The organism is Borreliella japonica, from assembly GCF_030438115.2.
Classification (GTDB): domain Bacteria; phylum Spirochaetota; class Spirochaetia; order Borreliales; family Borreliaceae; genus Borreliella; species Borreliella japonica.
The window spans coordinates 230,687-288,357 of sequence record NZ_CP124062.1; the positions used below are offsets into that span (position 1 = coordinate 230,687).

The 57,671-nt window shown below is 28.3% G+C and carries 48 protein-coding genes, 1 tRNA gene and 1 pseudogene (2 of these 50 running past the window's edge); 19 read left to right on the forward strand and 31 right to left on the reverse strand.

From position 1 onward, the window contains the following. The 3 genes in view from QIA21_RS01710 to QIA21_RS01720 are tightly spaced (each overlapping or abutting the next) and all read right to left on the reverse strand, a layout consistent with a single transcriptional unit that may run on beyond the window. Positions 1 to 1,046, reverse strand: partial view of a flagellar motor switch protein FliG gene (locus tag QIA21_RS01710; RefSeq protein ID WP_301392903.1) — the 5' portion only. It extends 172 nt beyond the left edge of the window; 1,046 of the gene's 1,218 nt are visible here — the first part of the coding sequence; its start codon is at positions 1,044 to 1,046; its stop codon lies off the left edge, out of view. After that, on the reverse strand, positions 1,033 to 1,740 hold the full coding sequence (locus QIA21_RS01715; protein ID WP_091972741.1) for a 6-phosphogluconolactonase: 708 nt from the start codon (positions 1,738 to 1,740) through the stop codon (positions 1,033 to 1,035). The genes QIA21_RS01710 and QIA21_RS01715 overlap by 14 nt, the downstream gene beginning before the upstream one ends. Beyond that, positions 1,741 to 2,115 carry an SIMPL domain-containing protein gene (locus QIA21_RS01720; RefSeq protein ID WP_301392904.1) on the reverse strand — a complete coding sequence of 125 codons (375 nt, stop codon included), beginning with the start codon at positions 2,113 to 2,115 and terminating at the stop codon, positions 1,741 to 1,743. A gap of 420 nt (positions 2,116 to 2,535) precedes the next feature. Between QIA21_RS01720 and dusA the strand changes: the two genes are divergently transcribed. Continuing rightward, complete coding sequence (dusA, locus tag QIA21_RS01725; RefSeq protein WP_301392905.1) at positions 2,536 to 3,543, forward strand: tRNA dihydrouridine(20/20a) synthase DusA; 1,008 nt, start codon at positions 2,536 to 2,538, stop codon at positions 3,541 to 3,543. On the opposite strand, the gene serS is transcribed toward dusA, so the two are convergent. Then, a complete protein-coding gene (gene serS / locus QIA21_RS01730; RefSeq protein ID WP_301392906.1) occupies positions 3,533 to 4,810 on the reverse strand; it encodes a serine--tRNA ligase in 1,278 nt (425 codons plus the stop codon). The genes dusA and serS overlap by 11 nt on opposite strands. A gap of 129 nt (positions 4,811 to 4,939) precedes the next feature. On the opposite strand from serS, the gene QIA21_RS01735 reads away from it, so the two are divergent. Next, entirely contained in the window at positions 4,940 to 5,641 is a 702-nt protein-coding gene (locus QIA21_RS01735; RefSeq protein ID WP_301392907.1) for a hypothetical protein, read from the forward strand. Positions 5,642 to 5,656: 15 nt separating this feature from the next. Beyond that, positions 5,657 to 8,572 (forward strand): insulinase family protein, encoded by a 2,916-nt coding sequence (locus QIA21_RS01740; RefSeq protein ID WP_301392908.1) that lies wholly within the window; start codon positions 5,657 to 5,659, stop codon positions 8,570 to 8,572. 36 nt (positions 8,573 to 8,608) lie between these two features. Here QIA21_RS01740 and QIA21_RS01745 read toward each other — a convergent pair whose 3' ends face one another. The 8 genes and pseudogenes from QIA21_RS01745 to QIA21_RS01780 form a co-directional block, all read right to left on the reverse strand. Next, positions 8,609 to 8,854, reverse strand: a complete 246-nt coding sequence (locus QIA21_RS01745) for a type B 50S ribosomal protein L31 (RefSeq protein WP_091972731.1) — start codon at positions 8,852 to 8,854, stop codon at positions 8,609 to 8,611. A 60-nt stretch (positions 8,855 to 8,914) separates the two neighbouring features. Beyond that, positions 8,915 to 10,225, reverse strand: a pseudogene (gene rho / locus QIA21_RS01750) (transcription termination factor Rho); the annotation flags it as partial. Positions 10,226 to 10,541: 316 nt separating this feature from the next. Continuing rightward, complete coding sequence (locus QIA21_RS01755; protein WP_301392910.1) at positions 10,542 to 10,949, reverse strand: bactofilin family protein; 408 nt, start codon at positions 10,947 to 10,949, stop codon at positions 10,542 to 10,544. Then, entirely contained in the window at positions 10,950 to 11,276 is a 327-nt protein-coding gene (locus QIA21_RS01760; RefSeq protein WP_091972726.1) for an HU family DNA-binding protein, read from the reverse strand. It lies immediately after the preceding gene. Between the two features lie 3 nt (positions 11,277 to 11,279). Then, entirely contained in the window at positions 11,280 to 11,546 is a 267-nt protein-coding gene (rpsT, locus tag QIA21_RS01765) for a 30S ribosomal protein S20 (RefSeq protein WP_091972723.1), read from the reverse strand. Positions 11,547 to 11,616: 70 nt separating this feature from the next. Beyond that, positions 11,617 to 12,444 carry a hypothetical protein gene (locus QIA21_RS01770; RefSeq protein ID WP_301392911.1) on the reverse strand — a complete coding sequence of 276 codons (828 nt, stop codon included), beginning with the start codon at positions 12,442 to 12,444 and terminating at the stop codon, positions 11,617 to 11,619. Positions 12,445 to 12,458: 14 nt separating this feature from the next. After that, on the reverse strand, positions 12,459 to 13,565 hold the full coding sequence (gene ychF / locus QIA21_RS01775; protein ID WP_301392912.1) for a redox-regulated ATPase YchF: 1,107 nt from the start codon (positions 13,563 to 13,565) through the stop codon (positions 12,459 to 12,461). Between the two features lie 35 nt (positions 13,566 to 13,600). Beyond that, the gene (locus QIA21_RS01780; protein ID WP_301392913.1) at positions 13,601 to 15,607 is read right to left on the reverse strand and encodes a hypothetical protein; all 2,007 of its coding nucleotides are present in this window, start codon (positions 15,605 to 15,607) and stop codon (positions 13,601 to 13,603) included. Positions 15,608 to 15,753: 146 nt separating this feature from the next. On the opposite strand from QIA21_RS01780, the gene lnt reads away from it, so the two are divergent. Beyond that, the gene (lnt, locus tag QIA21_RS01785; RefSeq protein ID WP_301392914.1) at positions 15,754 to 17,319 is read left to right on the forward strand and encodes an apolipoprotein N-acyltransferase; all 1,566 of its coding nucleotides are present in this window, start codon (positions 15,754 to 15,756) and stop codon (positions 17,317 to 17,319) included. On the opposite strand, the gene QIA21_RS01790 is transcribed toward lnt, so the two are convergent. Next, positions 17,259 to 18,029, reverse strand: a complete 771-nt coding sequence (locus QIA21_RS01790) for a hypothetical protein (protein ID WP_301392915.1) — start codon at positions 18,027 to 18,029, stop codon at positions 17,259 to 17,261. The two genes, lnt and QIA21_RS01790, sit on opposite strands and share 61 nt — an antisense overlap. Positions 18,030 to 18,093: 64 nt before the next feature. Then, the gene (locus tag QIA21_RS01795) at positions 18,094 to 18,696 is read right to left on the reverse strand and encodes a deoxynucleoside kinase (RefSeq protein ID WP_200780487.1); all 603 of its coding nucleotides are present in this window, start codon (positions 18,694 to 18,696) and stop codon (positions 18,094 to 18,096) included. A 398-nt stretch (positions 18,697 to 19,094) separates the two neighbouring features. Here QIA21_RS01795 and QIA21_RS01800 point away from each other — a divergent pair, with 398 nt between their 5' ends. The 3 genes from QIA21_RS01800 to QIA21_RS01810 all read left to right on the forward strand — a co-directional run bounded on the left by QIA21_RS01800 (position 19,095) and on the right by QIA21_RS01810 (position 23,255). Next, positions 19,095 to 19,859: an MIP/aquaporin family protein gene (locus QIA21_RS01800; protein ID WP_091972709.1), complete on the forward strand. Its 765-nt coding sequence runs from the start codon at positions 19,095 to 19,097 to the stop codon at positions 19,857 to 19,859. Positions 19,860 to 19,896: 37 nt separating this feature from the next. After that, positions 19,897 to 21,384: a glycerol kinase GlpK gene (gene glpK / locus QIA21_RS01805; protein ID WP_301392916.1), complete on the forward strand. Its 1,488-nt coding sequence runs from the start codon at positions 19,897 to 19,899 to the stop codon at positions 21,382 to 21,384. A 281-nt stretch (positions 21,385 to 21,665) separates the two neighbouring features. Beyond that, on the forward strand, positions 21,666 to 23,255 hold the full coding sequence (locus QIA21_RS01810) for a glycerol-3-phosphate dehydrogenase/oxidase (protein WP_301392917.1): 1,590 nt from the start codon (positions 21,666 to 21,668) through the stop codon (positions 23,253 to 23,255). An 83-nt stretch (positions 23,256 to 23,338) separates the two neighbouring features. Here the strand turns inward: QIA21_RS01810 and QIA21_RS01815 are convergent, their stop codons facing one another. Genes QIA21_RS01815 through QIA21_RS01825 form a run of 3 tightly spaced genes read right to left on the reverse strand, consistent with a single transcriptional unit; the run spans position 23,339 to position 25,400 of the window. Then, positions 23,339 to 23,833, reverse strand: a complete 495-nt coding sequence (locus QIA21_RS01815; RefSeq protein ID WP_301392918.1) for a YaaR family protein — start codon at positions 23,831 to 23,833, stop codon at positions 23,339 to 23,341. After that, a complete protein-coding gene (locus QIA21_RS01820; protein WP_301392919.1) occupies positions 23,820 to 24,374 on the reverse strand; it encodes a bactofilin family protein in 555 nt (184 codons plus the stop codon). The genes QIA21_RS01815 and QIA21_RS01820 overlap by 14 nt, the downstream gene beginning before the upstream one ends. Beyond that, positions 24,375 to 25,400 (reverse strand): M23 family metallopeptidase, encoded by a 1,026-nt coding sequence (locus QIA21_RS01825; RefSeq protein WP_301392920.1) that lies wholly within the window; start codon positions 25,398 to 25,400, stop codon positions 24,375 to 24,377. A 208-nt stretch (positions 25,401 to 25,608) separates the two neighbouring features. Here QIA21_RS01825 and rdgB point away from each other — a divergent pair, with 208 nt between their 5' ends. From rdgB to QIA21_RS01860, 7 genes are all read left to right on the forward strand, one after another. Then, positions 25,609 to 26,214 carry an RdgB/HAM1 family non-canonical purine NTP pyrophosphatase gene (gene rdgB, locus QIA21_RS01830; RefSeq protein ID WP_301392921.1) on the forward strand — a complete coding sequence of 202 codons (606 nt, stop codon included), beginning with the start codon at positions 25,609 to 25,611 and terminating at the stop codon, positions 26,212 to 26,214. 120 nt (positions 26,215 to 26,334) lie between these two features. After that, complete coding sequence (gene pepF / locus QIA21_RS01835; protein ID WP_301392922.1) at positions 26,335 to 28,107, forward strand: oligoendopeptidase F; 1,773 nt, start codon at positions 26,335 to 26,337, stop codon at positions 28,105 to 28,107. Between the two features lie 13 nt (positions 28,108 to 28,120). Next, positions 28,121 to 28,825 (forward strand): phosphatidylcholine synthase, encoded by a 705-nt coding sequence (gene pcsA / locus QIA21_RS01840; RefSeq protein ID WP_301392923.1) that lies wholly within the window; start codon positions 28,121 to 28,123, stop codon positions 28,823 to 28,825. Continuing rightward, positions 28,822 to 29,433, forward strand: coding sequence for a DedA family protein (locus QIA21_RS01845; RefSeq protein WP_091972686.1), 612 nt, complete (start codon positions 28,822 to 28,824; stop codon positions 29,431 to 29,433). Before pcsA ends, QIA21_RS01845 begins: the two co-directional genes overlap by 4 nt. Positions 29,434 to 29,451: 18 nt before the next feature. Continuing rightward, positions 29,452 to 29,535 (forward strand) — tRNA-Leu (locus tag QIA21_RS01850). A 95-nt stretch (positions 29,536 to 29,630) separates the two neighbouring features. Continuing rightward, positions 29,631 to 32,153 (forward strand): leucine--tRNA ligase, encoded by a 2,523-nt coding sequence (gene leuS / locus QIA21_RS01855; protein ID WP_301392924.1) that lies wholly within the window; start codon positions 29,631 to 29,633, stop codon positions 32,151 to 32,153. A 14-nt stretch (positions 32,154 to 32,167) separates the two neighbouring features. Next, positions 32,168 to 34,477 carry an efflux RND transporter permease subunit gene (locus QIA21_RS01860; protein ID WP_301392925.1) on the forward strand — a complete coding sequence of 770 codons (2,310 nt, stop codon included), beginning with the start codon at positions 32,168 to 32,170 and terminating at the stop codon, positions 34,475 to 34,477. Here the strand turns inward: QIA21_RS01860 and lon are convergent. Next, positions 34,461 to 36,881 carry an endopeptidase La gene (gene lon / locus QIA21_RS01865; RefSeq protein ID WP_301392926.1) on the reverse strand — a complete coding sequence of 807 codons (2,421 nt, stop codon included), beginning with the start codon at positions 36,879 to 36,881 and terminating at the stop codon, positions 34,461 to 34,463. The genes QIA21_RS01860 and lon overlap by 17 nt on opposite strands. A 276-nt stretch (positions 36,882 to 37,157) precedes the next feature. Here lon and recJ point away from each other — a divergent pair, with 276 nt between their 5' ends. From recJ to rpsU, 3 genes are read left to right on the forward strand one after another with little or no spacing between them, the layout of a single operon-like run. Next, a complete protein-coding gene (gene recJ, locus QIA21_RS01870; protein WP_301392927.1) occupies positions 37,158 to 39,284 on the forward strand; it encodes a single-stranded-DNA-specific exonuclease RecJ in 2,127 nt (708 codons plus the stop codon). Continuing rightward, complete coding sequence (locus tag QIA21_RS01875) at positions 39,277 to 40,221, forward strand: M23 family metallopeptidase (protein WP_301392928.1); 945 nt, start codon at positions 39,277 to 39,279, stop codon at positions 40,219 to 40,221. The genes recJ and QIA21_RS01875 overlap by 8 nt, the downstream gene beginning before the upstream one ends. Positions 40,222 to 40,235: 14 nt before the next feature. Next, complete coding sequence (gene rpsU, locus QIA21_RS01880) at positions 40,236 to 40,445, forward strand: 30S ribosomal protein S21 (protein ID WP_091972673.1); 210 nt, start codon at positions 40,236 to 40,238, stop codon at positions 40,443 to 40,445. Between the two features lie 35 nt (positions 40,446 to 40,480). On the opposite strand, the gene QIA21_RS01885 is transcribed toward rpsU, so the two are convergent. Genes QIA21_RS01885 through QIA21_RS01900 form a run of 4 tightly spaced genes read right to left on the reverse strand, consistent with a single transcriptional unit; the run spans position 40,481 to position 46,842 of the window. Further along, a complete protein-coding gene (locus QIA21_RS01885) occupies positions 40,481 to 42,838 on the reverse strand; it encodes a DNA translocase FtsK (protein ID WP_301392929.1) in 2,358 nt (785 codons plus the stop codon). Then, entirely contained in the window at positions 42,835 to 43,635 is an 801-nt protein-coding gene (locus QIA21_RS01890) for an undecaprenyl-diphosphate phosphatase (protein WP_301392930.1), read from the reverse strand. Before QIA21_RS01890 ends, QIA21_RS01885 begins: the two co-directional genes overlap by 4 nt. A 14-nt stretch (positions 43,636 to 43,649) precedes the next feature. Continuing rightward, positions 43,650 to 45,824 carry a flagellar assembly lytic transglycosylase gene (locus tag QIA21_RS01895; RefSeq protein WP_301392931.1) on the reverse strand — a complete coding sequence of 725 codons (2,175 nt, stop codon included), beginning with the start codon at positions 45,822 to 45,824 and terminating at the stop codon, positions 43,650 to 43,652. Further along, on the reverse strand, positions 45,802 to 46,842 hold the full coding sequence (locus tag QIA21_RS01900) for a hypothetical protein (protein ID WP_301392932.1): 1,041 nt from the start codon (positions 46,840 to 46,842) through the stop codon (positions 45,802 to 45,804). The genes QIA21_RS01895 and QIA21_RS01900 overlap by 23 nt, the downstream gene beginning before the upstream one ends. A gap of 214 nt (positions 46,843 to 47,056) precedes the next feature. Here QIA21_RS01900 and QIA21_RS01905 point away from each other — a divergent pair, with 214 nt between their 5' ends. After that, complete coding sequence (locus QIA21_RS01905) at positions 47,057 to 48,439, forward strand: tetratricopeptide repeat protein (protein ID WP_091972663.1); 1,383 nt, start codon at positions 47,057 to 47,059, stop codon at positions 48,437 to 48,439. 6 nt (positions 48,440 to 48,445) lie between these two features. Here the strand turns inward: QIA21_RS01905 and QIA21_RS01910 are convergent, their stop codons facing one another. Continuing rightward, complete coding sequence (locus QIA21_RS01910) at positions 48,446 to 49,699, reverse strand: M23 family metallopeptidase (RefSeq protein ID WP_301392933.1); 1,254 nt, start codon at positions 49,697 to 49,699, stop codon at positions 48,446 to 48,448. 61 nt (positions 49,700 to 49,760) lie between these two features. On the opposite strand from QIA21_RS01910, the gene lepB reads away from it, so the two are divergent. After that, a complete protein-coding gene (gene lepB, locus QIA21_RS01915; protein WP_301392934.1) occupies positions 49,761 to 50,267 on the forward strand; it encodes a signal peptidase I in 507 nt (168 codons plus the stop codon). 26 nt (positions 50,268 to 50,293) lie between these two features. On the opposite strand, the gene QIA21_RS01920 is transcribed toward lepB, so the two are convergent. The 8 genes in view from QIA21_RS01920 to flhA are tightly spaced (at most 26 nt apart) and all read right to left on the reverse strand, a layout consistent with a single transcriptional unit that may run on beyond the window. Beyond that, positions 50,294 to 51,763, reverse strand: a complete 1,470-nt coding sequence (locus QIA21_RS01920; RefSeq protein WP_301392935.1) for an Hsp70 family protein — start codon at positions 51,761 to 51,763, stop codon at positions 50,294 to 50,296. Further along, positions 51,741 to 52,262: a DUF6115 domain-containing protein gene (locus tag QIA21_RS01925; RefSeq protein ID WP_301392936.1), complete on the reverse strand. Its 522-nt coding sequence runs from the start codon at positions 52,260 to 52,262 to the stop codon at positions 51,741 to 51,743. The genes QIA21_RS01920 and QIA21_RS01925 overlap by 23 nt, the downstream gene beginning before the upstream one ends. A 19-nt stretch (positions 52,263 to 52,281) precedes the next feature. Beyond that, on the reverse strand, positions 52,282 to 52,584 hold the full coding sequence (locus QIA21_RS01930) for a hypothetical protein (protein WP_301392937.1): 303 nt from the start codon (positions 52,582 to 52,584) through the stop codon (positions 52,282 to 52,284). A 26-nt stretch (positions 52,585 to 52,610) separates the two neighbouring features. Continuing rightward, positions 52,611 to 54,515, reverse strand: a complete 1,905-nt coding sequence (locus tag QIA21_RS01935) for a FapA family protein (protein WP_301392938.1) — start codon at positions 54,513 to 54,515, stop codon at positions 52,611 to 52,613. Between the two features lie 2 nt (positions 54,516 to 54,517). Then, positions 54,518 to 55,000, reverse strand: coding sequence for a hypothetical protein (locus QIA21_RS01940; RefSeq protein WP_301392939.1), 483 nt, complete (start codon positions 54,998 to 55,000; stop codon positions 54,518 to 54,520). Positions 55,001 to 55,006: 6 nt separating this feature from the next. Then, positions 55,007 to 55,894 (reverse strand): MinD/ParA family protein, encoded by an 888-nt coding sequence (locus tag QIA21_RS01945; RefSeq protein ID WP_091972647.1) that lies wholly within the window; start codon positions 55,892 to 55,894, stop codon positions 55,007 to 55,009. A gap of 11 nt (positions 55,895 to 55,905) precedes the next feature. Continuing rightward, positions 55,906 to 57,072, reverse strand: coding sequence for a flagellar biosynthesis protein FlhF (gene flhF, locus QIA21_RS01950; protein WP_091972645.1), 1,167 nt, complete (start codon positions 57,070 to 57,072; stop codon positions 55,906 to 55,908). Between the two features lie 4 nt (positions 57,073 to 57,076). Beyond that, positions 57,077 to 57,671 carry the 3' portion of a flagellar biosynthesis protein FlhA gene (gene flhA / locus QIA21_RS01955; protein WP_301392940.1) on the reverse strand. 1,499 nt of this gene lie beyond the right edge of the window, so 595 of the gene's 2,094 nt are visible here — the last part of the coding sequence; its start codon lies off the right edge, out of view; its stop codon occupies positions 57,077 to 57,079.

Genomic DNA, 57,671 nt, shown 5'->3' on the forward strand with positions numbered 1-57,671 from the left:
AGCATTTTATCTCTAACCTCATCGCTTTTATCTTTAATAATAATTGCAATCTCTTTGTCTGTAAACTCTCTTAAAATATTATAAAGGTCATTATCCATGATTCTCAATATTACATTGATATCAAATATTTTTTCTCGAATTTCACTGTCTACAACAGGATTTAAATCCTGAATATTAATCTTATTAAGAAGATTTTTCTCTTCATTGGAATCCATATAGCTTAAAATATCAACAAGTATCTTAGATCCATCAAGTTTATCTGTCTTAAGTCTTCCTTGCATCTTAAATCTATCCTTAAGCTTATTTGAAATTGCCTCTATTGTCTCCATGCTCAATTGCCTTGGTCTAGCAAGATCTTTTACAAATTCTCTTCTATCTTCTTCCCCTAGCATTGAAAAAACATACTTTTTCTGATCTTTATTTAAATAATTATATAATATGACAAGCGTCTTAATATTCTCATCTTTAATTAATGCCCAAAGTTGTTCATGCTCAATTTGAGAGAAATAGTCAAAAGGAATAAAAATATCATTGCCAGTAACTTTTTTATAAATTGATTTTGCTTTAGACTTTCCTAATGTTTTATTTAATAATTCGTAAGCAAAGTTGTCATCAACCTTAACATACCTTTTTTCATTCCTCAGCAACTCTTCAAATTCTTTAACAATGTGTTCTTTTTCTTCTGGAGCAATATAACTAATCTTTGAAATTTCTCTAGTAATTAAGATTATATCCGAATCATCAAGCTCAGACATAATCTTTGCAGATTTTTCAAGTCCAATAGCTAAAAAATATTTTGCAATCTTTGTAACCTTGCTCTCTTTGCGAATAAACCCTGGCTTTAAATCATTAATATTATTAGATTTAGGCTCAATAGGTGATTTGGTCTTATTACCCTTAATAAGACTTATCCAAGATCTAAGCATAGAGCCTTGAATCTCTGAATCGGAAAAGTTTTTATTTAAACTCAAAGTATCAATTTGTTCAACAGTTTTTTTACTTAAATTTTTAGTATTTTTATACTTAGAAAGCCTAGGATCCTGCATAACTTTCATCTCTTTTGATGTTTGTAAGAACTAATAAATTGGGATGCTCTTTGAGAAGTTTAGCTGGACATTCATTAATAGAACTATTAAAACCTAAAAAATTCTCTAAAGCACGCTTTTTATCAACTCCCATAAATAGCAAAACAACCGCTTTTGAATTAAACAAAGATTTTGGCGTCAAGCTTATTCTTTTACTAGGAAATTTAGGAGAATTGTATTCATACTGATAACCTTCTACATCTGAAAACAACAGCTTTCTTGAAGGGAAAAGAGATGCGATATGTCCATCCTCACCAACAGAAACTAAAATAAAATCAAAAATATTAAACCTAGAATTAAATTCAATATTATACTCATGAATAGCTGTGGTTTCATCTATTTCGTTATAAACAAAAGTATGAAATTTGGAAACACTTATTAAATTTTTATCAACCATTTTGGAAAAAAAATTTTTGTTTAAAAAATTATAATTGCTATTCTCATCATTCAACGGAACACAACGTTCATCGACTAAAAAAAAATGTGATCTTTTTAAAGAAAAATTTTCTTTAAAAAAAACACTTAAAAAAGTGACTATACTTCGACCACCACAAATTCCAATACTTGTATACTTATCTTTATCTATATTCATATTAAAAAAATCAAAAAATCTATTTTTTAAATAATTCTCTTCATCAGAATATAAAAACTCCATTCAATTTCCTTTAATACATATTAATCTAAATAATAAGAAATAATTGCAACAAGCCTTAATCTTTTTTGAAGATAAAAGCTTTTGATTACCAAAGCTTTTATCAACTAAAAAAAATTCAAAATATTCTTGATCTGCATTCTTAATTTTACCTGATTTGAAACCAAAATGTTTTGCAAATTCCAAAACTGTTAATTCTACATTTCTGATTGAATCAGCCAGCATTTCAGACTTTATATGATTAATTTTATAAAAATAATATCTTGAGCCTCCATCATTTACAATCAACAAACCTTGATTATAAAGCTCAATAATATTTTTTTCTACTGCTTTTATTTTCCTAACATCAATTGTATTGACAATTAAATAAACATACATACTCTACCTATATAATGAAAGTTTTTTATAACTCTCCTAATTAAAATTCATAAATCCCATTTTTATATGAATAGTCTTCATTAAACCCGCATTTAATAAAAAAGTTTTTAAACTTAGATAATTTCAATCTTAGATAAATTTAAACTATTCGCTTTAATGTTGTCATCAACCGTACTACCATTCAAATCATATTGTAAATTCCAACTCGAAAATGTTAAAAGGATTTCTTTTTTAGCTTATGCCCTCTGAAATATAATTACCATTCTTGATGTTAACGTTTTTTCCATAATAAATTATAATTGACAATGCTAGAAAAAGTAGTAAAAAAATAAATCTTTTCTTCCTAACATATAACAATTCCTCCTAAAAACAAAAACAAACAATTGTTAAATTAGCTCGTTTATTCTAACATATTAAGTAATGTTAATAAATCGAAAAATATCAATAGCTCCAATGGTAAACATCACAGACGAGCATTTCAGATATTTTATAAGACTTTTATCAAAAAAAGTTACATTATATACTCCAATGGTTTCTGCAAAGTCAATAATCATGGGTGATGTAAAAAAACTTGTAAAACAAACGCCCTTAGATTCTCCAATTGCAATTCAAATAGCAACAAACTCTAAAAATGATGCTCTTAGGGCCATTCAGATTCTTGAAAAACACTTCAATTTTGATGAATACAACCTTAATGTCGGATGTCCATCTCTAAAAATCCAAAATGCAAGTTGTGGAGCCTGTCTAATGAGCAATGCCAATCAAGTAGGTGAAATTTTAAAAATAATGAAAGAAAACACAAATAAACCTATTTCAATTAAACATAGATTGGGCATAAGGCTTTCACCTAGTGATTATAAAAATGAAAATTACTCTGAGTTAAAAAGCTTTGTCAAAATAATCTCAGATTTTGGTATCAAGAATTTTATTGTACATGCAAGGGTTGCAATATTAAAAGGATTTTCCCCTAAAAATAATAGAAATATACCAAAATTAAGACATGAATTTGTATATAATCTCAAAAAAGAGAATAAAAATTTGTTTATTGAGACAAACGGAGGAATCAGCAACTCAGAACAAATTAAAAAACACTTATCCATTGTTGATTCTGTCATGATTGGAAGAAGTGCGTTTGAAAATCCATACTTTATTGCAAACGCCTCAAGAGAATTTTTAAAAGAAACTGATAAAATTCTTACAAGAAAAGAAATATTGATGCAAATGGTAGAATATATTAAAGAATACGAAAATTATTTGTCAATAAATGTATTATTCAAAAATCTTATGGGAATAACATTTTCCAAAAAAGGATCTAAAAAATTTAGACAAAATTTAACAGCACCGTTCCCAAAAACCTTAAAAAAACATGAAATATTGCTAAAAGCTATAGAAACATTACCAGAAAAAACACTAGATTCTAATTCTTAAAAGGAATGTGGTCAAAACCTGTATACTTAACCAAACTTTTGGGAATTTTAACTCCCCCGCTTTCATCCTGAAAGTTTTCAAGTATGGAAATAATAGCTCTTGTTGTAGCTATTGCTGTTCCATTTACCATGTGTGCGAATTTATTTTGTCCATCTTTATCTTTATATCTAATCTTAAGCCTTCTTGATTGATAATCTGTACAATTTGACGTTGAGGTAACCTCTCCATACCTACCTTTACCATCTCTTCCGGGCATCCATGCTTCAATATCATATTTTTTATAAGCTGGCGAACCAAGATCAAAAGAACAAATATTTAAAACCCTATAAGGAATCTCAAGCTCAGTAAAAATTTGCTCTTGAATGTTCAAAAATTCGTCATGAATAACATGCGATTCTTCCGCTTTACAAAAACAAAACATCTCTACCTTGCTAAACTGATGAACTCTATAAAGACCTTTTGAAAGTTGTCCGTATGTTCCAGCTTCTTTTCGAAAACAATGTGAAAATCCTGCCATTTTTATTGGCAAAGTGAGATCTATTATTTTATTATAATAATAACCACCAAGCGTAATCTCAGAAGTGCCTACAAGATATTTATCTGTACCTTCGATCTTATAAATATTGCTTTCATTGCCACGAGGATTAAAACCAATTCCATCAACTATATACTCTCTTGCAACATCAGGAGTAATAAAAACATCAAAACCTTTTTCTCTTAATTTATTCAAAGAGAAATTAATCAGAGCAATTTCTAAAAACACTGCTTCATTTTTAAGATAATAAAATTTACTCCCACTAACTTCACGTGCTCTGTCAAAATCTAGAAGATCTAAATCTCTGCCAAGCTCTAAATGATCTTTTGGCTTAAAATCAAACTTTGGAACAACTCCAACTTTTTTTATCTCAAAATTATCTTCCTCACTATTACCAATAGGCACGTCAGATGATAAAATATTAGGCACTCGCTTATTTTCAAGGTCAAAATCAAAAGACAATCTCTCAAGCTCTTCTTCTAGATTAGTAATCTGTTTTTTTAAAATCTTTCCAGTTTCTATTAAAGAGATCTTTAAAACCTTATCAGGATTTTCTCGCATTTTAGAAGAATTGACATTTCTTTTTGCATTAAGCTCACCAATTTTAGTAATTATTTTTTTTCTCTTATCATCAAGATAAATTAACTTATCAACATCTAAAACAAGGCCTCTTGCTTTAATACTTCTCTTAACAAGATCAAGATTATCTCTAATAAATTTCAGATCAAGCATCTTATCTCCTAAGATATGTCTTAAGTAAAATTTTCAAACAAAATTACAAATAATACTAATTCATATCAAGGTTATTATATAATATCTTATAGCAGGATTAAAATAAATATTGCAGGGAGAAATCATCGTATGCTAAATTCAAAAACAACAAAAGCAACTTTTGTGTTAATATTTACATTAATGATTTTTAACGGATGTACAAAAAAATTAACCAAAATCAATTTCAAAGATATTGACTCAAATAGTAACAAAATGAATTCTTTAATAATAACTTCAATGAGTTCAAAAGAAGAATCAAAATTTTATGAATACAATATTAGAATACCTAAATTAATAATTGAAGGAAAGGAACAAGGAAATCTTGAAGAATTAAATACTGAGCTTAATGAATATGTAAACCAAATTGTAGCAAGACTTGACATTGTTAGTAAAGAGCTTAAACCTGAGGATAAAAAATTCAGCTTGAAAATAGACTATGAAATTCACCATGGATACAATACCTACACAATAATACTTATTGCAACTCAAGAAATCAATAGCAGTCCTATTACAAATTACAGAAGCTATTACATTCAAGATAAAGGAAACTATGTTCATAATATTGACGACATAATTAAAACAGATGAAGCATTCCCATTTTTTACAAAAAAAATTAAAGAAAAAATTTTACCTAACGAATTACTATTTGATTTACAGCAAGCAGCAATTTACTTTGAAAACAAAAAAATTATTATTAAATTTCCTGAATACACATTTAAACTAGACGACACAGAGGAACTTCAAAACATATTTGAATTTAATGCAAGCGAAATAGCACAATTTGTAAAATAAGGATTAAAGCCATAAATGAAAAAGAAAAAAATCTTTAAACTAATTTCAAAAACTTATTTAGAAGAATATGATGCGGAAGGATCTTATTTTAAACACGACAGTGGCCTTGAAATATTTCACTTAAAAAGTGATTCTTTTAAAGAAAATGCATTTTGCATAGCTTTCAAGACAATACCTTCAAACAATACCGGAGTTGCACATGTTTTAGAACATACAATTTTTTGTGGTTCTAACAAATATAAAATAAAAGATCCATTTCTTTACCTACTAAAGGGAAGTCTAAACACATTTTTAAATGCAATGACATTTCCGGACAAAACCATCTATCCAGCAGCATCAACAATTGAAAAAGACTATTTTAATTTATTTAATATCTATGCCGATTCTATATTTCACCCGTTACTTAAAAAAGAATCATTTATGCAAGAAGGATACAATATAAACCCAAAAGATTTTAAAGTATCTGGAATTGTCTTCAATGAAATGAAAGGCAGCTACTCAAATAAAAATTCCCTAATCAACGAAATAGCAAGTAGTTCTCTTTTTGAAGAGGGATCATATAAATACGATTCGGGTGGAATCCCAACAAATATTATTGATCTCACCTATGAAAGTTTTTTAGATTTTTATAAAAAATATTATACACTTGAAAACTGCAAAATATTTTTATGCGGCAACATTCAGACTGAAAAAAATCTAAATTTCATTGAAAAATACATAATAAGGCCTTATAAAAAAGAAAAAAGCAATGTTAATATTAATATAGAAAACGTTAAAAGATGGGAAAAAGGGAAAAAATTAACATACAAAATTCCTAAAGAAAACGATAATGCTCTTGGGGTATACACAATAAATTGGCTTTGCACGGAAATTAACAATATTGAAGATAGCATTGGTCTTGAAATTCTCTCAGAAATACTCTTAGATGATTCTTGCTCATTCACAATCAATATCTTAAAAAGCGGGATTGGCGAAGATATAGCCCATGTTAGCGGAATAAATACAGATTTAAAAGAATCCGTTTTTTCGTTTGGACTTCAAAATGTTGTTGAAAAAAAGGAAAAAGAATTTAAAAATTTAATTTTCAACGAACTTAAAAATTTAGTAAAAAACAAAATTCCAAAAGAGTTAATAAAAGGAATTCTTTTTGGTTACGAATTCACTCTAAAAGAAGAAAAAGGACAAAATCTTCCCATCGCTTTAATGATAAAAAGTTTTAAAGGATGGTTAAATGGCATGCATCCAATCAAAACATTACAAACAAGCTACTATATAAATGAAATTACAAATAAACTGGAAAAAGGAATTTATTACTTCGAAAATTTAATCGAAAAATATCTAATATTTAACAATCATTATACATTAATAAGCTTTATTCCATCGCATGATACAGAAAAAGAAATGGAAGAAGAAATTGAAAAAAAATTAATGGAAAAGGAAATTAAAATTAAACAAAATCCAGAAAAATTTATACAATTTAAAAAAGACTTTAACCAGTTTAAAAAATACCAAAATAAAAAAGACTCCAAAGCAGATATAGCAAAACTTCCTTTACTAAAAATAGAAGATTTGCCAAAACAAATAGAAAAAAGTCTAGATCTTAATGAAGTAAAAGAACTAAATCTGCATTCTTTTAAATTTAAGAATAACAATATTTTTAATGTAAACTTATTTTTTAAACTAAATTTTTTAGAAAAAGAAGATTATATATATCTATCTTTATTTAAAAGAGCTCTTCAAGATTTATCTACAAAAAACTATTCTTACATAGATATTAACAATAAAATTCAAAATACTTTGGGACAAATAAATATATCTGAGAGTTACGATGAGGATATTAATGGAAACATTTTAAATTCATTTAATATTAGCTTTAAATCTTTTAACCATAAAGTTAAAGAATCATTTGAACTGATCAAAGAAATTTTAACTAACATCAATTTCTATGATTGTGAGAGATTAAAAGAAATAACACTAAGCTTGAAAAACGATTTTAAATCCTTATTAATCCCCAAAGGTCATCTTTTAGCAATATTAAGGTCCAAATCGAAGTTAAAATTAAATGAATATTTAAAAGAATTACAAAATGGAATAACGGGTAGAGAATTTTGGCAAAAAGTAAAAACCGATACAGAGTCTTTAAAAGAAATCGCAAATAAATTAGACAATCTAAAAAATAAAATAATTTTAAAAAACAATCTATCTGCACTAATAATAGGAAACACTGACGATATTCTTAAAAATTTGGAAAATGAATTGTTTAATCTAAAAGAAAGCCTGGAAGAGAATAATTATTACGATGGATTGCTAAATATTGAAACAAACAACAAAGCATTAAAAGAAATAATAATTATCCAATCAAAAGTAGCTTTCAATGCCATATGTTTCCCTAGTTACAAAATCAACGATGAAAATTATCCAAAAGCAAATTTTTTAGAGCATATATTAAGAAGTGGAATTTTTTGGGAAAAAATAAGAGTAATAGGTGGTGCATACGGAGCAAGCGCATCGATCGCTAACGGAATTTTTTCTTTTGCATCCTACAGAGACCCCAATTTCATCAAAACTTACCAAGCTTTTGAAAACTCTTTGGAAGAATTGGCTAATAATAAAATGACAAATGAAGAGATTTATACCTATTTGATAGGTTTAATAGGAACCAACATCTATGTAAAAACTAAAGCTACAGAAGCCTTGCAAAGTTATAGAAGAAAAATGTTAAATATTAGCGATAGTTTAAGACAAGACATTCGAAATGCCTACTTTACAATTACGCCTCAAGATATTAAAGACATATCCGAAAAGATTCTAAAACAAATTAGACAACACAATAGCATTGTATCTTTGGTAAATAATCAAACATATGAAGAAGAAAAAAACAAACTGGAAAAATTAATGGGGAAAGAATATAATGTAAAAAAAATTTATTAATATTTTCTCAAAATTTCATATAAAAAGACCTAATTTTCAGATCTTTTTATACCTTTTATTAAATTTATCAATTCTTCCCGCTGCATCAACAAACTTTTGTTGACCTGTATAAAAAGGATGTGATTTGCTTGTAATCTCTACAGTAATCAATGGATATTCATTTCCATCAACATACTTAATAGTTTCTTTTGAGTTCAAAGTAGACCTGGTTAAAAACATTGCTCCATTTGATCCGTCTTTAAATACCACTAAATTACTTTTAGGATGTACACCTTTTCTCATAAAACCCTCCTCTTAACCTTCAGTAAAGTTTAATTGACATTAGAAATAATGTCAATTTATTTAATTACCATTGCTCATTGTCTTTAAAAAGATCTCATTATTTTTGCTTTTTTTCATCTTTTCTATCAAAACTTCAACTCCCTCATAATCATCAACACCACTGAGTATTCTTCTAATAAGTAAAATTTTAGAACGCTCCTCTTCACTGAGCAAGAGCTCTTCTTTTCTCGTGCCCGACTTTTTAATATTAATAGCAGGGAAAAGTCTTCTATCTGCCAAGCTTCTATCAAGAATTAATTCCATATTACCAGTACTTTTAAATTCTTCAAAAATAACTTCATCCATTTTACTCCCAGTATCTACCAAAGCAGTAGCTATAATAGTTAGACTTCCTCCCTCCTCAATATTTCTAGCAGATCCAAAAAATCTCTTTGGCTTATGTAGAGCATTAGAATCTACTCCGCCCGATAAAATTTTACCAGAAGTTGGCATAGTTTGATTATATGCCCTTGCAAGCCTTGTAATAGAATCAAGCAAAATAACAACATCTTTTTTGTTCTCAACAAGCCTTTTTGCCTTTTCGATAACCATCTCTGCTACCTGGACATGCCTACTAGCCTGCTCATCAAAATTAGATGCTATCACTTCACCTTTAACACTACGAATCATATCCGTAACTTCTTCTGGTCTCTCATCAATAAGCAATATCATCAAAATAACATCCGAATAATTAGTAGTTATTGCATTGGCTATTTTTTGAAGCAAGGTAGTCTTCCCCGCTTTTGGAGGAGAAACTATTAAAGCCCTTTGTCCTTTACCTATAGGTGAAAAAAGATTAATAAGCCTTGTAGAAATATTGCAATTTTCATATTCAAGATTTAACTTAATATTAGGATAAAGAGGAGTTAAATTATCAAAAGGTATTCTGTTTTGAGCAAACGTAGGATCTTGATTATTAATAGATTTAATTTTAACCATGGCAAAAAATCTCTCCCCATCTCTAGGTGATCTAATTTGGCCATATAAAATATCACCTGTCCTTAAATTAAAAAGTCTAATCTGAGAAGGAGAAACATAAACATCATTACCTCCTGAAAGATAAGAATTTGATGCAGTTCTCAAAAACCCATAACCATCACTAAGCACATCAAGCACACCTGTAAATAAAACATCAATATTATTCTCACTTAATATTTTTACCAATAAAAATATTAATTCGGTTTTTTTCATTGTTACAGCAATAGTATGATTGGTCCCAAGACCTTCAACAATTTTTCTAACCTCTGTAATTGGCTTGTCATAAAGTTTTTCAATCTCTACATAATCTTTACCGTTAAAAAACTTTATGATATTACTTTGCTCTAAAGTTTTAATATTATTTTCTAAACCTGAAGCAGGAACATCATAATCAAATTCAGAAAATACTACACCGTTTGAATCCTTTGCACTACTTAAATCTACAGATTTTACCACATTAGATGCAGAATCCTTTTTAGCAACAACTTTAACCACTTTTTTTTTAAAATTATCTTCAATCTTAAACTCTTTAGAAATATCCAACCGCCTCATTTCACTTTCTAAATCAAATCCAACATTTTTTTTATCCATATTTTCCTCTACGAATTAAATTTTTGAGAAAGGATTTTATAAAAATCTACTTATTATTAATTAATAAAAAACACCGACCCTATTGCAAAGTATCTTTTATTTGTGAAACAGTGAAAGAAAATAAATCTACAATTTCATTAGACTTTATCATTTCACACTTACCATCAAAAATTATATTATCATTAATAAATATTTTTCTTGTCTTTACATCCCCATATATTTTACAACCGCTGTTTAAATAAACTTTACTAGCAGCATTCACATTGCCCTTCAAAATTCCTTCTACTATCAATGTATCACAAGTTATTACATTGGTAATAACCTTGCTGTTCTTACCAATAAAAAGCACACCCCCTTTTGAAAATATTTCACCTTCAAAAGAAGAATCGAGATACAAAGTTCCTTCAAATTTTAATTTTCCTCTAAAAGTCAAACTAGAATCAAGTTTACAATCCCATTTACAAGAATCTACCATATTAACCGGCACTTAACCTTTAATACCCCACACTCTCTCTTTCAAATCTTTGCCTGGACGAAAATACGCAACATGATGATCTAAAACCTTAACATATTCCCCTGTTTGAGGATTACGTGCATTTAAACGTCCCTTTCTTTTTCTAACTTCGAATGTACCAAAAGATCTAAACTCAATAACATTATTCGAACAAAGATTGCCCTTAAGCTCCTCAAAAAAAGCATCTATTACAAGTCTTATGTATTTTTTTTCTAATTTTAGATTATTATTTCTAATGTTCAAAGATATTTGATCAACAATATCTGACTTAGTAACCTTTGGTCTTCTTGAAAAAGACATAAACTAATTTCCTTGTTTTAACAGCAAAACATTTAAACGAGATTTTTTTCTAGCGGCCTTATTTTTATGAATTATTCGCTTTCTAGCAGCAGTGTCTAGTTTTTTTGCAACAAACTTAAAAAATTCAATAGCTTCGTCTTTCTTTCCCGCTTTAATCATGTTGATACAGCGTTTTTCTATTGTTTTTAATTCACTTTTTACACTTACATTTCTAATCTTTCTTTTTAAATTTTGACGAGAGCGCTTCAATGCAGATGCATTTTTTCTCAAGTGATACTCCTTAATATTATTAAACAATAATTTTAATATATCAACTAATTTAAATATAGTCAATCAAAGCTTAAGTTAATTCAGTGCAATAGTTTTGTTTAATATATTCAAAAACCTTTTGCATGGAATAAGAAATTTTTTTATTCAAAATATATACTTTTTTTGCCGGATGATTACCTTTATAAGAAAAACATAAATAATTTTTATTATTAAATTCAAATTCCCTAGCAATAAAAATTTTTTCAAAAAATTCATAAAAATAAATTTCACTCTTAAAGATTTTCCTTTCATAAATTGAATCTTTTCTAAATTCGTAAAACAACACTATATTACTGATAACTAAAAAATCGCCTAACAAAACTTTAATATCAATAAAGCAAATAAATAAAAAAATAAATATATTGCTTAATGAAAGATAATAAACAAATAAACTAATCATAATACGGGCCAAAAACATGCAAAGATAGACATAAGACAAATAGTATCTTATTGGAAAATTTTCCAATTTTGGAATGAACAAATCTTTTCTTTTAAATTTAAGCTCTCTGAATAATTCACTCGAACCATTGCCTATCCAAAAACAAACCTTAATTTTTTTTTTATTTTTTAATTTCAAAATCAAAACATTGTCTGATAATCTTTTTTCAAACGAAATAACGTCATCAAAACCAAAATTACAACTTAAAAAAACACCCTTATAATAAATCTTAGATCCTTTAAAGGAGATAGAACAAAAATACTTTAAATAAAAAAGAATTACAAAAAAATTTACTAAAAGAAGTGTTAAAACAAAGTAAAAAAAAATTGCTTCATACAAAAACAAATAAAGCAAACAAATAACAATATTAAAAACAAACAAACTAACTAGCTTTATACTGCTGAAAAATAAACCGCCCATAATATAAAATAAATCTAAACATTAAATTTAAAAAAGATTACATCTCCATCTCTTACCAGATATTCTTTACCTTCAATTCTAACAAGTCCTTTCTCTTTTAATCTTTGAACACTTTGAAATTCAAACAAATCCTCACAAGAATAAACTTCTGCTTTAATAAAACCTCTCTCAAAATCACTATGAATTATTCCAGCAGCTTTAGGAGCTTTCATGCCCTGTTTAAATGTCCAAGCTCTAACTTCTTGCAAACCCGCTGTAAAATAAGTTCTAAGTCCCAAAGTATAATAGGCTTTTTTAATTAAATTACCAAGACTGCTATTATTTATCCCAAATAATTCTAACATTTCATTTTTATAAGATATATCCTTTATTTCGGAAAGCTCAGATTCAATCTTGGCACATAAGATTAAAAAATCATTCCCTTCTTTCAAGGCAATATTTTTTACAATATCTGTATATTTATTACCACTAAGTGAATTTTCATCAACATTACAAACATACAAAACTTTTTTAAAAGTCAAAAGATTTAATGATCTAATAAAGTTGTATTCAAAATCATCAAATTTAAAATCAACAACAGGATTCATATTGCTTAAATGCTCTTCAAGTCTTTTTAGCATTAAAACAATTGCTTTAGAAGATTCGCTAACTTTTTTATCGGTGCTTTTAACATTTTTTTCTTGTTTTTGAAGGCTTTTTTGAACAGTTTCAAGATCTGCCAAACAAAGCTCAACATTGATTGTAGCTATATCTTTCTCAGGATTAATATCATTATTAATATGAATAACTTCTTTTTCTTCAAAACATCTGACAACATGAATAATAAGAGAAACTTCTCGAATATTAGCCAAAAATTTATTGCCAAGCCCTTCGCCTGTTGATGCTCCTTTAACAAGACCTGCAATATCCACAAATTCCATAGCGGCAGAAATAATTTTTCGTGGAACAATACACTCAGCAATTTTTAAAAGCCTTTCATCAGGAATTTCTACTATTCCTATATTTGGCTCAATAGTGCAAAAAGGATAATTCGCGATCTCAACTTTAGATGATGTCAACGATGAAAATAAAGTAGATTTACCTACATTGGGAAGCCCCACAATCCCTGCATTAAGCCTCACAGCTTATCCTCCCCCTAATAAAATCAAAAATCAATCTAATTAATAAAATATGCAAACTCACCTCTTCCTGTCTGTTGATTTATATTTGCTTCAACAGATAAATTAAAGTATTTATTGGGCTCCTGGGGACCTGGATAATAATATTCTAGCAAATAAGTACCGGTTTTTTGTTCTAAAATTAAATCATATACTTTAGATACTCCTTCATAAGATGAAAAAGGAATTATGGCGCCACCTGTTTCATTAACTAAATATTGAAGCTTACTGTTAACAGGATCATTGCCAAACAATATTAAGTAAAATCTTATATCATTATTTTTATAATAGCTTACTATCGTATCTAAAGAGTACTTTTCAAAGGATTTACGATTTAAAACACCACCACTAAAATAAACTACCGCTCTTCTTGAACTTTTTGACATAAGCCCAGAACCTGCTAACTTCAAACTAACATCTGTTTTTACAGAATCTGTACTATAAGGACCAAGAGAACTTGTATTTCTAATGCTATTTGTCAAGCTTTCAATATTATCTATAATGGGAACATTTGTTGCATTTATAAAACTAAAGTTTTTATTTTTTGAGGACTCTATTAAAGCATTTAAACCTACAATTTGATCTAAATCATAATTTTTCATATAAGAAGATTTATCAAAAACAACTGCTATATTAATGTCTTTAGAAGCATTTACATTGTATGCGACCTTAGGATTAACAATGTAATAATTTTCATTTGCAATTGAAAAGTTTTCGCTTTTAAGTCCAACAACCGGTAATCCGCTTTTACTGCTTACATTAAGCTCGACATAAATTTTGGGCCCCCCAAGCCTAACTATTCTTCTAACATCAACATTCAAACTGTCATAAAGACTTGAATCACTCTTATAAACTGAAACTTTGGCATTATTAAAATCTGAGACAATCATCTGATTATTGGCATCCAAAATAGATGAAGAAATTTTAGAATTCACTTTATCTGCTTTTAAAATTTTTGTAATTGTCTTTTTAGCAATATTGTACTTATAAACACCATGTTTTGAAGATATTATAACATTATTGCCAGCAGAATCACTACTAAGACCCTCTATTCCTTCAATAAAAGTAGAAACTGAATACAAATGATTGCCGCTAGTATCAAAAACTTCAATAGTATTTCTCAAAGAATCTGCAACGTAAATGTTTTCATTCAAATAAGTAACACCTGTGGGACCTAAAAGGCCCTTGTAACCCGAAATTCTATGGCCGAAATGCAGAATAAAATCGCCCTCAAGTCCAAATTTACTCACTCTTTTATTTCCCCATTCACTCACATAAATATAGTTTCTCTTATCAATAGTCATATACTGAGGAGCAAGCAATTCACCGTCTTTTGTGCCTTTTTTCCCAATAGATCTCTTTTTAACTCCAAAAACTTTGTCATAAACACCAATTTCATCACTTGAATAAAGAGTCACGTAAAGCAAATTATTAACCTCGATAACATCATAAGGCGATTTTAAGTAACTAAATCCATCTTTAACTAAAGCACTAACATTATTATTAACATCGAAATACAATATTTCATTACCTACAAAGTTAGCAGCATAATATCCACCGTAATTATCAGCCCTTAAAGATGTAATCTGATATCCATGTGGCCTTTTATAAATAGAATTATCAAGAGAAGCGACTTTTACAAGTTTTTTAAAATCAAGTTCGTAATTTGAAAAAATACCCCTCCTTTGCTCAATAGTAGAAATCAAATGCCTAAGATAAGGGACCTTATAACCTTGATCTTTTAAATTTCTCCATTCCATTAAAGCTTCTTCAACATAACCCAGTCTATAATAAACATTACCAGTCCAAAAATGATAATCAAGGTTATTAGGATCAAAGCTTAAAATTTTTTTAAAAGATAAAAGAGCATCATCATAAATTCCATTATTATAAGAATTAAGAGCCCATTTAAACTCTTCTTGAGCATCTTTATTGGTAACTATTCCTTGAGCATGCAAACTGAAAAGATTTAAAAACAATAAACCAATAAAACCAAAAATTAACATAATTTCCTTTACTCTTTAAAAGTCTATTATAAGCATAAATTTTCAAAAATAACACAAAAAAATCAATGCTATCATTTAAAATTATTAATGATAGTGTTAAATATATTACATTATTATATTATTAATAATAGTAAAAAAGAGGAAAAATGAAAACTAGATACTTTTGCCTAGCCGCATTTTCAGGAATTCTTACAACACTTGCAATTCCAAATGAAATTAAAGAAACCGGATATTCAGCACTAGGATTTATTGCTTATGTGCCGCTTTTTATAGCCTTAAACAAACTAAAAGATAAAAAAACATTAATAGGATTGACAGTGTTTTACTTCATAATAGCCAACAGTTTGCAAAATTTTTGGCTTGGATTTTTTCATGCATTTGGATGGATTACATTCATAGGAGTGGTAATAGGATACATTCCATATTCATTAACTTTAGGTTATTTTCTTTATTACTCTTTAAAAAACTTTAAAAATAAGACAATAACAATAGCAATACTTTTTACATTTTATGATTACTCAAGATCAATTGGATTTTTAGCATATCCCTGGGGACTTGCAGCTTTCACTGTAAATAACTTTAGCAACTTAATTCAAGTAGCAGATATTTTCGGTGTATTTTTTGTATCATTTGTAGTCTACTTTTTAAACTCGGGAATTGCAGACTTTTTAATCCATAAAAACAAAACAAATTTACTAAACATAATATTTCCAATACTATTAATAACAACATCTTTTACTTACGGAATGATTAAAAAGACAGAACTAAAAGACTTATTGTCAAAAGAAATAGATAGTCTAAACATTGCAGCTATTCAACTCAATACTGATCCATGGTTGCCTGGAAATGACAAAAAAGGAATAAGTGATTCTATTGAAATTACAAAACAAGCCTTAAAAGAAAATCCAAAAATAGAATTTGTAATCTGGAGTGAAGGGGTGCTAACTTATCCTTTTAGCAAAGAAGACCAATACTTTAAAAACTATGATTTGCATAATGAACTTAAAAGCTTTATAAAAGAGCGAAAAATCCCATTTGCCATTGGGGCTCCCTCAAATATTGAAAAAACTATAAAAATCCAACAAAATTCTATTTATATGGTAGATCCAAACCTTAACATTACAAACATATACTCTAAAATATTCTTGGTCCCTTTTGCAGAAAAAATTCCGTTTTACGAATATGAATTTGTAAGAAACTTTTTTTTAAAAAATTTTAGAATACTGGGGCAACTTGAAGGTAATAAAATTGAAATATTGAAATTGAAAAAATTTAAATTTGCTCCCTTAATATGCTATGACGACGCATTTCCAGAACTTTCAAGGTTTTATAAAATCCAAGGCGCTAATACATTACTAAATTTTTCAAACGACTCTTGGTCAAAAACAAATTCAGCAGAATGGCAACACTTTGTTGTGGCTAAATTTAGAAGCATTGAAAATGGAATCAAAACCATTAGAGCTACAAACTCAGGAATTACTGCAATCATCAACGAATATGGAGAAATCATTAAAAGATTAGAAACTTTTACAAAAGGCTACTTATTATCAACCGTAAAATTGTCTCCAACATTTACAACTATCTATGAAAAAATTGGAGACTTGTTTATAAATATATTAATGATAATGTTTTTAATTACAACACTAAGATTTCACTCTATGGAAGACAAAAACCAATTATTATCATCCTCTTTAGTAAAAATTAAAGTCTGACGCTCTTTCCAAAATGGAAAATTTTTAGTAACATCATTGTTTTTGGCATTCACATTAACAACAAAAGAAGTATCGTTGGATTTTAAAATTTTCAAAGACTTTAAATCGTAATAATCATCAACTGATAAATACTCTAACTCATCAGCATTAACCTTAGATGAAGCACTTGACAAAGCTGATATAAAATCATATTTTGATTCAAATTGACCCATAACATTAACTTTCTCTGCAATAACAGAGGCAAACAAATCAAAGTTTTGAGAAATTAAAGCTCTTGCAAACTTTCCAAATTGAAACTTAATAATTTTATCTTGATTTTTACTTCTCTCTCTTTGAGCAATGTATTCTATTTTAGGAGCATTTGTAAAATCATTGATTTCTATTTTTTCATGCACTATTCCAGGTATCTCCTCAAGCTTAACATCCTCAAGCATAACAACCTTGGAATTGTCATCCTTAATCCTAGCATCAAGTTCTTTAACTGCAAGCTTGATATCAACTCCCTTTTTCAAGTCTGGATAAATTTTTAAAGCTTTTGATTGGAAAAGCTTTCCCTTTTTAACTTTACCAACGTTTATATACCTTTGGCCAACCTCATAATAAAAAATAGCAAGCTCTTTTTGCTTATCAATATAAGAAGAACTACCTTGAGCAAACAAATTCAAAAAAACATAAGAACATAAAAAATACAGAAGAAATAATCTTCTCATAAGAACCTCCATTAACACTCAACCTTTAAAATAAAACAAAAGAATGTCAATCTACTAAAAGTAATTATAGTACAAGTTTATCTCTAATTAAAGAAATCACTTTATTCTTATCTTCTTCATTAAAAATATTTATATCATCATAAGAAAATTTTATCTTTGAAGACAAACTGTATTCATCGTACCACTTCAAATATTTTTTATTAAGACCTTCAAGATAATCTCTGGGAATATTCATTTCAAAGCTTCTATTTCTATTTTTAATTCTGCGTTCAACCTCATCAATACTGCAATCAAGATAAACAAGCAAACTTGGTTGCTGAGAATGTTCAAGCATATTACCAAGAAGATCAACATATATTTTATACTCCTCATCAGAGATATACCCATCGCAATTTAAAAGAGACGCAAATACACAATCACCATAAATAGATCTGTCAAGTATGCCTCCTTTTGTTCTAAACACTCCTTTTATTAACTTAAACCTCTCATTAAGAAAATTAATTTGAACTGGAAATGCCCATCTGGATTTATCCTTATAAAATTTATCTAATACGGACAAAGTAAAATCATTATTCAGTTCACTGTAAAAAGGAACTTCTAACTCCTTTGATAAAATATTTCCAAGAGTAGTTTTTCCTACCCCAATTAACCCTTCTATTACAATCACCAAGTCTACCTCCAAAAATAACTTCAATAATTCGAATATAAGCTAAAAAATTGCTAAATCATAAAACCTAATTAATCAAAAAAATCCAATGTAAAAATTTTAATATAAAATAAAAAATCCTTAAACAAATTTAAGGAAAGAAATCAATAAATTATAAATTAAAAACTTTAATTTATTGACATTAATCTTAATTAAAAATAATATATTAAATATAAATATTTATTTCAAGAATAATTAAAAATATTAATTATTCTTGAAATAAAATGGCTAAAATATAAAAATTCTAGCCATTTTATAAAAACACAATGAAATTTGATTTAAAATCAATACATTCGATTTTAAAAATTAAAACTTTTTAAGAAAAAAATAAAATTGATATAAAAATGAGGAGATAAAATATGAATTATACAAAATTCCAAGAATTTATATCGGAATTCTTAGGAACATTTATCCTATTAGCTCTAGGAACTGGATCTGTTGCAATGACAGTATTATTTCCTTCAAATCCCGAAATAGCAGGAGAAATAATAAAAGGGGGATATACAAATATTGTATTTGGATGGGGAATGGGTGTAACATTTGGCATTTATACATCAGCAAGAATTAGTGGGGCACATCTAAATCCAGCTGTCAGCATAGGATTAGCAAGTATTGGAAAATTTCCCGTTTCAAAACTTTTTCATTACATTGTAGCGCAAATATTAGGAGCATTTACAGGCGCATTAATGACACTTGTCGTATTTTATCCTAAATGGATAGAAATAGATCCAGGCCTAGAAAATACTCAAGGCATAATGGCAACTTTCCCTGCAATTCCTGGATTTTTGCCTGGATTTATTGATCAAGTTTTTGGAACTTTTTTGCTAATGTTTTTAATTTCTGTTGTTGGAGATTTTGTAAAAAAACACAATGACAATCCATTTCTTCCATTCATTACAGGAGCATTGGTTTTGGCAATAGGAATAAGTTTTGGGGGAATGAATGGCTATGCCATTAATCCTGCAAGAGACCTGGGACCAAGAATTTTACTCTTATTTGCTGGATTTAAAAATCATGGCTTTGACAACCTAAGTATATTTATTGTGCCAATAATTGGCCCAATAATTGGGGCAATCTTGGGCGCTATAATTTACGAATTTACACTAAAAAATAACAAAGGTTAAAAGATATTTATCCTTGTTGAAACAAAAAGGAAAAATTATGAAATACATTTTATCTATTGATCAAGGTACTACTAGCTCAAGAGCAATAGTATTTGATAAAAATGCAAACATAAAAGGGTTTGCTGAAAAGGAATTCACTCAAATTTATCCACAACCAAGTTGGGTGGAACATGATCCTACTGAAATATGGAGTTCACAACTTGGAGTCATAACAGAAGCTCTTGCAAATTCAAGAATTTTGCCAAATGCAGTTGATGCTATTGGAATAACTAATCAAAGAGAAACTACAGTTATATGGGAAAAAAATACAGGAAAACCTATTTACAATGCAATAGTATGGCAAGATAGAAGAACTTCAAAAATTTGTGACCAATTAACACAAGAGGGAAAAGACAAAATTATTTTGGAAAAAACAGGCTTAGTACTAGATTCATATTTTAGCGGGACAAAAATACTGTGGATCCTAGATAATGTAGAAGGTGCCAGACAAAAAGCTGAAAATGGTGAATTATGCTTTGGAACAATAGATACATGGCTACTATGGAATCTAACTCAAAAAAAAGTACATGCAACCGATTATTCTAATGCTTCAAGAACATTATTGTTAAATATAAAAACATTAGAATGGGATGATGAACTTTTAAGCATATTAAATATTCCAAAAGCAATTTTACCCGAACTTAAAGAGAGTTCTACAATATATGGTAAAACAGACACATCGCTATTTGGAGTAGAAATTCCTATTGCAGGAATTGCCGGTGATCAATTTGCAGCAACATTTGGACAAGCTTGTCTTAAAAAAGGTATGGCTAAAAACACATATGGAACTGGCTGCTTTGTAACAGTAAATATAGGTAAAGAACCAATTATTAACCATGAAAAGCTTTTAACTTCAATTGCATGGGGAAGAAAAAAATCTGTAACTTATGTTCTTGAAGGAAGTGTTTTTATTGGTGGAGCCGTAATCCAGTGGCTAAGAGATGGCCTTGAACTTTTCAGAAAAAGCTCAGATGCAGAATCATTGGCAAGCTCTGCTTCAGATAATGGGGGGGTTTATTTTGTACCAGCATTTGTTGGACTTGGTGCACCTCATTGGGATTCTTATGCAAGAGGAACAATTATCGGAATAACAAGAGGATCAACAAAAGCTCATATCACAAGGGCCGCTCTTGAGAGCATCGCATTTCAAAGCTTTGACATACTAAATACCATGAAAAAATCTGTTCCCAACTTTGAAATTCAAGAATTAAGAGTAGACGGGAAAGCAAGTCAAAACAATCTGTTAATGCAATTTCAAGCTGATCTTTTAGGGTGTAAAGTTGTAAGACCAAAAATAACAGAAACAACCGCTCTTGGAGCTGCTTATCTTGCGGGGCTTGCATCGGGTTATTGGCAAAGTGCTGAAGAAATAATAAGCCTTTGGCAAGTAGATAAGATATTTGAACCTTCAATGCCAAAAAATCAAAAAGAAAATCTTCTTGAGAATTGGAACAAAGCAATCGAAAGGTCAAAATCTTGGGTATAAAACTCTCACGGTCTATAAAAGTTCAAAACAAGGCTTTAAAGATCATAACAAAATATACTGGAGAAAAAATTATGTACAATTTATTTAATTTTTTAAAACTAAAACAATATATAGTAAAAATGCCTGGTAAGCAAATCAATCGATTATACGAACAGCTCTTAATTAAATTTTTTAATCGATGTCTAATTGCTTTATAGCGCTACTTAATGAAATTAAAACAAATGGTTTTTGCAAATTTCTAAAATCTAGCACTTAATTAAAAAGAAAAGAAATTAACTAAAATGGAGGAATATTCAAATTTCATGAATTATAACAAAGAAACAAAATTAAAAGATCTTGAAAATCAAGAATTTGATCTAATAATAATTGGGGGGGGCGCAACAGGTCTTGGTATTGCAGTAGACGCAATCACAAGAGGATACAAGACAATGCTTGTAGAAAAATTTGATTACGCAAAAGGAACTTCCTCTAGATCAAGCAAATTAATTCACGGTGGAGTAAGATATTTGGCTCAATGGAATATTTCTTTAGTTAAAGAAGCTTTACACGAAAAAGCCATTCTTGAGAAAAATGCACCTCATTTAATTAACGAATGTGCATTCATTACTCCTATTTATAATATTTTAAAAATACCTTATTATTATTTTGGATTAAGTTATTACCACAATCTTATGGGCAAAGAAAAAACTGCCAAATATAAAACTAAATTACTATCCAAAGCATCTACCATTAAAAAAGCCTCCAATATTAAAACAGAAGGCCTTAAATGCTCTGTTCTATATTACGATGATTCATTCGATGATGCTAGAATGGCAATAACATTATTAAGAACTTTTACCGAAAAAGGGGGCATTGCCTTTAACTATACAGAGCTTAAAAAATTCAGCAAGGAAAACGGAAAGCTTTCAGGGGTTATTATACAAAATACATTGTCAAAAGAAGAAATTTCATTAAAAAGTAAATGTATAATAAACGCAACAGGAATATTTTCAGATGAAATAAGAAGATTAGATGATGAAAAAGCTTTAAACATTATCAAACCTTCCCAAGGTAGCCATTTGATAATCAAAAAAGACAAATTCCCCAAAAATCATGCAATATTAATACCTAAAACTAGTGACAATAGAATTTTATTCGCTATTCCTTGGTATGATAGTGTTGTTTGCGGAAGCACCGACATTTCAATAAAAGATATAGAAGCAGAACCTGAGAGATTTGATGAAGAGATTGACTTTATAATAAATAATTTAAACAACTATTTAAATATTAAAATAGAAAAATCGGATATAAAAAGCGTATATACTGGAATAAGACCCTTAATAATAGATCCAAAAGCTAAGGGCAACACTTCAAAAATTTCAAGAAATGAAAAAATATTTATATCAAATTCAAACCTTATTACAATAGCGGGAGGAAAATATACTACATATAGAAAAATGGCAGAAAAAACCTTGCTTAAGGCCATAGAAAAAAATTTAATACCAAGTTATACATCAACTACAAAAGATTTAAAGTTACACGGTTATCTTGAAAAAGAAGAAGTAATAAAAATTCCTGAACCTTTTAAAGCTTATGGTAGTGACTTTGAAATTCTAAAAAATATGGAAGGGTTTGACAAAAAGATACACGAAGACTTGGATTTAAATGAAGCTCAAATAGCTTTTTCAATTGAATTTGAGCAAGCCAAAACTATTGACGATGTTTTAGCAAGAAGAACAAGATCGTTACCTTTAAATCCTCAAGCTACAATTGAAGCTGCTCCAAGAGTTGCTGAAATAATGATGAAAAAATTAAATAAATCTGAAGAGTGGAAAAATGAACAAATAAAAACCTTTTTAGAAATAAGTAAAAAATATTTAATTGCAAATTAAATATTTTTGCTATTAAATAAAGGGATTGCTTGACAATCCCTTTTAATTTAAAATTAAAAGCATTTTAAAAGTTTAAACCTAACTCACATTAGTAAATTAACAAGCAAACCTTGAATCTCTTCAATGCTGTCTAAAAGTTTAATCTGAGTCATTTGATTTTGTAAAACAGAATAGGCAAGTTTGTCTAACTTATCGTTAATAATCTTAATAATTCTATACTTAGGACGCTTAGGATCTCCTAAACTGCCCCCTTTTTGTTCTTTCAAACAAACAGAAGATGATATAATCATGGATATAAACTCTGAAATAACTTTTTTGTAAAAAATCACATTTTGCCTGGAAGGCTCACTCAAAAGTCTCTCGCCAATTTCGTTAATTCCATCTAACATATCTTTAATCAAATCAAGATTAAATTCACCATTTTCAAGCAAAATAAAACGCTTATCCTCTTTAACACTTTCAATCTGAAATACCGAAGAAAAAACATTGCTTTTGTCAAAAAATACTTTTTTGCCACCTTTTTTATAATCTTTTGAACTAAGATTTAACGCTCCCGCAATCAAATTATTTACTTTCATCTATTTTGCTCATAACACTTGAAAAATATTTATCATCTTCACCTTCTAAAGGTTGCAAAGATTTTTTTTCTTCTTGATGCTCTTTATTGATTTCAATCAAAAGATCTTCATTAACCTTATAAGAACCAGTATAAAAAAATGTATTTCTTTCAGGGACTCTAAGATATTCAGCACCAATATCCATATACCCATCAATAATAGCTCCTTCTTCAACTTCAATCGACTTACAAGAAATATTTCCAATAACACATCCTGATGCGAATATTTTAATTTTGCTTTTAGCATAAATATTGCCAACAACCATTCCAGAAATAACAAGCTCATTAGCATCAATACTAGACTTAACTCTCCCACTCTCTCCAATAATTACTCTTTTTGTAGAACTAATAGTGCCCATAAAATCGCCATCAAGTCGAATAAAATTATTTGAAACTAAATCTCCCTTAAAAAAATCACCAACACCCACTATTGTTTTTATTTCATCAAAAAGAAACAAAGATGATGCTTTTGTTTCTTTTTTAGCAGTCAAAAAATTTAACATCTACTTCGAAACTCCTGTTGCTAAATTTAAATACATATCGGGATTAATAACTTGAGAACCTACACGAACTTCATAATGAACATGTGGGCCTGTTGCATAACCTGTTTGCCCCATAAATCCAATTATCTGCCCCTTTTTAACATAAGCCCCTTTAGAAGTATTAAGACGCGACATATGTGCATAAAGCGTTGCAAGTCCATACTTATGCTTAATTTGAACAAAATTACCATAGCCTGCTGACTGATAACTTGCCCTAACAACCTCTCCATCAGCAGTTGCAACAATGGGAGTCCCAATTCTAACTCCTCCAAGATCTATGCCTTTATGGATGTACCACTGCCTGGTAAAAGGTTCAATAGCGGGGCCAAAATGCAAAGTAATAATTCCAGATCCACCTGCAAGGGGCCAAAGAGAAGGAATATCATTTAAAAGTTTATCCTGAGCATGCAAAACCTTGACTATGCTTTTAAGTGGAGGAATTGAACTTTCTATTTTGCTTTTAATATTTTTAAGATCGCTAAGTTCTTTTATTGAATTAGCTTCTAAAATTTGCAAATCAATAAAATCAGAAAGGTCTCCATCTTGTTTATTTTTATTTAAATCAACGCTACTAGAATTAATTTTTAAAGAGGTTTTAAGCTCATCTAAAATTTTGGAAAAATTTTTTGCAACAGAATTAATTTCCACAACTGTATTTCTAAAATCTTCAATCTCAGATTCTGCTAAAGAGTAATTTTTCTCTGTGGATTTCACAATTGATGAGAGAGTAACATAATTAACAGCAAGCAAAACAAACCCTATAAAACCACCTAAAAAAAATATAGAAAAGAAAAATAAAGTCAAAAAAGAAATTTTAATATTTTTTACATTCCCTTTAACATGAGGAATAACCATAAAGCTAATATTTTGCTTTAAAAAAGAATGTATAATTTTAAGGGCTACAAAAAAAGAATTATAAATAGCCAAAAAAAACTTGAAAATTCCCTTAAAACCTAAAATAATCTTGAATTTAATTCTTTTTTTCATGTCAAACCTTACTAAAAAATACCAAGCTCAAACAAAAAAATTAAAAATTTATTTTAATACCTTAGACAACAATACAAATTTTTTTCGGTAAAAACCTGGTACAAAAATACTCAACAAATAAACATAATTACATAATTATTAAAGAAAATAATACTTAAAACTAATATGATTATACAATTAAATTCACAAATACTTTACTATTATATAAATGAAAACACTATTTTTTGCAACAACAAATGAAAATAAAATAAATGAAGTAAAAAATATATTGAATATACCCAATTTAAACTTAATAGTCCCTCAAAACTTTAACATAAAAGAAACAGGAAAAACATTTAAAGAAAACTCTTTGCTCAAAGCAAAAGCGCTGTTTGAAATTTTAAATAAAAAACAAAATGTTTTTGGAGAGGATTCTGGGTTATGCATTGAAGCGCTAAACTTGGAACCTGGAATTTACTCTAAAAGATATGACACTTATAAACTGTGTAAAAAATTAAACACTAATGAAAAAAATCAACTTATTTTAGACTTAATGAAAAATGAAAAAAATAGAAAAGCATATTTTATATGCAACATAAGCTATATATCAAAAAATAGACAAATATCAAATTTTAAAGGAATTATTAAAGGAAAAATTGCCTTAAGCTTAAATAGTGATAAAAACCATGGATTTGGTTATGATTCAATATTTTTAACTAAAAATAATAAAAAGCTTAGCGATTTAAAACTTGAAGAAAAAAATAAAATATCCCATCGAGGAATAGCATTTTTAAAATTTAAAAAATTTTTATTAGAATCTTTATTCAACAGTTAAACTTAAAGGCTTTTTATATATAAAGTTTAGACTTTATTGTAAAATAAAAGGCACAATGTTTATAAAGTTTCAATGTACTATTTCTTTCCAAACAATGAAGAAAAGGAAGAGGAGAATTTAGTGATAAATAGAAATGAAATCAATGAGAATGATAAATGGGATTTATCTTTTCTATTTGCAAATGAAGAAGAATATGTAAAAGCAGTCAATGATATTGAAATTAAAACCAAAGAATTTAAAAAATATGAAAAATTGGAATTAAATTTCGATTTATTTAAAGAAACTTTAAATAAATACTATAAAATTATGGAAGATTTAGAGAAAGTCTCTTACTATGCAATGCTTCAATTAGAAACAGATGTAACCAACAAAGATTCAAATAAAATATATTCTATATGTGTCAATTTAGCTACAAAAGTATCTAATACCACCTCATTCTTCATGCCCAAAATACTAAAAACAGATGCAAAAAAAATTCAAGCTTGGATAACTGCACCTGAGCTTAAAGACAAAAAAATTGCAATTGAAAAAATACTAAAAGAAAAAAAACATATTTTAAGCGAACAAGAAGAAGAAATACTTGCTAACTACACCCCTCTTTACTCATCTTATCAAAACATATTCTCAGCATTAACAAATGCTGATATGGAATTCGGAGAAATTAATGGGCACACTTTAACCAATTCAACCTATACACTATTTTTACAAAACGAAGATCAAAAAATACGAAAAGAAGCCTTTTTGAAATTTTATCAAAAATACAAAAACAATGAAAATACACTTGCTAATCTTATTATTTCAGACTTTAAGAAAAATCATTTCATTGCAAAGACAAGAAAATTTGAAAATACCTTTTCAATGCAACTATTTTCAAATAACATTGACAAAAAAGTTTATACAAATTTAATAGAAACTGTAAATGAAAATTTATCTGCTCTTAATGACTATTATGAATTTAGAAAAAAAGCTTTAAACCAAGAATATCTACATCATTACGATGTTTACGTGCCATTAACAAAAGGAATAACATTTAAAAATTCTTTTGAAGAAGCTTGTGAAAAAATATTAAAATCTTTAAAGATACTGGGAAACGAATATACAGAAATCTTAAGAAGCGGTCTTTTAAAAGAAAGATGGGTTGATAAATACGAGAATACCGGAAAAAGATCAGGAGCTTTTAGCGCCGGATCATATAATGGGAAACCTTATATACTTCTTAATTACAAAGACGAATCAATAAGAGATATGTTTACGCTTGCACACGAAGCGGGACATTCAATGCACTCTTACTTTAGCATAAAAAACAATCCATTTCCTCATTATAATTATTCCATTTTTGAAGCAGAAATAGCATCAATAATTAACGAACAAATATTAGCAGAATATTTGCTTAAAAACGAAACAGATACTAAAAAAATAAAATATATAAAACTCATACAAATTGATGACATGGTTTCAACATTCTTTCGACAAACAATGTTTGCTGAATTTGAGTACATTATTCATGAAATGATTAGTAAAGAAAAACCTATAGTAAAAGAAACACTAACGGAAACTTATATGAATTTGCTAAAAAAGTACTTTGGACCTAGTCTAAAATTTGACGAATTAAGTCCCCTTGAATGCCTTAGGATTCCTCACTTTTATTCACCCTTTTATGTATATCAGTATGCTACAGGAATTGCAGCCGCTTTATCAATATACAAAGACATTAAAGAAAATAAAAAAGATGCGGTAGAAAATTATATAAAATTTTTAAAAACAGGTGGTTCTAAATATCCATTAGATTCCTTAAATATTACTGGAGTAGATTTAACAAAAAAAGCACCAATAGAAAATGTTATTAACATTTTCAAATGTAGACTTGAAGAGATAAAGAAAATATTCCAATAAAAGGAGATTTACTGTGAAAAATATCAATTTGATTTTAGCTTGGCTTGTACATACTTTTACAGCATCTGGATTGATTGTAGGACTTTACTCAATAATTTCAATTGTAAATGGTGATTATTCTCTTCTTTTAAAGTTAACAGTAATAGGGCTTATAATAGACGGAATTGACGGAACTATGGCAAGAAAGCTTAAGGTAAAGGAATTAATACCTGAAATTGATGGTACTCTACTTGATAACATTACAGACTATATAAACTATACATTCATACCCGTTATATTTTTTTATTTGGGAGAATTCATTGCAGAAAAATATAAAATCGCCATTTGTATTGGAATTTTATTCTCATCAGCATATCAATTCTCAAGAACAGATGCAAAAACAAATGATAACTACTTTAGAGGATTTCCTTCTCTATGGAATATCTTTGTAATATTAAACATAATCTTTAAAATAGGACAAATAACAAATCTTATTACGATATCAATATGCATTATTCTAAGCTTTATCCCAATAAAGTTTATTTACCCATCAAAAACTAAAGAATTAAGGAAAATTACCATACCAATAACAATAATAAGCTGCCTAATATTTGCTGTATCGATATTTTTAAAGTTACCCGCAACAGCATTAAAAATAGCAAAAACTGTTCTCATTGTTTACTTTGCATATTTAACTTTAGCAAGCATATATTTAACTTATAAAACAAGAAATAGATGACAACAATGTATATAAACAAAATAATAGAATCCATTGATTCAAACATAGCTTATTCCCCAATAGTATTTTTTTCTTTGCTAATTTTAGCAGGTCTTAATGTTCCTATTTCTGAGGATGCAATAGTACTAATGGGTGGAATTTTATCTAGTCGAAAAAATGAATATACTCTATTAATATTTTTAGGAATTTTTTGGGGAGCCTATCTTGGAGACATAATATCTTTTTACATTGGAAAATTAATGGGAAATAAACTGTTTAAAAATAAAAAAGACAACAACCTGCTTGACAAAATAAATTACTATTATGGTCAATACGGAGTATTAACTTTATTCATAGGAAGGTTTATACCCTTTGGAGTTAGAAACGCAATATTTATATCAGCAGGAATGGGAAATATGAAATCGAATCTATTCATTGTTTCTGACTTTTTTGCAACGTTGCTCTCAATAATGATTTACTTTACCCTAAGCTTTAAACTAGGACAATCATTTGAAGTAATATTTTCAAAAATAAAAATAATCATATTTGCAATATTTATTACAGTAACAACAACAATAATAATATGCATAATTAAAAAAAATAAAAAAGTTGACAAGAATTTAAAATAAAAAATATAATGAAATAATGCTGTGGTGGTGGAAGTGGTAGACACGCTAGCTTGAGGGGCTAGTGAGCGCAAGCTCATGCTGGTTCAAGTCCAGTTCACAGCATAAAATTGTTAGCAACTTATTAAAGTAAAATTTACAAAAATGCGATTTAAAAGGATTCTAGAGAATAAATTGTAGATTGATTTTCAAGAGGACAAATGTCTAAATACGAATTCAGAAAAATTGAAAAAAAATGGCAAGAATTTTGGGATAATAACAAAATATACAAGGTAAAAGAAGATCCAAGCATTCCCAAAGAAAAAAGATTATACATACTTGACATGTTTCCCTATCCCTCTGCCAGCGGACTCCATGTTGGACATCCAGAAGGATACACAGCTACTGACATATTTGGAAGATACAAACTTTTGAATGGATTTCATGTACTTCACCCAATAGGATTCGATAGTTTTGGACTTCCTGCTGAAAATTATGCAATACAAACGGGAACTCATCCTAAAAAAAGCACAGAAGAAAATATTAATAAGTTTAAAAAACAAATAAAAGCTTTGGGATTTGCATATGATTGGGATCGAGAAATTAGAACACACGACGAAAATTACTATAAATGGACACAGTGGATTTTTCTGGAATTGTATAAAAAAGGGTTGGCTTATGCAAAAGAAATGCCTGTATGGTACTGCCCTGAACTTGGAACAGTATTAGCAAATGAAGAGATTATTCAAACCCCGAATGGACCAAAATCTGAAAGGGGATTTCACAACGTAGAAAAAAAATATTTAAGACAATGGGTTTTAAAAATTACAAAGTATGCTGAAAGATTGTTAAACGATCTTGAAGAATTAGAATGGCCTGAACCTGTAAAAGAAATGCAACGAAATTGGATTGGCAAATCAACAGGAGTTGAAATTGACTTTGAAATTGAAGGCTGCAATGATAAAATCAAAGTCTTTACAACAAGACCAGACACAATCTTTGGTATCACATATTTAGTAATCGCACCAGAAAATAAACTAATAGAAAAAATAACAAAAAATAACTTTAAAAGTAATGTCTTAAAATATGTAAAGCACGAAGAACTAAAAAGTGATCTTAAGAGAACCTCTCTTGAAAAAGACAAATCGGGTGTTTTTACAGGATCTTATGCATTTCATCCAATAACAAAAGAAAAAATTCCCATTTGGGTTGGAAGCTATGTACTAGGAACTTATGGCAGTGGAGCTGTAATGGGTGTTCCAGCACATGATGAGAGAGACTTTCAATTTGCTAAAAAGTATAAATTAAAAATTTTGCCTGTGATATCAAAATCGGGGAAAAATGAAATGCTAGAAAAAGCATTTACTGATGATGGAATTTCAATAAATTCTCCTAATGAATTTAATAATCTTAAAAATTCTGAAGTAAAAGATAAAGTAATAAAATGGCTTACTAAAAACAAAAAAGGGAAAGAAAAAGTTACCTACAAGCTTAGAGATTGGATTTTTTCAAGGCAAAGATACTGGGGAGAGCCTATACCCATTTTGTTTGATAAACTTGGAAATGCAATACCTTTAGAAAAAAATGATCTTCCCCTAAAGCTTCCAGAAGCTGCGGACTTTAAACCTTCTGAAACGGGAGAATCTCCTTTATCAAGGATTAAAGATTGGGTAAATGTAAATAATACGGGTTTTACAAGAGAAACAAACACAATGCCACAATGGGCAGGCTCTTGTTGGTATTATTTGAGATACCTAGACCCTGAAAACCAAAAAGAATTTGCAAGTAAAAAAAAAATTGAATATTGGATGCCGGTTGACCTATACATAGGTGGAGCTGAGCACACAGTACTACATTTACTTTATTCAAGGTTTTGGCACAAGGTTCTTTATGATCTAGGGTATGTAAATACAAAAGAGCCTTTTAAAAAGTTGATAAATCAAGGCATAATAACGGCATTTTCTTATCAAAAAGAAAATGGTGTTTTAATACCTAATGACCAAGTTATAGAAAAAGACAATAAATTTTTTGACAAAAAGGATAATAAAGAAGTAACCCAAGTAATTGCCAAAATGTCAAAATCTTTAAAGAACGTAATAAACCCAGACGACATTATCAAGGAATTTGGAGCAGACGCAATAAGAATTTATGAAATGTTTATGGGACCACTAACAGATTCTAAACCTTGGAACACTAAAGGCATCATTGGTGTTTTTAGATTTTTAAACAAAATTTGGAGCCTAAAAGAAAAAGAACTATCAAAAGACAATCCTCCAAAAGAAATAATATCTCAACTACATAAAGTAATTAAAAAAGTCACAGAAGACACAGAAAAGCTAAATTTCAACACAGCAATCTCTGCCATGATGATATTTATAAATGAGATTTTAAAGTATAAAAAAAATTATTTATATATATTCAAACCATTTATAATTATTTTATCCCCGTATGCACCCCATTTAGCAGAAGAGCTGTGGGAATATATTGGAGAAACTCCTAGTTTATTCAAAAATTCAAAATGGCCAGAATTCGATGAAAAACTTATTATTAAAGACGCAAAAGAAATTGTCTTACAAATAAATGGAAAAATAAAAGACAAAATTTTACTAAACAAAGAAACAGATGAAAAAGAGCTAAAAGAAATAGCAATGCAAAATAGCAAAATAAAATCAAACTTATCCGATAAAAAAATAGTAAAAATAATTGCAATTAAAAACAAGCTTGTCAACATAGTGATAAAGTAAAAAAGAGGCATAATATGGACTTTGAAAGTCTGATCATTAAATATAAAGGAATTATATTCACAATATTTATATTAATCACTATTTTTTTAGGATTTTTTTTAAAAAATCTTAAATTCGATGCAAACATCTTAAAACTTATACCCAAGACTAAAGAAACTGAAAGCTTAATAGACATTGATAAAAGTAATTCACTTTTATCTACAATAGTAATATTTCAAGATAAAAAAAATATTTTCAATAAAAAAAATTTTGAAACAATAAACAGTGTAATCAATGAAATAACAAAAATTTTAAAAGTATCTCCAAATGCCGTTACAAGCATATTTTCTTATTTTCCACAATTTAAAAAAGAAATCTACACAGATAAAGATATGGAAGAAATAAAAAATAAAATAAAGTCAACTCCATTTGTAAAAAACACATTCCTAGGCAACTCGGAAAATTTAATATACTTCATAATAATCCCATCAGAGAGTGACAAAATCAACTTCAGTAGAAATTTAAAAACTGAACTTGATGATATGGAGGAAGTAATTAAAAAATATGAAACAGACGATCTAAAGTTGTATCTTACAGGAGATTTGATAGTAAGAGAAAAAATCTTAAACTACATGGTTGAAGACTTCAAAATTCTAGGCCCTCTTGCTACTTTTGTAGTAATAATTTCACTTTATCTTATTATAAAAAATCTAATTGGCGCATTAATTCCCATTTTTATTGCATTATTATCATTGATTTGGACTTTTGGAATTAAAGGACTTGTACAATCCCCTATTACAGTGCCAGAAACTTCAATGATTGTTTTACTCATTTCAATCGGATGCGCTAATGCTGTACACATAATAAATGGAATATTTAAATTAATAAAAAAAGAACAACTCTCAAAAGAATCAATAAAAACAACAATTAAAAAACTTAAAACACCCATACTGCTCACATCTCTTACAACTGCATTTGGATTCTTATCTCTTACAACCTCTTCGATTAATGCTTACAAAACAATGGGTATTTTCATGTCAATTGGAGTAATTATCTCAATGACAATTTCATTAACCGTTTTGCCTGGAATAATAACATTAATCCCATTTGCAAAAAAAAGATCTCTTGAAAAACAAAATGAAAATAAAATACCTAAAATATTATTCCTTGAAAAACTTGCCAAGCTAAATACACAAATAACAAAGTCTATATTAAAAAGAAAATATACATCCTCTATAATAGTCGTCATCATACTGGGAATTTCTATTGTGGGTCTTTTAAAAATCGAAATCAACTTTGACGAAAAAGATTACTTTAAAGAAACTACAAGTGTGAAAAAAACATTAAACCTAATGCAAAAAGAAATGGGGGGTATATCGATTTTTAAAATAGAACTTGAAGGCAACCCGGGTGAATTTAAAAATGCTAAAGCAATGCAAATCTTAGATTTAATTACAGACAAGCTTGATGCATTTTCTACAAAAACTCAATCGAGCTCTATTAATGGAATTTTAAAATTTACAAATTTTAAAATTAAAAAAGAATCTCCGCTAGAGTATAAACTGCCTGAAAACAAAACTATACTAAATAAACTAATAAATTTAGTAGATAGAAGCGATTGGACTAAAGACAATAAAAAAATGTATATTAATGATGATTGGTCATTAATATCTATTATAGTAAGAATTGAAGACAATTCAACCGAAGGAATAAAAAAATTTGAAAAATATGCTATTGAAACAATTAATGAACATATGAGAAATAATAAATATCATTTCTCGGGGGTATATGATAAAGTGCTAATAGCTAAAACAATGGTAAGAGAGCAGATTATGAACATAATAACAACTCTTGGATCAATAACACTATTGCTTATGTTTTTCTTTAAATCTATAAAAACCGGAATAATTATTGCAATCCCGGTAGCATGGTCGGTATTTTTAAACTTTGCTGTAATGAGATTATTTGGGATAACCTTAAACCCTGCAACAGCAACAATCGCATCTGTAAGCATGGGAGTTGGAGTGGATTATTCAATTCATTTTTTCAATACTTTCATTTTAAAATACCAAAAAAGTCAAATATACAAAACTGCACTTCTTGAATCAATACCTAGCGTATTTAATGGAATATTCGCAAATTCTATTTCAGTTGGAATAGGGTTCTTAACCCTAACATTTTCGGCCTATAAAATAATATCAACTCTTGGAGCAATAATTGCTTTTACAATGCTAACGACATCTCTTGCATCGCTAACTCTTCTTCCATTATTAATTTATTTATTTAAACCTAGGGTAAAACTAGCCTTAAATAACAATTTAAAAAAAATTAAAACAATAATTTAATGACTTCTAGCATATTATCTACAAGATAAAAATTAATGCCGCTCTTAATGTTAATAGGAATCTCTTCTAAATCAACTCTATTTGCCTGAGGAACAATAATGTGCTCAACACCACTACGCTTTGCTGCAATTATTTTTTCTCTAAGTCCCCCTATCATCATTACATTCCCAGTAAGAGAAAGTTCTCCGGTCATAGCCAAATGGGGTCGAACCACCTTATTAAGAGCAAGAGAAATAAAAGCACTAGCTATTGTAATTCCTGCAGAAGGCCCGTCTTTTGGGGTAGCTCCTTCTGGAATATGTAAATGAATAATATTTTTTTCAAAAAAAGATTTGCTAATATTTAGATCTCCTTTGATACTATTAACATAAGTATAGGCAATATTAGCAGATTCCTTCATAACATCTCCAAGTCTACCTGTCAATTTAATTCCACCTACCTTGGACTCCGTCTTTACAGTCTCAATCATTAAAGTTGAACCCCCATAATTTGTCCATGCAAGACCCATTACCATCCCCGAACACATAGCATTAAGCATGCTTTCCTTTCTAAAAACAGGCACACCAACATATTCTTCTAAATTTTCATTAGAAATTTGATAGGATTTAACTTCAGTATTCTCAATAAGCTTTCTTGCAACCTTTCTCACAATTTTGTTTAAATATTTTTCAAAATTTCTCACTCCATTATCTCTTGCATACTCTTGAGCAATTTGAACAAGAGCTGAGCTTTGAAATTTTAAAGAATCTTTATCAACTCCGTTTTCACTTAAAACTTTAGGGATTAAATACTTTCTTGCAATCTCTATTTTTTCGTTATCAACATATCCGGAAACCTCAATAACCTCCATTCTATTTAACAAAGGTCTTGGTATGGTTTCAACAGAATTAGCAGTTAAAATAAAAAATACATTCGAAATATCAAAAGGAAGATCAAGATAATGATCTCTAAATTTAACATTCTGTTCGGGATCTAAAACTTCAAGAAGAACCGAAAAAGGATCCCCATAATTTGAAGCAGAAATTTTATCCACCTCGTCAATTAAAAAAACAGGAGAATTTGTCTTAGTAATTCTTAAACCTTGAATAATTTTGCCTGGCAAAGCACCAACATAAGTTCTTCTGTGTCCTTTAATCTCTGATTCATCACGCATTCCACCAACAGAAAATCTAAAAAACTTGGTGCGCAAAACTTTTGCAATAGCCGCCCCAACAGAAGTTTTTCCCACACCAGGAGGTCCCACCAAAAGAATAATAGCCCCTTTTTGAGTCTTTCTTAATTTAAGAACAGAAATATATTCAATAATTCTATCCTTAACTTCCATCATTCCATAATGAGTTTTATCTAAAATTTTTTTGGATTTTTGCAAATCTAATTTATCGAAATTAATTTTCAAACCTCGCCAAGGAAGCTCAGTAATAAGTTCAAGATAATTTCTAATAACAATATATTCAGCCGAACTTGTCTCAAGAAGTGAAAATTTTTCTAACTCCTTTTCAACTACATCTAAAGATTCTCCTTTTAATTCTAAAGCCTTTAGCTTAGTTTTAAGCTTTTCTAAATCGCTGTTTTTTTTATCGCCCATGCCAAGCTCAGCTTTAATGGCTTTAAGCTGTTCTTTTAAAAAAAACTCTTTTTGCTGTTTCTCTAATCTCTCTTGAATGCCCTTAGCAATTTTATTTTGAATTTCAATTAAATTAAGCTCTTCATAAATTAGCTCTAAAACTTTTTTAAGCCTATCTTTTACGCTCAAAGTTTCAAGAACTATTTGATGATCATTTTTTGAAGATGAAATAGTACTGGCCACAATATCACATAATTTCCCCTTATCTTCAATATTAACCATATTTAATTGAACTTCAGGCATCTTTCTATGTGAAAATATCTCTTTAGTTCTAAGCAAAATACTACTGTAAACTGCCTTTGATTGAATATCGTCTTTTCTAACTGGAATTTGCTTCAAATAGTCAATCTCAATTATGGGAAATTTATCACTTAGAACAACTTTAACAAATTTAATCCTATCAAAAGTTGAAACGAATATATTGTAACCACCATCTGGAAGATTAATTTTTTTTATTATCTTTCCAGTAACTCCAACAGAATAAATATCTTTACTGTAATCAACAATTAATTTCTGTTGAGCATTATTATTATTTTTTCCTAAAAATTTATCATTCAAAACAAACAAAGCAATAATTCCATTACCTTTCATAGCATAATCAATTGCTTTCATATCAGAATCAGAGATTATAACAATTGGAATAAACATCCCTGGAAAAACTGGATGGGAAGGAACCGCTATTAAAGGTGCTCTTACAGGCTTATTAGAATGAGGCAAAATCCCAGCTACGGCTTTTTCTTTCTTCTTGCCTCCTAATTTAGCTTTTTTAACTTCATCCATAAAATTTAAAATCTCCTAAGCTAATTATAACAAAACAAATATTTTATGGAAATTTATTTAATAATATTTTTTTTTATTATAGAATGATAAAATGAGAGTTTGCAAAGTTAAAATTATGATTATGAATTTAGATTGTGATGAAAATTGCAATCCACCAAAGCTATGCCATTCAATAATAAGCAAAATGACTACTGCTTAAGATTAATTAATCTTTGGTGAAATTGGTAAAGAAAAATCCTTGAATAATCGATTGAAAAATGAATTCTAGAGAAATAAATGAAAATTTGGCAGCAAAAAGAAACTAATATACAAGACCAAGAATTAACTCGCATTGCCAAGCAATACAATATCAATCCTTTTGAAGCAACTTTGCTTATAAGGCGAGAAATCAAAGAAGAAGATTTCATGTTTTTCCTTGAAGACAGCGTAAATTTACTACATAACCCATTTTTATTAAAAAATATAGGTAAATTTATAAAAAGAATTAACAAAGCAATTGAAAAGAATGAAAGCATATTAATCTTTGGAGACAAAGATGCTGATGGAATCACAGCAACAATAATAATGTATGAAACTCTTAAAGATTTTGGACTTAATGTTAGTTATAAAATACCTTCAAATGGAGAATTTTATGGACTTTCAAGCGAATTAATCAACATAGCTTTAGAAAAAAAAATCTCTTTAATAATAACCGTTGATAATGGTATCTCTAGTATTGAAGAAATAAATTATGCAAATTCAAAAGGAATAGAAATAATAATTACAGACCACCATCTTCCAAGTGAAGATTTTAAAACTGGAAGCATAGTTATAAATCCCCATCTAAAAGATGACAAATATCCATTCAAAGAAATAGCAGGATGCTGTGTAAGTTTTAAGACTTGTCTTGCTCTTAGCATGTCCTTTACAGATCTTTATTCTAAAAACCTTGTATTTTTATTTTTAGAACAAACAAAAAATGAAATAATTCTTCATGCAATCAAAATAAACAACTATATTTTAAAAGAATACCTAATATTAAATAATAAAAATGACCCTTTAATTAACTCAAACAAACTAGAAAACTTTGTACAAAACAAATATATAATAGTCTTTAACAAAGAAGATCAAGATCAATTATTAAATAAACACTTCAGAAGAAGCATAAATATAAACACAATTGATATTAGTGAAAATTTTATAAAAAAATACCCAAATTTTAGAAAAAAAACATTAAAAGATTTAATCCAAGCAACTAAATATTTTAAATATAAAGAAGTTGAGATTAAAGACAAGCTTTATTACATATTTTACAATGTAATTTTTGAAACTAATAAAAATTTGCTCCAAAAATGCCTAAAAAGACTTAGCTTTGTAGCAATAGGAACAATAGCAGACAATATGCCTATTATTAATGAAAACAGAATAATTCTAAAAATAGGGCTTAAAGAAATTGCTCTAAGAGAAAGAATGTCTATTAATTATCTATTAAAAGATGCAAACATATTAACAAAACCAAACATAACTTCAATGGATATAGCATATAAAATTGCACCAATACTAAACTCAACAGGAAGACTTGAAAAAGCAGATATTGCAATAAATTTTTTATTAACTAACGACATTAATCAAATAGAAAATAAATTTAAAGAAATAAAAGAAATCAATGAACAGAGAAAATATAAAGAAGAAAAAGCTTGGAATTCGCATAATAAAAATACTATTTTTAAAAACGATAAATTCATAGTTTGCTATGATAAAAATACTCCAAAAGGAATAAGTTCCAGAATTGCAACTAGACTTTCTATTTACTACCAAAAAGTTGCTATTTTTTTAACAAAGCAAGATAATATTATTAAAGGATCAATTAGATCAAACAATAAAATCAATTCAAAAGCACTAATATCTATAATACCTTCTCATTTAGTAATAAATTCGGGGGGACATAAAGCTGCAGCTGGATTTACACTGCATGAAAATTTACTCGAAGACTTTATTAAAGAATTAGAATATGCAACTACAAAAGTTAAATATGAAACTACTGATGAAAATAAATCAATATCAATAGATGCTATTATTCCAAAAAATTTATCAAAAGATTCTCTTTTTAAAACAATAGAAATACTTGAACCTTATGGCTATGAATTTAGAGAGCCAATACTAATGATGGAAAATGTTTACCTTCAAGAACTAAAAATAATTGATAAAAATCAAAGCTCAAAACATATAAATATGCGCATTAAATCACAAAATGATTACTATAAAGCTATCTTTTTTAACGGAACAAAAAAAATAGAAGAATTAAATATAAAAGAAGATCAATATTTAGACATAATTTTTACAGTTAATGAAGATTTTTACTGCCCAAGAGAAAAAATTTTGAAAATCATAGACATAAAAAAGAGTGCTCAACTCAATGCTTAGAATGCAAAAAATCTTACTTATATTTTGTATTCTGGGAATAAAAAATATAAATTCAGAAATAACTAACGCTATTCCTAAAGTCCTATATAAAAAAGAGGCATTTCAAGGAGATTACATATACTTTGCAAGTAATGATAACTTTAAAAAGTTATCACTTTTAAGCATAAATAAAAATCCGATTGTAAGTTCTTCTCCGTTTAAATTTACAGTAGGAAGTAAAATTTATTACATAGCATTTATAGGAATTACACCAATGATAAAAGAGGGAAAAAGAGAAATTCAAATAGAATTCGAAAATAAAAGCTATATCAAAGAAATAGAAATAAAAAAATTTAACTTCAAAAAAACAAAAATTAGTTTTAATAAAGAAAAAGCCAAGCTTATTACCCAAAAAAAATCCATAAAACAAAAAGAACAAGCTTTGCTTTTATGGAATATTATTGGTAACATTGGAGACACAACAATATACCACTATGATGCCTTAGTTAAACCTATAAAAGATAAATACATTATAACAAGCCAATACGGAGATTTAAGACTTTACATGCAAGGCAACAAAAAAATTTCAAATTATACAATGCACAATGGGATTGATTATGCACCATTTAAAAGAGAAAATACTCCAATTTTTGCTGCTGGTAAAGGAAAAGTTATATTTGCACAAAATAGAGAGCTAACGGGCAATACCATTATAATACAGCATTTACCAGGTGTATTTACAATTTACCTTCACCTCTCAAAATTGGGAACAAGTGAAAATAAAATAGTTAGTGCTGGCGAATATATTGGGCATACTGGAAATACGGGTCTCTCAACAGGCCCTCATTTACACTTCGAAGTAAGAATTAATGGCATAGCAATAAACCCAGATTTCCTTTTGAATGGCATGCTTATTGACAAAAATAAAATAATAAATAATATTAAAAGAATAGAGTAAAAGGAGGTGATTTTTTGGTAACAGTCATTGTGGACAAAAATGAAAATCTTGAAAAAGCATTGAAACGTTTTAAAAGAATGATTGAAAAAGAAGCAATTATTCGTGAATGGAAAAGAAGAGAATATTATGAAAAACCATCTACAATCCGTGTAAAAAAAGAAAAAGCTTTTAAAAGAAAACAAGCAAAAAAAGTAAGAAAATTAAAACAGAAAACTAATAGATAGATAGCAAGAGATGTTCAAATGGATGTCTCTTTATTTTAAATTAACACCTCTCTTGGTTTTGATCCATTAACAGGCCCTATGTATCCCATATCTTCCATAATTTCAATAATTCGAGCCGCTCTATTGTAACCTATCTTTAATCTTCTTTGCAGATAAGATGCTGATGCCTTTCTTGTGGCTTTAACAATCTCAAGAGCTTCATCAAACATTGGCTCGTCAGAAGGCCCAAGAGCAACTAAATCTGGCTCTTTTGAACTATCAATAAATATTTCATCATCAATATAATTTGGAAAACCAAATTTTTTAACCTCTTCAACAAGTCTGTAAACTTCTCTTTCCTTTAAAAATCCACCTTGAATTCTTTTGGGAAAAGGATTTAAAGAACTAATATAAAGCATATCGCCCTTTCCTAAAAGCTTTTCAGCACCAGAAGATCCAAGAATTATTCTAGAATCCATAGAACTGGCTACCATAAAAGAAATCCTTGAAGGAAAATTGGCTTTTATTACCCCTGTAATAACGTCAACTGAAGGTCTTTGGGTTGCAAGAACCAAATGGATACCTACAGCTCTAGCCATTGCAGCAAGTCTAGAAATTAAATTTTCTAAATCTTTTCTTGCAGAAAGAATAAGATCTGCAAATTCATCAATAATTATTACAAGATATGGCAAAGCCATTAAATTCAAATTTTCATCTTTTATTTTTTTATTATAAGAGGAAATATCTCTTACCAATAAATTATCAAGAAACACATACCTTCTCTCCATCTCATCAAGACACCATCTAAGAGCTTCTAAGGCTCTCTTTACATCTGTAATAACTGGAGTTAATAAATGAGGAATATCATTGAAAAGTTTAAGCTCAACTATTTTGGGATCTATCATAATTAATTTCACTTCATCTGGAGATTTTGAAAAAATAATTGATGCAATTAAAGAATTTACACAAACCGATTTACCCGCTCCGGTTGCACCAGCTATTAATAGATGGGGAGAACTAACAAGGTCAAAAACAATATTTTCACCACTAATCTCTTTTCCAAGAGCAAAAGGAATTCTAAAATCACCTCTGAATTCCTTGCTGTCTATTATCTCTGAAATTAAAATAAACTCACGTCTTTTATTGGGAATTTCAATTCCTACAGCTTCCCTGCCAGGAATTGGAGCAATAATTCTAACCCTAATAGCTGCAAGTCTTAAGGCAATATTATCAGAAATAGAAGTAATCTTAGAAAGTTTAATCCCTTTATCAGGACGAACAGCATACATTGTCACAACAGGACCTTTAATGACATCAATTAACTTAGCATTAATATTAAACTCTTTTAATGTCTCCTGGAGAATAATTGATTGCTTTTGAATTTCTTTCTCATATTCAACATCCTCTACATTATTTTTAACCTCTTTTTGGTCAAAAACTGAAATATCAATAACGTAAGAATCACTTTTTTTATTTAAAACTACATTTTCGTTATAAACATGAGGAACAGTAACTTTACTAATTATGCCTTTAGCCCTTATCTCACCAGCCTTAACCTTCCCACTAATAATCAGCTTATTATCTTCAAGACTATCCAAATATTTATATTCGCAAGAATCATCAATTTCAGCTGCATTTAAAGCGTTATCATCTAAAGTCTCCTTATTCAAAGAGTCTGATTCTCTGGAATCTGGATCTGAGCTTTCAAAAACAGTTTTGGCTAAATTAACATTGGAAGGTTTTCTATTGCTTCTTAAAAAATCACTAAATGACCATAAAGCTTGATATTCCTCATCATTAATAATATTCTTTTTCTCATCAAAACTTTGAGAATCTTTTAAATCTTCTGCAAAATCTCCATACACTTTAATATCTTTTTTTACATCCAATGAATTTGAAAAGGGAAAATAACTTAATATATTTTCAAACAAAATTTTGATCTTAAACTCTAAAAATTTAAAAGTATCTAAAATAAAATTAACATCCTTGAAAAAGACATAATTCAAGTAAATCCAAACAACAAATTCTAATATTAAAAAAATAAAAATAAAAAAATTTCCTAGTATTGAACCAAAATTGACAAGAAATATCTTAATAAGATAAGATTTTTCAACATTAGAATTAATTTTTATTAAAAATATTAAAGTAAAAAACAATATTACAGTATAATTCCAATTGAATATAAATCGTTTAGTAAAAATATGTTTTTTATAAGCGTACCAATTAACAAGTGGATAAATTATTAAATAAAATGATAAAAATGAAAAAACATTAAGCAGTATTTGTCCTATTAGGTTGAAAACAAAAAACATGAATATATTGCTCAAAGGGGTCAATGCTACAAAAAGGGAAAAAGAAATAACCGAAAGCATAAAAAAAAACAAAAATTGAAAATACTGATAAAAATCTTTCATATTCTAAAAAAATAACAAACTGTAATTGAAAGTGCAAATAAATATATTGAAAAATAATATAGTTTTTTGTTATTAAGCATTTTGAAAAAGAAATTTATTGATAAAATACCAACAACAAAAGCAACCAATGCTCCTAAGTTTATTTCAAAAAAATTTAAAACCATAACAGCATCATAAAATTCTTTATATTTTAATAAAATCGCTCCAAAAACTATTGGGATTAAAGACAAAAATGAAATTTCAAATGCACTCTTTCTATTAAATCCTAAAACCGCCGCAGAAAAAATTGTAACTCCCGAACGAGAGATCCCTGGAATCGCACCTAAACCTTGCATTAGCCCCATAAAAATTCCTACTAACAAAATATTGCCTTTAAAATCAATTTTAAAAAAATTAAATTCCAGCATCAAAATTAAAATCCCTGTTATAATGAAATTAATTAAAACAAAAGGCAATGTAAACATTCTCTCGTATTTTGAAATAAAAGTTCCAACAACTCCGGTAACAATAGTTATTATTAATATTAGAAACATTAACTTTAAATTTGTTAAATCAGATTTAACGGTTTTTATTAAAAAAAACCTTATAAAAGTTGAAAAAAGTTCTAAAATTCGTTGACGATAGTAAATAATAATAACTAAAACTGTTGCAAAGTGTAAATAAATATCAAATATTATTGGAAGATTTAAATGCATAAAATGTCTAAAAAGCAATAAATGCCCAGAACTGGATATTGGCAAAAACTCTGTAATACCTTGAACAATACCCAGAATAATTACACTTAAAATATTTGTCATTAAATGCTCCAATACTAATTTTTAGGAAATTCACCCATAATTTTAACTATCACCGAATCTATTCCCTTCTTTTCATACAAAGCGTCATAAAATATCGAATAAACTAATATTTTTTTAATATAATTTCTAGTCTGACTAAAAGGAATTGCCTCAATAAAAAGCTCTTTAGACAAATGTCCATAACTTTTTTCCCACTTTCTAACATTGCCAATACCTCCATTGTAAGATGCAAGGGCTTTGTAAAGGCTACCGGTTGTAGATATTCTTTTTTTCAAATAATATGTCCCAATTATTATATTATCTTTTGGGGCCTTTAAATTATAATCAAAATACTTAAGTTCCTTAGAAATATCATTTGCTGTTGACGGCATAACCTGCATAAGACCAATAGCACCGGGCTTTGAGACAGCATTTTTCTCAAAGCTACTCTCTGCTTTTATTAAAGAAAATACAACACTAGTTTCAAGTCCGCGCCTTTTAGCCCAATATTCTACCAAAGATCCATACAAATAAGGATAAAGCCTTTTATAATCACTCTCCATTAAAGCAGATTCATCTTGACTTACAAGATAATTAATTACAAGAGTTGCATCATAATAATTTTCACTCTTTAAAAGTTCATCGTATACTCTTCGATAAAAATCGAGCGAAAATTTATATCCATTCCTAAAATCTTCAGAAATAAACTCTCTAAGATAATGACAAAGATTGAATTTTAAAAACCTCTCTAAAAAAATCTCATAATCAGATTGTTCATATTTAACATCAAGCCCGCTTGTAAAAAAATCATCAATATTTTGATCTAATAAGTACCTACTCATAAATGAAGAATAAGACCACTTATCATAATTTACAGCAGAATGCAAAAGACTCTTATACTCTCCGCTTCCCTTAGGTTTAATTAATTTATGATATATAAGTCTAGCATTAATAAAGGCAAGCTTAGACAAAATAGAATCAGAAATAACTTTTTGAGCATTAGAATAAAGTTTATAAAGGTTGCCATAGTCTTCAAGCTGAATTGATTCTAAAATATATTCTTCTAAAACCTTAATAAAAGTAGAATTTTTTTTATCGCTCTCGGTATAAAACTTGGCTACACCTTCGGCAAAATAATCTCTTGCACTTTTAGTAAAAATTAAATTGCTAAAAGCCGTATTAAGCAAAGCAAGCCTGTTAATCTCATTACTAAGATTTAAACCTTCAAGATATTCTTTTAAAATAAGAAGTCCTAAATTATTTCTTCTCCTAAGATTTAAAATGCCTAAGTAATAATTCTTATATTTACTCCTTATTTTACTAAAAAATGTTAAAGCATTTGAAATTTTTCCAGAACTAATAAAAGCCTTATAAACATCGCTTAACACAACATTATTGTCATAATAATCACGCAAACCATTTTTATTCAATATATTTATTGCACTATTAAAATTACCATTCGCCACTTCATACTTAAACCTAACAAGATTTAAAAAATTTTCACTAAAGTATTTAGACTTATTTTCAATAATAAAATAATCATAAGCTCTTACATGTAAATAATTTGAAGGTAAATTCTCAAAAAGCTTATTAAAATAAATTTTTGACTCACTTACATTAGAAAGATTAAGATAAAGAGCTGCCTTTAACAAAATATTTTCATTTTCCTGATAATCAGAAAATTTCATCTTATCAAGTTTACTTAAAAGACTAAGTGCTTTATCGTTCTTCTTTTGCCAATAAAGACTTTTAAAATAGCCTAGCATAATGAATTTATTATTTTCGTATTTTTTATGAAGTCTCTCTCCAATCAATTCAGACGAAGAATACTCTTTTATTGAGTTAAAATATTCAATAAGTTTAATTCCAGCAAACTGGGATGCAATACTATCCCCATCAGCTATAGCCTTTTTCATATACTCTACAAATTTCTCTTCAAATCCTATTTTTTTAAACAAATAAGCAACATATATATAAGAACTTGAATCTATGTTAAAATGCTTATCAAAATTTTTTTTTGAATAATCAAAATTCCATAACCAATTCAAATTATTTAAATCAAACTCTTTTGAATGCACCTTGATAAAATCACTACCTGAAATTTCTTTTTTCACAAAGCATGAAAAAAAACTTAAAGATAAAAAAAGAAAATTTTGCAATACACAAAAATTTCTATTAAACTTTCTATTAAACATGTTGATCTTTTCCATATCTCTCAATTCTATTTTTACCACATTTAAAGTAATATGAGACAAAATCTCTGGGCTTTAAAATTTTTGAAAAAATTAAAAATAAAGAAAAAAATATTAGAAGAAAAAGAGAAATAAGACTTAAATATAGCATGGGGGAATGAACTACTCCCTCACTTGAATTTAATTTAAAATTATTTTTTACCACATCATTCTCAAAATCCTCTCTAAGATCTAGTTCAACATCTTCATCTGAAGTATCTATTAAGTCTTTGTCAATATCTGCAATAATGTCTTCAACACTTAAATCATGCAAATCTTCTTCTTCAGAAGAAAATTCTTTTAATTCTTGAAACTCAAAATTATTAAGATTCAAAGACCCCTCATCAATATAATCAACTTTTTTAGCTTCTAAATTAAACTCTTCTTTGAAATAATCATTATTATCATTATCATTATCATTATCATTATCATTATCATTATCATTATCATTATCATCTGAATCATTTAACTCAATTTTTTGATCTTCTTCGGTTTTTAAATCTACAGAATCAACAATAGGCATAGTTAAATCAAAAACATCTTTTTTAACAAAATCATCTCTTTCTTCAAAATTTAAATCAAACTCAGAACCCAAATTTTCAACAGGCAAATCATTGCCAATATTGCTTTTAAAACCATTTAAAAGGTCGCCCCCCCCATTAGATTCTTTAAAGTTTTGATTAAAATCTACAAGACTTAAATCGAACTTCGATTTATCTTGAATCCCATCAGATTCACTATAAACATAAAGTATTTCATCTATAACTTTAAAATAAACATTTACACTCAAGCTTTCCTTTTTTAGATTATCCAAGAAAAAAGAACCAACTAAAAAAGGAGATGAAAAATCTTCATATTCACTAACATAAAAATTCAACTTAATACTAGTATCGCCCGCAATCTTGCCCAATATTACTCTTTTAACAGAACTATCATCTAAATTTAAAACCGAATAATACTCATTATTAGATAATTTTATTGCTAAAAACCCTTTCAAAAATTACAACCTCTTTGCTTTATTTTATTGAAACCAAATTTATGTACTAATTATAGTTATCATTATTATTATTTATATTATAACTATAATATAATATAAATAATGTGATGTTCAACTTACAAATTACTTTTATTTTAAGTAAATAGCTTTTATTAAAAGTAGATATGATGATTATACAAATTAATGAGATATTTTGAATTTAGGAGCAATACGAGTGTTATCGCTATTTATAGTAATCTCTTCATTAACAGTATTTATTTTAGTATTTTTATTTTTTAAAATCGCATTAAAACTTACAATGGGCAAAACTAAAGGAAAAATCAAAAAAGATGACGAGAGAACACGAAAATTAATCGAAAGAGCAATTTCTATATTAAAAACAAATCCAAACGAAATAGGTGCCCTTGAAATTTTAAATGATTACTACTATAAAAATAAAGACTATGAGAATGGTATAAAATATGCAAAAAAATTATGCCAATTAATAGAAGACAACCCAATAAGCCAAGAAATAAACACATTTAAAGCTTTTTTAAGCTATGGATTTTACAATCTTAAAAGAAATTTTAATAGAGAAGCCTTAGAATTTTTAAAAAAAGCTTACTTGATAAAAAAAACAGATGAGGATGCAAATTATTATCTTGGCATAGCATTCTTAAAAAATGAAATGTATAAAGAAGCTCTATACTATCTTACAAAAGTCTACAAGTTTAATAAAAATAATAAAGACATTCTAAAACACATAGGAATAACTTTATTTAATCTGGAAAACTATAGAAAAGCTGCTGGAATATTTAATAACATTAAAAAACATATACAAGGAGATATTGACGCTCTTTTAGCATATGCTAAATCTTTATCAAAAATGAACCAAGATCATCTAGCACTAGAGATTGCTAACAAAATAAAACAAAAAGACGGAATGATTTATGAGGCTTTGCTAATTACATCAGAGATTCATTCAAAAAATAAAGAATTAGAGAAATTAGAACAAAATATTAAAGAAATAATAAAAGTAAAACCTGATTTGCCTAAAAAAATTTTTCTTGAATTATTTTATAATCTTGGAGAACTCCAAATCTCTGTTGAAAATTATCAAAAAGCCACAGAAGCTTTTACCAGAGTTGAAGATATTGATCCAAATTACAAAAAAATTAAAGAAAAATTAGAATTTAGCAAAAGATTAAACGAAAACATAGCACTAAGAATATATTTGCGCAGTTCAAAAGAAAATTTTGAAAAACTAGCAAATGAAATTATTTTAAAACTATATTTAAATAAATTTCAAGTAAGAGATTCTAAAATAAACGAAATAACATCACAATTTATTGATATGAACTTTCACTTAGCTAACAATCAGTGGGAAGAAAATTTAATAGTACGCTTTGTAAGAACTGAACAAGACACTTTTGGTGAATTATTTTTAAAAGATTTCATTTCAAAAATAAAGGAAAATAAAATAAAAGGGCTCTGTATTGCTCCATCAAAATTCTCTTTAAAGGCCAAACAAATGATTGAAGGAAGGCTTATTGATTTAGTAGAAGGCAAAAGACTAACTCAAATACTTAAAAAAATTAATATATCCAAATATATATGAAAAACACTACCTTAAATATTTCATAGGATTTTCGGTTTTACCATTCTTAAAAATGGTAAAATGCAAGTGATTACCTGTGCTATATCCAGTACTTCCCATGTAACCTATTATTGCTCCTCTTGAAACTTTTTTCCCAACTTTAACAGCAAAAGAATTCAAATGCGCATATAAAGTTTGAAATCCGTTACTGTGAGAAATAACAACATATTTCCCATACCCTCCAGCATTAAATCCCACAGTTACAACAATGCCCTCTCTTGAAGCTTTAATAGGGGTATTAGCTAAATTTGCAATATCTATTCCATTATGAAAGCTAATAACTCTTGTAAAAGGATCTGGTCGATAACCATATCCTGAAGTAATAACACCTTGTACAGGATAAATAAAAGTCTCTCCTAATACTTCTTTTAAAAAATCTTTGGGCAATCTTCCTCCAGGAATAAACAATTTTTGCCCTAAAAATAAAACCTCATTATCAAGATTATTAGAATCTAAAATATCCACCTTGGGAACATTATAAGCACTAGCTATAGATGAAATAGAGTCATTTTTTTTGACAACATAAACAATTCCTTTCATATTAGGAACTTTAATAACCGAATTTGGCCTAATACTTCTTACATCTTTAATGTCATTAAAAGAAATTAAAGTTTCACTGGTTATCTGATACCTAGCTGCAACATGAGAAAGCGTTTCTCCGGGCTTAATTTTATGGTCCAATACCTTTAATACAAAATTTTTTTTAAATCCGGGAGTATTTGTAGAAACATTAGATTCAAGCAAATAACTACTAATTTGGGCTATATCTTGATCGCTATAATATAAAAATGTATCAATAAAATAATCTTTTGGAAAAGCAAGTCTATTTAAAAAAACATATGAATCGTAGTAAGAAAAAATATTAATATAAAATATTAATATAAAAATAAAAATTATTGCATTTAGCTTAAAAACGAGCTTATAATCAAGTTTTAAGCTAAAAATGTTAAAAACTTTCTCTCTCAAGCCCTTATAATAATATTTATATTCATAATGATTGATATTTTGTATTTTAAGCTTATAGAAAAATAAAGAAAACTTTTTAAAAAAAAAATCAATTTTTTTTAAAAAGTTTTTAAACTTGAAAACCTTTTTTCTTATTTTGCCAATATTCCTAATATTGGCAAAATCTTTTAATTCTAAATTAGCATTCTTTTTGCTATTAAATAAAAAATTTTTTTTACGTTTTTCTACCCTTTGCTTTTTTTTTGGTATAATCATAACATGCTATTTCATTATACAATAGAAAATTGCATTTTAATGAAAGCATTGTTTAAAAGTTATGAGAATATTTAAAGCTCACAAATATGCACTAGCGTCAATTTTAGCCGCCTCCTTATTTTTATTAACCTTAATAAAATTATTCTTATCCTTTTACATAGTAAAAGGCGGATCAATGACCCCAACAATATTTGACAAAAACTGGATTGTAAATCACAAATTTGCATATGGAATTAGACTTAAAAATCAACAAAAATACTTTTTATTATGGAAAAATCCCAAAAAAAATGAAGTGGTACTTATTAAAGATCCTATAACAAAAAAAATTGCCATCAAAAAAATTTTTGCAATCCCAGGAGAAAAATTTAAACAAATAGAAAAAAATGAAATATGCATACATGACTTAAACTTCAAAATAGATGAAAATATTTTAAAAAAAAATACTGAAAAAATTCCGGACAATCACTATTTAGTTGTAGGAGAAAATAAAAAAAACTCATTAGACTCAAGAGATTACGGATTTATAAAAATTGATAACATATTGGGGAAAATAATTTATTATTTTTAAAAAAAATATCTTATTTCTTTAAGTCTTCAATCAATAATACTTGTAAAAGTATTTGAAAGGCTTTCTTTTGCTACATTGTCAGATGAACTTGTAATTTTTATTTCAATAAAGTTAGAAGAATTTGTCTGCAAATCTTTGGCATTAACACTCAAAATACCACTTTCATTTAATGTAAAAAGTACCTCTATTTTGGGGATTCCTTTTAAAGCTTTTTGAATATTCCCAAAGGAAAACCTACCTATAGAATAATTCAAAGAAGCTTTTTTATATTCACCTTGAAGTATATGAATCTCAATTTCATCTTGATAATCATTAGTAGTCGTAAATAGTTTGCTCCTAGAAACTGGTAAAGCTGCATTTCTCTCTATTAAAGTAAAACATTCATTGCCCTTTATCTCAAGTCCAAGAGAATAAGGAGTCACATCTTTAAACTTAATAATAGAATCATTCCTAGAAAGACTAAAAGCATGAATACCTGCACCAATAGCTACAACTTCATCTTGATTTAAAGCGTCTAAAATCGAAACAGAAGGAAAAGATTCCTTTAAAACTTTTTCAATCAAAGGAATCCTTGTTGAGCCACCGGAAAGTATGATTTTTGAAACACTATTAATATCAACCCCAGAATCAGCAATACATTCCATAGACAATTGAATAGTTTTTTCAACATATTCACTTATCATTAAATTAAATTCATTCCTTTTAAGTCTGTAATTTAAATGTTTACCATCAAGAAAAAGCAAAGTGATGTCAACCTCTTCCATAACAGATAAATTTTTTTTACCTTCTTCTATTCGTTCTCTTAATTCTTCAAGAAGGAAAACATCTTCTAAATTAAAATCGGGATATTCATTTTTAAAACTACCTAAAACATGCTTTTCAATGATCTTATTAAAATCATTTCCTCCAAGTCGGCTTTGTCCTTTAACCGAAAGAACAGTATAGGTCTCACCTTGCTTTTCCATGAGAGTTACATCAAAAGTTCCACCCCCAAGATCGTAAATAAGAAAAATTCCATCAATTTGTCTTTCAAAGGCATAAGCAATAGCAGCTGCAGTTGGCTCATTAAGTATGGCCTTGCAATTCAAACCAGCAAAATTTGCAGCTTCAACAACACCTCTTCTTTGGATCTCAGAAAAATACGCAGGAACTGTTATTACAGCATTTTCAATCTCTTCATCTAAAAATTTTTCAGCGTTCTTTTTGACACTAGAAAGCAAATGTGCTGAAATATATTCTGCTCTATAGAATTCACCATCTACTTTATAAAAAGTATTAGAACCTATATTGGTCTTAAAATCATAGAATGTCTTTTTAGGATTAACTAATATTTGATTTTTAGCGGCACTTCCAACAAGAACATCCTTATCTGAGAAAGAAACAATAGAAGGGGTCATTCGCTCACCCCTTTCATTTAATATTATCTTAGAACTAACATCAAAATACGATGCTACAGTATTAGTGGTTCCAAGATCAATACCTATCCATTTTTTCATGAATACCTCCCCTATGTATTGAAACAATTAACTCAACCTCACCTAGATCTAACTTAAATTTTTTAGCAATAGCTTCAAAAGACATACCTTGTTCATGAAGTAAAATAATTTGATTGCGAACATTATAACTTTCTTTTATTATATTTTTTTCAATAGTAGGCATAGAATAATCCAAATTGTTTTTATAAATTCCATCACTCTTAGATCCAAAACTAGAAGAATTATTTCCATGAATAGAGCCGTTGTTAAACCCCAACAATCTCTGATCAAGAATTTCAATTCTCTCATCAACCTCTTTAATGATTCTGTTTAAACTTTCAATTTTTATTTCAATAATATTTATATTTCTATCCGTAGCTTGATTAATTTCAATGATTGTTTTATCTACCTCGCTTTTAAACTTTCTAAGTATGCTATTAGATTTTATTTTTAAATTAACATACACATGAAAATATATAAAAATAAATATAATTAAAATAAAATAAAAAACAATAAACATATAAAAGCCCTAAAACACTTTATCTTTTAATATTAACATTTTTACCAATTTTAGGATCTTCAAATTTGCCAGCATACAAACCAAGCATTATCTTCTCTTCACTCTTATTTTTTTTAACTGGAAATGAAAGCAAAAAATTATCCTCAGTTCTACCAACCGAACATACATTATTAACTTCAGAATCAGTATGACAATCTCTTAAAAATTTAAATCTAGCATTTTGATTAATTTTTAATCTCTTATGCTTTTCATCTTCACTTAAAAGTTGCTTAGTCTTAAAAGAGCCAACAACAGACACTTTAAAAACTTCAAATGTATCCATATCCAAATCCTTATATCAAAGATCATTCACCCAGACTTAAAGGGAATATAAGTCATAACTTTAATGTAATTATCATCCTCTACAAAAGTAACATTGATATAATCTTTTGAAAGCTCATAAAAAGCATTCTTAATATAAAGCTTAACACCCGAACAAGCTACATTTTCAACAGAAACTTTACCCTCTATCTTAGTATTTTCAAGCTCGTTTTGCAAATCAACTCGCTTAGCCTCTATCATTTTTATTTCCATTCTAAGAATTTTACTCTCATTAACAAATTCATTGTAACTATCAATCTTTAAGGATTTTTCTGACTTATCTGTAATGAGCACAATATTCTTTTTTAAAGCAGCAATATCTTTGGTTAAAACTTCTAATCGCTTTTCAATCTTTTCAAGATGGCTAGTAAACCTGGTTAGCAAATCTTTAATTTCAGGATCATAACCAACGTCAATACAAGTTTCACAACTTCTATCAGAACCTATAGAATAAGCTCTAACCTCTTCTTTAGCATAAACATTAGAACCAACTATTTTTGATTTTTTACCGATGCAAAGAACTCTCTTTTTAGAAGAAACTGAAGAATTCACAATGCCTCTTAAAACTTCAACTTCACCACCACAATTTAAAGTAACATTTTCTAAAAACTTAGCCCTAATATTACCCCGTGCATAAATATTAGAATCACCCTTGCCATTTACACCACTATGAAAAATAATAGACCCATCCGTTTTTAAATTGCACCGCCCCACTAATCCTTTCACCTCTATTCCACTTTTGGCCATAATATTGTATCCATCTAAAACACTGCCTTGAACAAGAACCATTCCATTATTTACTATATCTCCAGTAGCAGGTCCAACATCACCCTTGACTAAATAAATATTGTGAACAGATATTACACCGTCTGAAACAGACATATACCCATTACATTTTGCAAGAATTTTATAACCATCTCTAAAAGTATTTTCACCTAAAACAAAATTAATATCCTGCCCACTCTCTGATTTTAACACTTTGCCAAAAACGGTATAACCATCTATACCTTTCCCAAAAGGAATAATTTTGGCCAATTCCTCGCCCTCAACAACATTCCTAAATCCTATGCTTGAAACTTCATACTCACCAAACCTATTATTATCATCAACAATAAAATCGATATAAGAATCCTTGCCCTTTACTGGCTCTAACCCCCTTGCAAGTTCAACAGGCTCACCATAAACAGGATAATCTACAAATTTTGCTACTTTATCTTTAAGTATTGCAATATCTATAACTCCATATTTTCTAAGAATATTAAAAATATCTTGTGCAAAAATTTCAGCTCCATTAATTCCAGGAGCGGTAAATTCAATAGTAACTGACATTGAATTTTCTGATATTTGAACCATCATTGTTACATTCTCAGAAGGATCAGATTCAAAATCAGCAATTTTTTCATAGTATCCACTAGCATTCTCAACTACACCCTTCACAATGTCTTTATTAAACTTTTCAATATTGCTATGTAATTCTAATTTAGAAAGAACATCTTGATATTTAATAGAAACTCCTTGTCCCCTTGATGAGATAACCTTTAGAAACACACCTTTAGAAGATTTCCTGATAAAAAATTCACCATCCAATGAAATCGTTTTTTCTTCTCCTGAATCATTTTTTGAATCAAAAGACACTTTAGGCTTGCTATAAGAATTTCTATAGGCAACTATTTTCCATTTTTTCCTTCCATATCCCAATATGCCATTACTGCCTTTTGACAAAATCTCATAATCCAGCTCTTTATAAGGCACTGAAAGTTCTAAAGAAGCATCATTTAAAGCCTCTTCAAGAGTATCTGCTTCTATTTCCATCAAATCGACATGACTTTCTCTTTCCAAGTAAACTCGCATTTTATCACAAAGTTCAGAAAAATTTATAACCCTATTATCCATATTTATTCCTTCCTGCTCATTAAAGTTTTAATAGCATCTGCAACAACTTTTGGATCATTATCTTCAATAAATGACATTTTTTTAATTTTGCCACTTGCCTCATTCATATCTTCAGTCTCAAATTTATACTTTTTGACCTCTTCTATAAAATCAACACTACTACTGTTATTTTGAGAGTTATCATAATGAGAATTTTTATTTTGGAAATCAAGATTCTCATTTAAATCCTTGTAAACTGTCTTCTTATTATCTTGAAGATTATTTTCCATATCGCTAGACAATTCTGTTGAAAAAAGATTCGATAAATACTTTTTATAGATAAACTCGATTAAAAGTCCAATAACAAAAAAAAATACAAACTGCAAAAAAGATCTTACTAAAATTGTAAAAAATGGCAAACCACAAAACAAACCTAAAATTGCTGAAATAAATAATGCTGATACACTGGCTAATAAAATATACTTTAATTCCCTACTTATAAACATAATGCCTTATTCCACACCAAAAAATCTTAATATAAAACCTATAACACCTCTTCTTTTTCTGCTATCTAGAGAAACCTCCTCAAGAGTGGCAACAATAGAATCAAGACAATAGCTAGCTTTACTATTTGGATTTACCAAAACAAAAGGCTTTTGTTTGAAAACAGAGCTTCTAATATTTTGATCCTCATAAATGTATCCCAAATAATCAATATTTAAATTTAAAAATTGCCCTGAAATATCTATAACCTTTTTGGCAACCCCCTTAGCCTCACTAACATTAGCTACTCTATTAACAATAAGTCTTAAGTTTTTTAAATTCTCCATCTTATAAGACAAAACCTTTATTATCCCATAAGCATCAGTAATTGAAGTAGGCTCGGGAGTAGTAACAATAACAACATCGTCACTGGAAAGTAAAAACGAAATAACTTGCCTTGAAATCCCAGCACTAGTGTCTATTACAACTATATCATATTCATATATTTTTAATAATTCTTTTATAAATTTATTAACATCAACATCAGAGAGGTCTAAAAGCTCCATTGTACCAGAAGCACCGGCTAAAAGATCAATATTGTACTCTGTTTTTGTTATTACATCTCTAATATCGCGACTTTGAGTAATCATATGATATATACTATATTTGGGAATAACTCCAAGCAAAATATTAACATTAGCCATTCCAATATCAGCATCAAGTATTAATACCTTTTTGCCAAGCTCAGAATATTTAAGAGCAAGTCCAATTGCAATATTGCTTTTACCAACACCGCCTTTGCCACTACTAACAGCAATAAATCTTGTTTTACTGTTTTGAACTTTCTCATCAACTGAAAAATTAAATTTACCATTTAATCTCATCATATCTCTTAAACTTTGAGCTTGATCTTCCATTATAACTATCCTTAATAATAAGATTTACCTTTTATCTTCTTAATAAATTCTGCATCATCGCTTATTCTGTAGCCATTTATTTTTCTAATAAAAGTAAGTGGTTCTGCAACACTAATATTATGAGGAACAATTTGCCCATCTGTAACGTAAGAAACTACTTTCTTCATTTCATAAATCAAACTTATCAAATTTCCAACACAAGTAGTTTCATCCACTTTGGTAAAAATCACAGTTTTGTAATTAAAAGGAGAGAATTGATGAAATATTTCTTTAACATCTGATGTTTTTGTAGTAGAGCTCACAGCCAAATGAAATTCAGCATCTCTTCCGCAAGCATTAAGAAGCTCCTTCATCTCAGCAAGCTTCATAAAATCTTTAGGACTTTTGCCAATTGTATCAACAAGTATAAGATCGAAATCCTTTGAATCAGTAATTTCATCTTTTAAATCTTTAAAAGATTCAATTGCTCTAACCGGAATACCCATAATATCACCATAAGTTTGAATTTGTTTTTTAGCCCCAATACGATAATTATCAATAGTAATAATCTTAATATTCAAGCTCTTAGATTCTCCATTAATGCCATAAATTGCTGCAAGTTTTGCAATTGTGGTAGTCTTTCCAACACCTGTCGGACCAACTAAAATAAAAACCCTTTTCTTAAGATTATCAATAATAGAGCCTGAGCATTTAATTGTCTTTGCAATATACAAAACAACGTCTTCTCTAACTCTCTCGTAATCATCAAGATCTGACAAACTAAATTCTCTTTTAATAAACTCATTAATGTCTTTAATATAATTTTCAGAAAAATCATTTTCTCTTAAAATATCTTCAATTTTTGTAATTGTTGGATGATTGATATTTTCCTTTTTATGGGCAAGCTCTGTTTTAAGAGATTTAACTTCTTTGAGCACATCTTCGATTGAAGAATTTTCTTCTCTTTTAATGCTTTGCAGGATCTTTCGCTTTTCATCTTCAACATTAATCTGTTGATTACCAATATCATATCTAACATAACCTGAAACTTCAACCCAATCTTTGGTAAACAAACCTAAAATTCCTCCATGAGGAATAGTTTTATAGGTCATAACCCTAGCATTCTTACCATATTTTTTCTTAATTATTTCTATAACTTCATTATAAGTTGGGCCTTTTTCTGTAAAATATTGAACCATAATACTATTCTTTAACCTCTACCGTTTTAAGAACATTAACTTTAATATTTTGGGGAACCTCTAAAACAGACATAACAACAAGCTCTGGAATCTCTCTGCTTGTTATCACTTTTATTATAGGCCTTGATGATTCACTTGAGAGGATGACTGGATAAAACCCTTCTACTTGAACTTCGTTTACAACTTTGAAAAGTTCATAAATAAATTTAGTTTTCAAATTAGGATCAATTGAGCTTATAAGATCATGATTGGATTCTACACGAGAATCAATTATTATTTGCTCAAAACCGGGGTTTAAGGTTATTACATTAAGCTCAGAATTTAAGTCTAAATATCCACTAGTTATTTGCCTTCCAATTGATTGTCTACATTTTTCAATCAAGAAAAATATATCCTTAGTAATGCTTGTAAAATCTGCAATTGTTTCAAAAATTGTAACCAAATTGCGAATTGAAACCTGCTCTTTTAAAAGCCCCTGTAAAACCCTTTGAATCTCGCCAACTGAAAAATTCTTAAGGACTTCTTCAACAATAGCACCATAATCTTTTTTAAAAACATCAAGGGTATTTTGAACATCTTGACGAGTCAAAATTTCGTAA

What these genes read in the sequence shown, in the direction of transcription:
- QIA21_RS01715 (WP_091972741.1), bottom strand. Translation starts at nt 1,740, where the DNA reads ATGGAGTTTTTATATTCTGATGAAGAGAATTATTTAAAAAATAGATTT.
- QIA21_RS01720 (WP_301392904.1), bottom strand. Translation starts at nt 2,115, where the DNA reads ATGTATGTTTATTTAATTGTCAATACAATTGATGTTAGGAAAATAAAA.
- dusA (WP_301392905.1), top strand. Translation starts at nt 2,536, where the DNA reads ATGTTAATAAATCGAAAAATATCAATAGCTCCAATGGTAAACATCACA.
- serS (WP_301392906.1), bottom strand. Translation starts at nt 4,810, where the DNA reads ATGCTTGATCTGAAATTTATTAGAGATAATCTTGATCTTGTTAAGAGA.
- QIA21_RS01735 (WP_301392907.1), top strand. Translation starts at nt 4,940, where the DNA reads ATGCTAAATTCAAAAACAACAAAAGCAACTTTTGTGTTAATATTTACA.
- QIA21_RS01740 (WP_301392908.1), top strand. Translation starts at nt 5,657, where the DNA reads ATGAAAAAGAAAAAAATCTTTAAACTAATTTCAAAAACTTATTTAGAA.
- QIA21_RS01745 (WP_091972731.1), bottom strand. Translation starts at nt 8,854, where the DNA reads ATGAGAAAAGGTGTACATCCTAAAAGTAATTTAGTGGTATTTAAAGAC.
- QIA21_RS01760 (WP_091972726.1), bottom strand. Translation starts at nt 11,276, where the DNA reads ATGTCTTTTTCAAGAAGACCAAAGGTTACTAAGTCAGATATTGTTGAT.
- QIA21_RS01770 (WP_301392911.1), bottom strand. Translation starts at nt 12,444, where the DNA reads ATGGGCGGTTTATTTTTCAGCAGTATAAAGCTAGTTAGTTTGTTTGTT.
- QIA21_RS01780 (WP_301392913.1), bottom strand. Translation starts at nt 15,607, where the DNA reads ATGTTAATTTTTGGTTTTATTGGTTTATTGTTTTTAAATCTTTTCAGT.
- lnt (WP_301392914.1), top strand. Translation starts at nt 15,754, where the DNA reads ATGAAAACTAGATACTTTTGCCTAGCCGCATTTTCAGGAATTCTTACA.
- QIA21_RS01790 (WP_301392915.1), bottom strand. Translation starts at nt 18,029, where the DNA reads ATGAGAAGATTATTTCTTCTGTATTTTTTATGTTCTTATGTTTTTTTG.
- QIA21_RS01800 (WP_091972709.1), top strand. Translation starts at nt 19,095, where the DNA reads ATGAATTATACAAAATTCCAAGAATTTATATCGGAATTCTTAGGAACA.
- glpK (WP_301392916.1), top strand. Translation starts at nt 19,897, where the DNA reads ATGAAATACATTTTATCTATTGATCAAGGTACTACTAGCTCAAGAGCA.
- QIA21_RS01810 (WP_301392917.1), top strand. Translation starts at nt 21,666, where the DNA reads ATGGAGGAATATTCAAATTTCATGAATTATAACAAAGAAACAAAATTA.
- QIA21_RS01815 (WP_301392918.1), bottom strand. Translation starts at nt 23,833, where the DNA reads ATGAAAGTAAATAATTTGATTGCGGGAGCGTTAAATCTTAGTTCAAAA.
- QIA21_RS01820 (WP_301392919.1), bottom strand. Translation starts at nt 24,374, where the DNA reads ATGTTAAATTTTTTGACTGCTAAAAAAGAAACAAAAGCATCATCTTTG.
- QIA21_RS01825 (WP_301392920.1), bottom strand. Translation starts at nt 25,400, where the DNA reads ATGAAAAAAAGAATTAAATTCAAGATTATTTTAGGTTTTAAGGGAATT.
- rdgB (WP_301392921.1), top strand. Translation starts at nt 25,609, where the DNA reads ATGAAAACACTATTTTTTGCAACAACAAATGAAAATAAAATAAATGAA.
- QIA21_RS01845 (WP_091972686.1), top strand. Translation starts at nt 28,822, where the DNA reads ATGACAACAATGTATATAAACAAAATAATAGAATCCATTGATTCAAAC.
- leuS (WP_301392924.1), top strand. Translation starts at nt 29,631, where the DNA reads ATGTCTAAATACGAATTCAGAAAAATTGAAAAAAAATGGCAAGAATTT.
- QIA21_RS01860 (WP_301392925.1), top strand. Translation starts at nt 32,168, where the DNA reads ATGGACTTTGAAAGTCTGATCATTAAATATAAAGGAATTATATTCACA.
- lon (WP_301392926.1), bottom strand. Translation starts at nt 36,881, where the DNA reads ATGGATGAAGTTAAAAAAGCTAAATTAGGAGGCAAGAAGAAAGAAAAA.
- recJ (WP_301392927.1), top strand. Translation starts at nt 37,158, where the DNA reads ATGAAAATTTGGCAGCAAAAAGAAACTAATATACAAGACCAAGAATTA.
- QIA21_RS01875 (WP_301392928.1), top strand. Translation starts at nt 39,277, where the DNA reads ATGCTTAGAATGCAAAAAATCTTACTTATATTTTGTATTCTGGGAATA.
- QIA21_RS01885 (WP_301392929.1), bottom strand. Translation starts at nt 42,838, where the DNA reads ATGAAAGATTTTTATCAGTATTTTCAATTTTTGTTTTTTTTTATGCTT.
- QIA21_RS01890 (WP_301392930.1), bottom strand. Translation starts at nt 43,635, where the DNA reads ATGACAAATATTTTAAGTGTAATTATTCTGGGTATTGTTCAAGGTATT.
- QIA21_RS01895 (WP_301392931.1), bottom strand. Translation starts at nt 45,824, where the DNA reads ATGGAAAAGATCAACATGTTTAATAGAAAGTTTAATAGAAATTTTTGT.
- QIA21_RS01910 (WP_301392933.1), bottom strand. Translation starts at nt 49,699, where the DNA reads ATGATTATACCAAAAAAAAAGCAAAGGGTAGAAAAACGTAAAAAAAAT.
- lepB (WP_301392934.1), top strand. Translation starts at nt 49,761, where the DNA reads ATGAGAATATTTAAAGCTCACAAATATGCACTAGCGTCAATTTTAGCC.
- QIA21_RS01920 (WP_301392935.1), bottom strand. Translation starts at nt 51,763, where the DNA reads ATGAAAAAATGGATAGGTATTGATCTTGGAACCACTAATACTGTAGCA.
- QIA21_RS01925 (WP_301392936.1), bottom strand. Translation starts at nt 52,262, where the DNA reads ATGTTTATTGTTTTTTATTTTATTTTAATTATATTTATTTTTATATAT.
- QIA21_RS01930 (WP_301392937.1), bottom strand. Translation starts at nt 52,584, where the DNA reads ATGGATACATTTGAAGTTTTTAAAGTGTCTGTTGTTGGCTCTTTTAAG.
- QIA21_RS01935 (WP_301392938.1), bottom strand. Translation starts at nt 54,515, where the DNA reads ATGGATAATAGGGTTATAAATTTTTCTGAACTTTGTGATAAAATGCGA.
- QIA21_RS01940 (WP_301392939.1), bottom strand. Translation starts at nt 55,000, where the DNA reads ATGTTTATAAGTAGGGAATTAAAGTATATTTTATTAGCCAGTGTATCA.
- QIA21_RS01945 (WP_091972647.1), bottom strand. Translation starts at nt 55,894, where the DNA reads ATGGAAGATCAAGCTCAAAGTTTAAGAGATATGATGAGATTAAATGGT.
- flhF (WP_091972645.1), bottom strand. Translation starts at nt 57,072, where the DNA reads ATGGTTCAATATTTTACAGAAAAAGGCCCAACTTATAATGAAGTTATA.